A 48,554-nucleotide genomic window follows, 5' to 3' on the forward strand; every position below is an offset into this window, starting at 1 on the left:
CGTTCACCGACCGCCTGCTGTCGGCGATGCGCAATGAATTCGGCGGCCACGCGATCAAGAAGTCGTAAGCACCGATTGGCGTAGATCCACGCATGGCGTGGATCTACGTGTCGACCAAGGTCGACACCCACCAGGAGCCGATCATGCCATTTCGGCAGATCGCGGATATCTGTCGAAGGCGGGGTGGGTCCGGTTGCGGGGGCGTGAGCGCCATGGATGGCGCGACCGAGGCTACATGGATGTACTTGCGCCGTCCCCCGCAACCGGATCCACCCCGCCATCCCAGGGAATGCCCGCTTTTGACGTTGCTGCTGCCGTTGATTCGGCAGGTGCAGGGCGCAGCCCTGCCGATCACCCCAACGCGATTCGCCGCCCTTCGCGCGCACTGTCCATGCCGGCCTGCAGCAGCCGCATCAACTGCAATGCCTGCACCGGGCTGACCGTGGCTTCTCCGTCGCCATGCATCGCCGCCGCGAACTGTGCATACAGCCGCCGGTAGTCACCGGGCAGGTTGTCGACTGTCGTGCGCTGCACGTTGTCTTCGGCATCGCAGCGCACCAGCTCACCATGCCGCGGATCGATACCCCAGCCTGGCGCACCGGGTGCCACACCGCGGCGCAGCTGCGCCTCCTGCACGTCCAGGCCGTGCTTGATCCAGCTTGCCTTGCTGCCATGCACGCTGAAGTGCGGCGTCTGCGCCGCCACCAGCGAACCGGAATGGATGATCGCGCGATGCCGCGGGTAGTGCAGCACCGCGTGGAAGTAATCGATGCCGCTGCCACCTTCGCGCTGCACGGCCAGATCGGCATCGATCGCCTCGGGCCAGCCGAACAGCACCAGCATCTGGTCCAGCAGGTGCGGGCCCAGGTCGTACCACAGGCCACTGCCGGGGCCATCCTGTTCGCGCCAGCGGTCGCGTACCTGTGGACGGTAGCGATCGAAGTGCGCATGGCACTCGGCAATGTCGCCGAGCGTCCCGTCCGCAAGCAGCGCCTGCAGCGTGAGGAAGTCGGCATCGAAGCGCCGGTTCTGGAACACGGTGGCGATGCGTCCGGCATCGCGTGCCGCAGCCAATACCGTTTCCGCTTGGGCCACGTCCAGCGCGAACGGCTTGTCGACCAGCACATGCTTGCCCGCAGCCAGTGCCGCGATTGCCAGCGGCGCATGCTGTTCATTCGGCGTGGCGATCACTACGGCATCCACGCCTGGATCGTCGAACACCTCCTGCGGCGTGGAACGCACGTGCACGTCGCTGAACGCGCGCAGCAGCGTGTCGCGCTGCGAGCTCACGATGCTGTGCAGCACCAGGCCCGGCGTGTGCTGGATCAGGGGCGCATGGAAGACGCGGCCGGCAAGGCCGTAGCCGATCAGGGCCAGATGCAGGTCGGGGCGCATGGCAGAGCTCCGGCAGTGGGAAGGGCAGGGTAAACGACCCGCGACGGCAACCCCAAACTGAACCGTTGCCGTTGAATGCGGGTCGATTCACGGCAGCGTGACCGCAGCGCCACGCGTGCTCTACGCCTACTTGTCCAGACTGGCAGCACATTCCGCAGGAGTACGACATGATGAGCAATACGACCCGCACGCTGATTGCCTCGGCCCTTACGCTGGCCCTGGCGCTGTCCTCCTCGGCCGCATTCGCCAAGGATCCGGCCGCGAAGAGTCCCCCCAAGACCGATCATTCGGCAATGACACACGCCGACCGCCATGATTCCAACGAGCCGGTGACCGACAGCTGGATCACCACCAAGGTGAAGGCTGATCTGCTGGCCAGCAGCAACGTTCCGGGCACGGAGATCAAGGTGGAAACGGTGAACGGCGTGGTCAGCCTCAGTGGCGCCGTGGCGACCCAGGCCGAGAAGGACAAGGCGGTCACCACCGCCAAGGGCATCAAGGGCGTGACCCGCGTCGATGCCGCTGCATTGAAGGTCAGTGCTGCTGCCAAGCGCTGACCCCGGTGGGCGCCCCATGCGGGGCGCCCACTGACCTGTAGAGCCGAGCCATGCTCGGCTGGAACTCCAAGGCAGCCGAGCGTGGGCTCGGCTCTACAGCATCGAATTCCGAACCCGTTCAGCCAACCGCGCTGGAAATTCCAGAGTCGTGACCGCCTGCGCTATATTGCCGGTTCCGCCGCAGTGGGGCCGGTAACGGCAGACGCTTTGCGGCTGTGCTGACGAGGAACTATGGCGCTGGTTTTCAGTGATGACATCTGGGACCGCTGGCGGTTGCCGGCCCTGGCGCTGGCCGCTGCCGCGATCATCGTGGTGCCGTGGTTGACCCTGCGCAAACTGCAGCAGGACAGCGAAGATGCGATGGCCTGGGTCAACCATACCCAGGCTGTCGGTGTGGCGCTGCAACAGCTGCAGGCCGATGTACGCGATGTCGAATCGGCCGCGCTGACCCTGTCCAAGGGCGTGGACGCACCTGGCCTGCGCGAGCGCATGGCCAAAGCCAATGACCTTCCCGGGCGCCTGGCTGAACTGGGGCGGATGACCCGCGACAATCCTGATCAGCTGATCCGCATCGGCCGCATCGAGTCGATGCTGGAAGGGCGCATGGCGCTTGCCCGCGAACTGGCAAAGTCCGAGCCCAACAGTGATCAGCGCGAGCTGGTGCAGGATCTGAGCACGCGTTATCCGATCCGTGGCCTGGTGGAGGAACTGCAGGCCAGCGAGCAGAAACTGCTGACACAGCGTGCCGAGCAGGCTGCCCGCCAGCGCAAGCAGACCGAGCTGGTGTCGTGGAGTTCGCTGGTGATCCAGCTGTCGCTGCTCGGCCTGGTGCTGTGGCTGCTGCAGCGGCAGATTGGTCGCCGCCTGTATGCCGAACGGCAGTCGCTGCGCTCGGCCGCACGTGCAGCCTCGGTGCTGCAGACCGTGCGTGAACCGATCGTGCTGCTCGACCGCGACCTGCGCGTGCAGCTGCACAACCCTGCCTTCGCCGAGTTGTACGGGCTGCAGGATGAACGCGCCGATGGCCTGTTGCTGGACACTGTCGGCGACGGCGCGTGGAAGGATCCCGTGATGCGCCAGCGACTGTCCGATGTGCTGTTGCGCGGCCGCGAACTGTGGGACTTCGAGCATGAACAGCGCGCCGCCGATGGCATGGTGCGCTACATGCTGCTCAACGCGCGGCGCATGCCGCTGCCGGACACCGACGACGAAGTGGTGTTGCTCACGATCAGTGACGTCACCGTGCAGCGTGCCGTGCAGTTGCGGGTGGAGGAACTGAACCGCCAGCTGGAAGGTAAGGTTGCGCAGGTGTCCGAGGTCAACAGGGAACTGGAAGCCTTCAGCTATTCGGTCTCGCACGATCTGCGCGCGCCGCTGCGCCACGTGGCCGGATTCTCCGACAAGCTGTCGCGCCATCTGGGCGACGCCGCCGATGACAAGAGCCGCCATTACCTGGAGGTGATCTCCAGTTCGGCGCGGCGCATGGCGGCACTGATCGACGACCTGCTGGTGTATTCGCGGCTGGGCCGCGCGGCAATGCGCCAGCAGGCGGTGGACATGCAGTCGCTGGTGGCCGATACCCGCGCCATGCTCGATTCCAACCTGCAGGCCGAGGCCGAGAACAGCGGCCATGCGCACCACGTGGAGTGGAGCATCGCACCGCTGCCGATCGTGGTGGGCGATGAGAACATGATCCGCCAGGTCTGGCTGAACCTGCTCGGCAACGCGGTGAAGTATTCGGGCAACCGCGAACCGGCGAAGATCCGCGTGGACTACCAGCCGCAGCCTGACGGCGGTCATCAGTTCACGGTCAGCGACAATGGTGCAGGCTTTGACATGGCCTACGCCGGCAAGCTGTTTGGTGTCTTCCAGCGCCTGCACAAGGCCAGCGACTACCCGGGTACCGGCATCGGCCTGGCCAGCGTGCGCCGCGTGCTCACCCGTCATGGTGGCCGTATCTGGGCCGAGGCTGAACCGGACGTCGGCGCCACCTTCCACTTCTACCTGCCTCCCGCGATCGATGCGGACAAACAAGGGCCTTCTGCATGACCACTCTGCGCACCATTCTTCTCGCCGAAGACAGCCCGGCTGATGCCGAAATGGCGATCGACGCCCTGGAAGAGGCGCGTCTGGCCAACCCCATCGTGCACGTCGAGGATGGCGTGGAAGTGATGGACTACCTGTTGCGCCGTGGTGCCTTTGCCAACCGTGAGGAAGGCCTGCCGGCGGTGCTGCTGCTGGACATCAAGATGCCGCGCATGGATGGCCTGGAAGTGCTGCGGCAGATCCGCGAGCACGAAGAGCTCAAGCGCCTGCCGGTGGTGATCCTGTCGTCCTCGCGCGAGGAAAGTGACCTGGCCCGCAGCTGGGACATGGGCGTGAACGCCTATGTGGTCAAGCCGGTGGACGTGGACCAGTTCTTCGGCGCGGTGCAGACCCTGGGAAAGTTCTGGGCGTTGATCAACCAGGCACCGGAACTCGAGTGAGCCCATGCCCCTGACCGGTCCCGCCCTGGGGGCGCTGCGCATCCTGCTGGTGGAGGACTCACCGGAAGATGCCGAGCTGATGTCCGAACAGATGCTTGATGCGGGCCTGGAGGCCCGTTTCGAGCGTGTCGAGAGCGAGGCTGAACTGCGCCAGGCACTGGTCGCGTTCCAGCCGGACATCGTGCTGTCCGACCTGAGCATGCCGGGATTCTCCGGTGACGACGCGCTGCGCATCGTGCGCGAAACCTCACCGGAAGTGCCCTTCATCTTCGTCTCCGGCACCATGGGTGAGGAGAACGCGGTGGCGGCGCTGCAGAAGGGCGCCAATGACTACATCATCAAGCACCTGCCGGCGCGCCTGCCGTCGGCAGTGGCGCGTGCGATCCGCGATGCACGCAGCGCGATCGAGCGTGCTCGGGTGGAAACCGAACTGATGCGCGCACAGCGCCTGGAAAGCCTGTCGCTGCTCGCCGCCGGCCTCAGTCACGACCTGCGCAACATCCTGCAGCCGCTGCTGATCATGCCGGACCTGCTGAAGGCGCGAACCGACGATCCGCAGCTGCACCATCTGGCCGATGTCATCGCCGAGTGCGGCCGCCGTGGCCATGAGATGGCCGAATCGATGCTGTCGTTCGTGCGCGGTTCGCGCAAGCCGAGCGAACGCATCGAGATCGATGGCCTGTTCGATGCGGTGGCGCTGCTGTTGCGCAGCAACGTGCCCGATGCGGTGCGCCTGGAACTGCAGGTGCAGGACGAAGGCCTGGTGGTCGACGCCAACTACACCGAACTGCAGCAGGTGATGCTGAACCTGGCGCTCAACGCGATCCAGGCGATGCCCAATGGCGGTCGCCTGAGCCTGACCGCCAGCCATGCCGGCCAGCGCGATGGCGTGGACTGGATGCACATCCGGGTGGCTGACGAAGGGATCGGCATGGATGCGGACACACTGTCGCATCTGTTCAATCCATTCTTCACCACCAAGGCCGATGGCACCGGCCTGGGCCTGATCTCCTGCAAACGCATTGTTGAAGGCGCCGGCGGCAGCATCCACGTCAGCAGCCAGCCGGGGCAGGGCACCTGCTTCGAGCTGCGCCTGCCGATGCACGACGCCATTGATGGCAGTGAGCCGATCGAACAGCTGGTGGCACTGGGCAGTGGCCAGTCGATCCTGGTGGTCGATGGCGAAGCCACGCGCCTGTCGCTGCTGGGCAATGCGCTGTCCAGCCAGGGCTACCAGCTGCAGCTGGCGTCCGACGGCCCGGCTGCGCTGCGCTGGATGCAGCAGGAGGCGTTGCCGGCACTGGTGATCGCCGACGCCGGCTCCAAGCTGCTGCCGGCCAGCCAGCTGCTGGGCGAGATGGCGGCACTGGGCTATCGCGGCCCGGCGCTGGTGCTGGAGGACCCTGCGGTGCCCGTCGCGGCCGATGCATTCCCGGATGGCGTGGAGGTGCATGTGCTGCGCAAGCCGCTGCAGATGCAGCAGGTCTTCCGCGCGGTGGCCGAAGCGCTGGGTTGAGTAAGCGTCGCCGGGCATGGCCCGGCGCTACCCACCGCCTTCGGTAGCGCCGGGCCGTGCCCGGCGGCAGGTCAGGTCGATCAATCCACGGTTTCCCAGGGGAACCGCGGCAGGGCGTCCACCGCCTGTTCCAGCCGCCGCGACCAGTTCTGATGGATGTCGGCATACAACGCCGAATCCGCGCCCAGCCGCAGCTGCTGGCCGATGCGCAGCTCGCCGTCGCGCAGCAACGCAAGATCGATCGGCAGGCCCACCGACAGGTTGGAACGGATGGTGGAGTCCAGCGAGACGATCGCCGTGCGCGCCGCGTCTTCCAGGCGGGTGGCCGGGCTGAGAATGCGGTCGAGGATCGGCTTGCCGTACTTGGACTCACCGATCTGCAGGTAGGGCGTCTCCGGCGAGGCGGCGATGGCGTTGCCGAGCGGGTAGATCATGTACAGACCGGGCCGCTCGCCGGCGATCTGGCCGCCGAAGATCAGCGTGGCCTGGGTGTTGACCCCATCGTGGCCATGTTCGCTGTGGCTGCTGTGCACCTGGCTGTCCACCAGCAGCTGGCCGACATACTCGGCAGCCTCGAACAGGTGGGTCATGTCGTGCAGGTTGGGCGTGCGTCGTTCACTGGCGTCGCGCCCCAGGCGCGACACCAGCAACTGGGTGGTGGCCAGGTTGCCAGCCGCCATCAGCACGTAGGCTGCCTGGCCGGGGTACTCGAACACGTGCAGCTTGCGGTGCACGCGCACATCGTCCAGCGAGGCATTGGTCCGGGTGTCGGCAGCGAAGACCAGGCCCTCGTCCACCTCGATTCCAACGCAATAGGTCATGTCGGTGCCCTATCATGTGCGTCCCGGATTGTAGGCAGGCCGCCGTGACGACGGCATGTCCACGCCCCCCAAGTGCCGTCACCTGAACCGCATGACCACCGTGCTCCTGAGCCTGGGCAGCAACGTCCAGCCCCGCCGCTACCTCCACGCCGCGGCGACGGCCCTGCGCGAGCGCTTCGGCGCGCTGCGGGTGTCGCCAGCCTACCGTACTGCCGCGGTCGGCTTCGACGGCCCGGCCTTCCTCAACAACGCCGTGGCGATCGACACCGACCTGCCGCTCCAGGAACTGGACGACTGGCTGCACGCGCTGGAAGACGCGCACGGCCGCGACCGCAGCGGGCCGCGCTTCTCCGACCGGACCCTGGACATCGACGTGGTGTTCTACGGTGACCTGGTGGTGGAAGGCCCCGGCCACCTGCGCATCCCGCGCCCGGAGCTGAAGCATGCCTTCGTGCTGAAGCCGCTGGCCGACATCGCCCCGGACTTCATCGACCCGGTCAGCGGATTGGACCTGGCCACGCTGTGGCGTGCGCACACGCAGTTTGGCGAAGCGTTCGAGGTCGTGGAGCTGGAATGATCGGTTGTTGTTGCCGCTGCGCTCGCCGGGCATGGCCCGGCGCTACCGGTGGTGCCGGTAGCTGGCCGGCAACGCTTCAACTGACCGTGCGCCCGCCATCCACGCGCAGGGTGTGGCCGGTGACGAAGCTGGCTTCGGCCACCAGCCAGTACACCGCTTCGGCAATCTCCTCGACCGTGCCGATCCGCGCCAGCGGCGTGCGCGCCAGCAGCGCCTCGCGGGCGAAATCGTCCTTGCCCTGTTCCGGCCACAGGATCGCGCCGGGCGCCACCGCATTGACCCGCACCTTCGGCGCCAGCTCCAGCGCCAGCGAGCGGGTGGCCATCTCCAGCGCGGCCTTGGCCATCGTGTAGGCGATGTGGTCCCGCATCGGGTCGGTGCCGTGCAGGTCGGTCAGGTTGACGATGCAGCCCTGCTGGCGGCGCAGGTAGGGCGCCGCCGCCTGTGACAGCAGCAGCGGCGCGCGCGCGTTGACCGCATACAGCTCGTCCATTGCCTCGGCGGTGACCTGACCGAGCGGGGTGGGGAAGAAGTTGGAGGCATTGTTGACCAGCGCGTCCAGGCGGCCGAAGTGGGTGACGGCCTGTTCCACCAGGTCGGGCAGGGCGTCGGCGTCACGCAGGTCGGCCTGCAGGGCCAGCACGCTGCCGGGGCGCACGTTGTCGAAATCGAACGCGGCCTGCTGCAGCTCGGCGCTGGAGGTGTTGGCATGCAGCACCACCGACCAGCCACAGGCGTGGAACTGGCGGGCGATGGCCGCACCGATCCGGCGCGCGCTGCCGGTGATCAGGACCACGGGGTGGGTGTCGCTCATCGAGGGTCCTCCAAGGCTCGGCTATCCTGTGCACCATTGTCACCGCATTCGAAGACGCCATGCAGCCCACCTTCCCCCTGCCCGAAGCCGATGCCCTGGCCCACAGCGACCAGCTGGCCGCCGCCCTGCGCGCCGAGATCCTTGCCCAGGGCGGGGCGATGCCCTTCTCGCGCTTCATGGAGCTGTGCCTGTATACCCCTGGCTGGGGTTACTACAGCGCCGGCGCCAGCAAGTTCGGTGGCAGTGGTGACTTCACCACCGCGCCCGAGCTTGGCAGCCTGTTCGCCGGCAGCGTGGCCAATGCGCTGGCGCCGGTGTTCGCGCAGCTGGGTGCACAGGCGCGGATGCTGGAACTGGGCGGCGGTACCGGCGCCTTTGCCGAGGCCGTGCTGCTGCGCTTGGCCGAACTGGACGCGCTGCCGTCGCGCTATGCCATCCTCGAACCCAGCGCGGACCTGCGCGAGCGCCAGCAGCAGCGCCTGCAGCAGAACCTGCCGGCCGAGCTGGCCGCGCGCGTGGACTGGGTCGACCGCCCGTTCGAAGAGGACTGGGAAGGCGTGGTGTTCGCCAACGAGGTGATCGACGCGCTGCCGACGCCGCGCTTCCTGATCCGCGATGGCGAGGTCTATGAGGAAACCGTCGAGCTGGATGCCGAAGGCAACTTCATCCGTGGTGCGCAGCCGGCCGATATCCTGCTCAACGGTGCGGTGCGCCACATCGAGCGCTACCTGGAAAAGCCCTTCGCCGAAGGCTACCGCTCCGAGGTGCTGCCGCAGCTGCCGTACTGGCTGCAGGCGGTGGCCGGCGGCCTGCAGCGTGGCGCGATGCTGTTCGTCGACTACGGTTACAACCGCGGCGAGTTCTACCAGCCCGACCGCGACGATGGCACCGTGCGCGCGTTCTACCGCCACCACGTGCACAACGACGTGCACCGCTGGCCGGGCCTGCAGGACATTACGGCGTCGGTGGATTTCACCGCGATGGCCGAGGCCGGCATGCACGGCGGTTTCGAGCTGGCCGGCTACTGCAGCCAGGCCAGCTTCCTGCTCGGTAATGGCCTGGACCAGGTGCTGCTGCTGGCCGAGGAACGCACCGACGAGGTCGGCCGCATCCAGTTGCGCGACCAGGTGAAGAAGCTGACCCTGCCGACCGAGATGGGCGAGCGCTTCCAGGCCATCGGCCTGCAGCGTGGCGTCGATTTCGAACCGGCCTTCGAACTGGGTGACCTGAGCTGGCGCCTGTGAGCGAGGTGTTGCCGGTGATCAAGCCACTGCGGCGGCCGCGGTTGTGGGCCGTGCTGTGGGGTTTGGCCGTGCTGCTGGTGATTGTGGTCTGCCTGATCCCGCCACCGCCGATTCCGTTGCCGGAAAACAGCGACAAGGGCGAACACTTCCTCGCCTATTTCATCCTGGCAGGCAGCGCGGTGCAGCTGTTCCGTCGGGGCCGCCCGCTGCTGTGGGTGGGCGTGGGCCTGGTGCTGATGGGCATCGGCATTGAGTTCGCGCAGGGCGCGCTGACCAGCAACCGCATGGCCGACCCGATGGATGCCATCGCCAACACGATCGGTGTGCTCGCCGGCATGGCCACCGCACTGACCCCGCTGCGCGACCTGCTGCTGCGCTGGCGCGGGTGAGGTTCCTGTAGAGCCGAGCCCATGCTCGGCTTTCCGGTTGAAAAGCAGCCGAGCATGGGCCCGGCTCTACAGTAGATCCACGCGATGCGTGGATCCGGCCGCAAAGCGCAACCAAGGTTGGCACCTACCTGAGCGTGACCTCATCCAGCACCCACATCGCCGGGCGCGTGTCGCCGGTGAAGTTGATGCACAGATCGCCGTTGCCAGCGGTGCCCTTCGGCAGCGCCGCGCGCAGGGTCACGAAGCCGTCGGCATCGGTCTGCGCCGGCAGCGGCACCTGAGCCAGCACCTTGCCCGTGCAATCACCGCGGCGGATCAGCATTTCACCGTGTGCGCTCCGGGCCTTTTCGAAGCGGCGCTTCGGCTCGTCGTGGGCCAGCTGGAAGTAGTACGGAATACGCCCCGCACGCACTTCCACGTTGCCGATGCCGTCCAGCTGCGCCTGCGGCCAGCGCCAGCACGGCTGGAAGATGTCCACGTTGAACACCGCACGCGTTCCCTCACGCGGGCCATCGTCTTCCAGGCGCAATACCAGGCCCTTCGTGCCCACGCAGCTGAGCAGCTCATCGCTGCGGCGGCTGAGCAGCGACTGCACGGTGAATGCGGCGATGGTCGGCTTCGCGGCCAGCATCTGCCCCTGGTAGAACGCCGCCGCCTGCACGGTGGTCGGCAGTTTCCCGGTCAGCGGCTGCTGGTACAGCGGCGACTGCGCGGTCACCGGTTGGCCATCGGTGCTGTAGCGCACTTCATAACCCAGCGGATTGGCCAGCGACACGGTCACTGTGCCGGCCGCGCGGTTGTCGGTGTAGTCCACGCCCACTTCGAACGGGGTCTGCGCATAGGCCAGGCCCCAGGCACGGTAGCGCTGCAGCTGGGAGGGCAGGCGCGCGAGGAAATCGCGGAAGTCGCGATGCTCCGGCGTGCTCCAGCCGGTCTCGGCCACCGCGGCCAGGCGTGGGAACAGGTTGTGCTGCAGGCGTGCATAGCTGCGCGTGTGCTCGGTGAACATGTTGGCCTGCAGGCCCAGGATGTGCCCACGCTTGTCGGCGGCCAGCTCGGCCGGCACCGGCTCGAAGTTGTAGAGCTTGCCGAGGTTGACCTGGGTCGGACGGCCCGGCGGTTCATTTGGCGAGGCCGTCTGCAGGTAATCCAGGTACAGGTAGCCGACCGGCGACATGATCACGTCATGGCCGGCGCTGGCCGCAGCCAGGCCGCCTTCGGTGCCCTGCCACGACATCACTGTGGCCTGCGGCGGCAATCCGCCTTCGAGGATTTCGTCCCAGCCGATCAGGCGCCGGTCGTGTTCCTCCAGGAAGGTTTCCAGGCGCTTGATGATGTGGCTCTGCATGGCCATTTCATTCTTGATGCCCAGCGCACGCATGCGCTGCTGCACCCGCTTGGATGCTTCCCACTGGTCCTTCACCGCCTCGTCGCCACCGACATGCACGTATCTGGCCGGGAACAGCGCGATCACTTCTTCCAGCACGTTCTCGAGGAAGGTGAAGGTGCTGTCCTCCACGTTGAACAGGTTCGGGAACACGCCCCATTCGCTGATCGGCTTCAGCGGCGTATCGATGGTGCCCAGCTCCGGATACGCGGCAATCGCAGCAGTCGCGTGGCCCGGTACATCGATTTCCGGAATCACCTGGATATGCAGCTTCGCGGCATAGGCGATCACTTCGCGGATCTGCTCCTGGGTGTAGAAGCCGCAGTACGGATGCTCCTGGCCGCTGACCGGATCGATGCCGCCGTCACCGGCCGGCAGGCGGCAGCTGCCCACGTCGGTCAGCTTCGGGTAGCGCTTGATCTCCATGCGCCAGCCCTGGTCGTCGGTCAGGTGCCAGTGGAAGGTGTTGAGCTTGTGCGCGGCCATCGCGTCGAGCACGTGCTTGATCTCGTCCAGGCTCTGGAAGTGACGGGCGGAGTCGAGCATGAAGCCGCGCCAGCTGAAGCGCGGCGCGTCCTGGATCTGCACTGCGGGCAGCACGCCGTTGCTGCCGCCGGTGGCGAGCTGGGCGAGGGTGGTCGCGCCGTAGAACAGGCCGGTTTCGTTGCCAGCCTGCACCAGCACGCCCTGTGCGGTGCTTTCCAGCGTGTAGCCCTCGCCGCTGTCGCGGAAGGTGGGCACGATCTGGAAGCGGATGCTGCCGGCCTTGGCGCTGGCTTTGCCCTTGGCCAGTGCCAGGCGCGGGCCACCGCTGCGGGCCAGCAGGTCGGCGAACTGGTTGGCGACGCGCTGCGCGGCTTCGCCTTCGGCCTGCAGCACGGTATCGGCGCGCACGGTGATGCCGCTGCCCTGGCCGCGCTGCACGGTGGCCGGGGCGGGAATCAGCATCAGGCTGCCGGCGCGCAGCTGCGGGCCGGGTGCTTCAGCGGCAGGCGTGGGGTCGGCGGCAAGTGCCGGCAGCGCCGGCAACAGGGCGAGCAGGCTGCCCAGCAGCACTGCGCTGCGCATCCGGGCGCGGGAAGGCTTGACCATCGGTACGACTCCTTGGAACGGTGCGATGAACGCTATACATGAAAAACGCCGGGCCCGGAATGACCCAGGCCCGGCGTGCGTGCACGACTCGGCGATGTTGCTGCCGCTGGATCAGTACTTGAAGCGGAAGTTGAGGTAGTACTGGCGACCGTTGCTGTAGAACGAGGTCGGGATCGCCGCGGTCTGGTAGTACTTGTAGGTCGGGTTGTTGAGGTTGAGCGCATCGAAGCTGATGCTCAGCCAGTCGGTGGCCTTGTAGCTCAGCGACGCCGACAGGGTGCCGAAGTCATCCTGGTAGTACGGGTTGGCGCCGGACAGGCCGATCAGGAACGACGAACGGCGGGTGTAGCTGACGCGTGCACCGAAGGTATCGTTCTCGAAGTAGGCACCGACGTTGTAGGTGTTCTTCGAAGTGCCCAGCAGGTTGTCGCTGCCGTCGGCCCAGGTGTGGTCGGTGCTGCCATCGGCGTAGGTGTAGTTGGCATTGACACCGAAGTACTCGCCGATCGGCTGCTCATAGGCCACTTCGATACCGCGGACCTTGCCGTCGGCGTTCTTCGGACGCGAGATGTCGTATTCCTCAAGCTGATTGGTCAACTCGCTGAACAGCATCTGCTTCTCGGTGCTGAAGGCCACGTAGTCCTTCAGGCGCATCGAGTACGCACCGACCGACAGCATGCCGCGCGGCATGAAGTACCACTCCAGGTTGGCGTCGAAGTTGGTCGAGATCACCGGCTTCAACTTCGGATTGCCGCCGCCGCCCTTGCGGTTCAGATCCGAGCCGTACGAAGACGCGCCCAGTGCGGAGTAGTCGGGCAGGGTCTGGGTCTGGGAGGCGGCGAGGCGCAGCACCAGGTCATCGCGCAGGTCGTACTTGAAGTTGGCGCTCGGCAGCACGCGGTTGTGCTTGTTCTCAAAGGCTTCGCGGGTCCACGCACCGAACAGGCTCTTCACGTCGGGCACGGTCGAACCCGTCGCCGTGGCGTAGGTGTCGATATCCTGCTTGATGTTGACGTAGCGTAGGCCGACGTTGCCGCTCCAGCGGTCACCACTGAAATTGCCCTGCACGTAGGCCGCGAAATTCTTCTCGGTGACCTTCCATTCGGCGCCGTAGTTGTGGCGGCCGTCAGGGCCATCATTGCCGGACAGCCATTCGGAATTGTTGGTCACCGCGTTGCGCAACGCAGCCGGCGTGTAGTACCAGATGTTGCGCGGGAAGCTGCCACCGATGTCGCCGGCGAAGCCACCCGGGTAATTGGCGGTGGGGCTGCCGCGCAAGGCGTCCCAGATATTGCCCGGGGTGGCGCCTTCCGGCGACTTGGCCTCGCGCTTGTGGTCGGCGTAGCGCGCGCCGAAATCGATCGAGCTCAGTACGCCCGCGTTGAAGTACTGGCTGAAATCGACGTTGGCCCACTTTTCCTTGTCGATCGCGGTGACCTGCTGGTTACCCCAGGTGCCGCCCCAGCTGGCGCCGGCAGGGCTGATGTCGCCCCCCACATTCCAGTCCACCGGCGAGCCGTTGCCGTGCGTGGTCCAGCTGGCGCCACCACCGTTTGCGGTCAGCAGCTCGGCGATGTACTGGCGCGGCGTTTCGCCAGTGCCCTTGGTGGTACCGGCCTGGAACTTGGCAGTCAGGTTTTCGCTGACCTGCCAGTCGGCATCCAGGGTGATGTAGTTGGTCTTGGCCGTCGACTCGCGGTAGATCATGTCGTACACCGCGTAGTTCGTGCCTGGCTTGCCGGCATAGCTGGCCTGGGTCAGCACGCCATCCTTCACCACGTAGCCCGGATCAGGGGCCTGCGACTTGCCGAAGCTGTTGCCGAACATCATGAAGTTGCGGTTGTAGTTGTTCGCTTCCAGCTTGGAGCTGAAGCCGCTGAGTACGAAGCTCAGATCGTCGGTCGGCTTGAACTGCAGCGAAACCAGGCCGCCGGTGCGCTTGCGGGTCTGTTCGAACAGGGTTGAGCCCAGCAGGCCCGGCACCTGCACGCCGACCAGATCCGGGTTGGTCTTGGCCACCGGATCGTTGGCTTCAATGGTGAAGAAGCCGCCCGGGATTTCCTGCGCTTCGCGACGCAGCTCGCGCTTCTGGCTGAAGGCCTGCAGCATCACGCCGAAGGTGCCTTCATCGTTCTTGTAGTTGAACAGGGCAGACAGCTGCGGGTCGTTCGACTTGGCCTGGTCCGAGCGCACCGCGCCGATCGAACCTTCCGCGGTGAACTGCTTGGAGAATTCCAGCGGCTTGCGGGTGATGATGTTGACGGTACCGGTGGTGCCGCCGTCCTGCAGCTTGGCCTGCGAGGACTTGTTCACTTCCACCGAGCTGACCAGTTCCGACGGCAGCAGCGAGTAGCTGACGCTGCGGCCGACGTTGTTGCCCTGGCTGAGCACGAACCAGTCGGCCGAGCCGACGGTGTGGCCGTTGATCAGGGTCTGGGTCAGGCTCGGGCTGGTACCGCGCAGGCTGACACGGTCGGCTTCGTCGAAGCCGCCTTCGTCGGCGCTGGAGGAGCTGATGTTCACGCCCGGCAGGCGCTGCAGGGTATCGGCGACGTTGTGCGCGGGCAGCTTGCCCACGTCTTCGGCGGTGACCACTTCCACGCGCGCATTGGCTTCGCGCTTGGTATCCAGCGACTTTTCCATCGAACCACGGATGCCGGTGACCTGCACGGTATCCAGGTCGGTGGCGGTTTGGGCGGCCTGCTGCGCGTGCGCACTGAAGGCGATGCAGCTGACGATGGCGGCCGAAAGCAGGGTCTTGCGGGTGTTCATGATGTCTCTCCTCATCACTCGATTGGATGCCGGCGGCGGTGTTCGGTTACGGTTGCGATGACATGCGCGGGGTGGCGGCGAAGTCCCGTGCGTTGGCGTGCCACGTACTGCGTGCTGCGATTGCGTTGAAGCCTGTTGCGGTGTCAGGCGGCCGACTGCTGCTGCAGGTACCAGCTTGCAGCGCCGACCACGCCCAGCTGGCCGTGTTCGACGACCTTCACCGGGATGCGTGCCAGTGCTTCGCCCATCGGCCCCTTCTGCAGGTAGCGTTCGACGAAGGTGCTGGCGTGCAGGTATTCGCGGATCTGCGGCAGGATGCCGCCGGCCAGGTAGACGCCACCGTGGGCACCGTAGAACAGGGCCATGTCGCCGATGGTGCTGCCGAGCAGGCCGCAGAACACATCCAGCGCCTGGCGCGCGCGTGCATCGGTATCGGCCATGGCGGCGGCGGTGACCGCATCGGGGCTGGCCAGCGTCGGTGCCTGCCCCTGCAGCGCACACACCGCGCGGTACAGGTTCATCAGGCCCGGGCCGGAGATCGCATGTTCGATCGATACATGGGCGCGGTCGCGCTGCATGTGGCGGACGATGGCCATTTCCAGTTCGGTGCTGGCGGCCAGGGTCGGCTGGCCGGCTTCGGTGGGAAGCACCACCGGGCCGTGCGCGGTGGGAATCCACAGTGCTGCACCGAGGCCGGTACCGGGGCCGACCACCAGGGTCGGACCGCGCGTGGCGGTGTCCGGCCCGCACAGGTGCAGCACGCCGCTGGCGTCCACCTGCGCGGCGGCATAGGCCACCGCTTCGAAGTCGTTGACGATGTAGACCCGCTGCAGGCCGACATCGGCCTCCACCTGGCGTGCCGACAGCGGCCACGGCAGGTTGGCGGTGATCACCGTGCCGTCCTCGCGGGCGTAGCCGGCGCTGGCGACCACGCAATGCGTGGGCCGCGGGCCTTCGCCGAGGAAGTCGGACAGGATCGCGCTGAGGCCGGCATGGTCGGCATTGCGGTACTTGCGGTACTCCAGCACCTGCACCGGATGGGCGGCGTCACCGCTGGCCTGGACCCGGGCCACGCGCACATGGGTGCCACCGACGTCGGCGGCCAGGAACGAGGGCGCGACTCGGGACAGGACATGGGCCGGGGCGGGGTGGCTGGCGGTCACGCGGGCTCCTGCTGCAGGTGGGGCCGGCCCCGGGATCGGGGGCGGCGATTGGGGCGGAGTCTGTAACCCCGCTGACAACGATGTCAACGAGTTCGTGACACTTTCGTTGCTGCATCGCAACGAATGCGACATGCAGTAAACGTTTACATGGCGTGAGTGCGGGTTTCACGTTGGAACCGTTGCCGCACATGGGCCAAGGTCTCCGGCGCATTCAGCACGATGCGTTGCGATCAGGTTGCGCAGTGCAGCACGAGGTTCACAGGGCTGCGTGTGGAAGTTGACAAACCGCAGCTGTCCATCGAAAGAATGTGACAACGTTGTTCCCAGCCACTCTCCGACGCCGCGTTCTGCGGCCGTCGCCGCAGGAGCCCTCCTGATGTCCGCCGTCCCCGCTGCAAGCGCGCGCCCGAACGTGGCCACCTCCATCGCCATCGTTGGCGTGTTGTTCTTCCTGATCGGCTTCTTCACCTGGCTCAACGGCCCGCTGATCACCTTCGTCAAGTTGGCCTTCGAACTCAGCGAGGTCGGCGCCTTCCTGGTGCTGATGGTGTTCTACCTGTCCTACTTCTTCCTGGCCCTGCCGGCGTCATGGATCCTGCGCCGCACCGGCATGAAGAAGGGCCTCAGCCTGAGCCTGCTGGTGATGGCCGGCGGCGCGGCACTCTTCGGTGAATTCGCGACGCAGCGCTGGTACCCCGGCGCGCTGGGCGGGCTGTTCGTGATCGGCAGCGGGCTGGCCCTGCTGCAGACGGCGATCAATCCCTACATCTCCATCCTCGGCCCGATTGAAACTGCGGCACGCCGCATCGCGCTGATGGGCATCTGCAACAAGATCGCCGGCATGCTCGCACCGGTGCTGATCGGCACCCTGGTGCTGCATGGCATCGGCGACCTGGACAAGCAGGTGCAGGCCGCCGACGCGGTCACCAAGGTCGCGCTGCTCAACGAATTCGCCGCCAAGATCCATGCGCCGTACCTGGCGATGGCCGCGCTGCTGGTGGTGCTGGCGGTGGCCGTGCTGTTCTCGCCGCTGCCGGAGATCAAGTCCTCCGAAGCCAATGCAACGCCGTCAGGGGCACCGGGAACGGCCGAGCGCCGCAGCATCTTCCAGTTCCCGCATCTGTGGCTGGGCGTGCTGTGCCTGTTCGTGTACGTAGGCGTGGAAGTGATGGCCGGTGATGCGATCGGCACCTACGGCCACGGTTTCGGCTTGCCGCTGGACCAGACCAAGATGTTCACCTCGCTGACGCTGGGTGCGATGTTGGCCGGCTACGTGGTCGGCCTGCTGGCGATCCCTGGCCTGGTCTCGCAGTCGCGCTACCTGACCATTTCGGCAGTGATGGGCGTGGTGTTCTGCCTGGGCGCCTGGGCTACGCACGGCTACGTCTCGGTGGCCTTCGTGGCGCTGCTGGGCTTTGCCAACGCCATGATGTGGCCGGCCATCTTCCCGCTGGCGATCCGCGGCCTGGGCCGCTTCACCGAGACCGGCTCGGCCCTGCTGGTGATGGGCATCGCCGGCGGCGCGATCATTCCGCAGCTGTTCGCCGTGCTCAAGCAGCACATCGACTTCCAGCTGGTGTTCGTGCTGCTGATGGTGCCGTGCTACCTGTACATCCTGTTCTACTCGGTGATCGGCCATCGTGCCGGCCTGCCGCAGGACAAGGCCTGATCGGCGATGATGGACGGCAGCCAACCCCAGGGAAAACCCATGCGCAGAGCGACCATCAAGGACGTTGCGGAGAAGGCCAAGGTCTCGCTGAAGACGGTCTCGCGGGTGATCAACAACGAGCCCTCGGTGATGCAGGCCACCCGTGCGCGGGTGCTGCGTGCCATTGCTGAACTCGATTACGAGCCCGATCCGTCGGCGCGCAACCTGCGCAGCGGCACCACCTTCGTGATCGGGCTGGTCTACGACAACCCGAACCCGTACCACATCATCGGCGTGCAGAACGGCGTGCTGGCCGCCTGCCGCGAGACCGGTTTCGGCCTCCAGATCCACCCCTGCGATTCCAGCTCGCCGCTATTGGCCGATGAGCTGGCCGACTGGGTGCAGCGTTCGCGGCTGGCCGGGCTGGTGCTGACCGCGCCGATGTCCGAGCGCCGCGACCTGATCCAGGCGCTGACTGCGCGCGGCATCAAGCTGGTGCGGATCATCGCCGCCACCGCAGACCCCGCCGACGGTGCCTGCGTGTTCGTCGACGACCGCGAGGCGGCCTACGAAATCACCGAGCACCTGATCCAGCTGGGCCACCAGCGCATCGGCTTCCTCTGGGGCGGCATCTCGCACCGCTCCTCGGGCGAACGCTATGCCGGTTACGAAGCCGCGCTGAAGGACTACGGCATGACCGTGGACAAGCATCTGGTGGTGCAGGGCGACTACACCTTCGACGATGGTTTCCGCGGCGCGCGCCGCCTGCTGGCGCTGCGCGAGCCGCCCACCGCCATCTTCGGTTCCAACGACGAAATCGCTGCCGGCGTGCTGGCCGCCGCCAAGTCGGCCGGCATGAACGTGCCCTACGACCTGTCCATTGCCGGCTTCGAGGACAGCCCGTTCTCGCGCCAGTCGTGGCCGCCGCTGACCACCGCCAAGCAGGCCACCGAGGACATCGCCCGCCATGCCGCGCGCCTGCTGATCGCGCAGCTGCGCAGCGACGCCTACGACGATGCGCCGGCACCGCTGCACAACCAGGGCTTCGTGCCGCAGCTGGTGGTGCGCGGTTCGACCGCGCCGATGCGCCCGGCCGGCGCACGCCCCCTTCCTTCCGATCCTGCCTGAGCCTGCCATGTCGCTGTCAGACCCCACGTCCACCCTGATGTTCGCCGAGGCCGCTGAAGCGGCTGACGTGGTTGCCCGCCAGTTCTCGCGCAACCACGCCACCCTGGAATCCCTGGCCGCCAGCCTGCGTGCTGCGCCGCCCCCGTTCGTGGTCACCTGCGCACGCGGCAGTTCCGATCATGCCGCCACCTATGGCAAGTACCTGCTGGAAACCCAGCTGGGCCTGGTGGTCGCATCGGCCTCTCCGTCGGTGGGGTCGGTCTATGCCGCACCCCTCCAGCTGCGCGGCGCACTGTTCATCGTCATCTCGCAGTCGGGCAAGAGCCCGGACCTGCTGCGCAACGCCGAGGCCGCCAAGGCCGCCGGTGCGCGCGTGATCGCGCTGGTCAACGTCGAGGATTCGCCGCTGGCGCTGCTGGCCGATACGGTCATTCCGCTGCATGCCGGTGCCGAAAAGAGCGTGGCGGCGACCAAGAGCTACCTGGCGTCGCTGGCCGCACTGCTGCAGCTGGCTGCGTACTGGAAGCAGGACAGCAGTCTTCGCGCCGCACTGGACCTGCTGCCGGACGCGATGCGCGAGGCCTGGCAGTGCGACTGGAGTGCGGTGACCGAAGGCCTGGTCGAGGCGACCAACCTGTTCGTGCTCGGCCGTGGCCTGGGCCTGGGCGCGGCCCAGGAGGCTGCACTGAAGTTCAAGGAAACCTGCAGCCTGCATGCCGAAGCCTACAGCTCGGCTGAAGTGAAGCATGGCCCGATGGCGCTGGTTGACCGTGGTTTCCCGGTGCTGGCCTTTGCCCAACCCGACGAGACCGGCGCCGGTACCCGTGCTGTCGTCGAAGAATTCACCGCGCGCGGTGCACAGGTGTGGATGGCCGGTGCCGGTGGCAACCTGCCGGTGGCGGCCGCACCGCATCCGCTGTGTGCCCCGCTGCTGACCGTGCAGAGCTTCTATCGCGCGATCAACGCGCTGGCGCTGCGCCGTGGTTTCAACCCGGATCTGCCGCCGCATCTGAACAAGGTTACGGAGACGGTGTGATGGCCACGGTCCTGCGCAACGCCCGCATCCTGGCAGGCGAGGAGTTCCGCGACGATCTGGCGGTGGTGATCGAGGACGGTCGCATCAGCGCGCTGCTGCCTGACGCTGCACCGCAGCTGGGCCAGGCGGCCGAGCAGATCGATCTGGACGGCGGCTGGCTGCTGCCCGGCTTCATCGATGTGCAGGTCAATGGCGGCGGCGGCGCGCTGTTCAACAACACGCCCGATGTCGCCTCGCTGCGCACCATCGCGCGTGCGCACCGGCGCTTCGGCACCACCGCGATGCTGCCGACGCTGATCAGCGACGATGTGGACGTGATGCGCGAAGCAATCGCTGCGATGCGCGAAGCAATCGCTCAGGGCGTGCCCGGCGTGATCGGCATCCACCTGGAAGGCCCGTACATCGCGCCGGCGCGCAAGGGCACCCACGATGCCAGCAAGTTCCGTGTGCCGGACGAAGAAGAAATCGCGCTGGCCGCCTCGCTGGACAACGGCGTGACCCTGCTGACACTGGCACCGGAACGCGTGCCGCTGGAGACCATCCGTGCGCTGGTCGAACGTGGCGTGATCGTTGCTGCTGGCCACACTGCTGGCACGTACGAAGAGATTCGTGCCGGACTGGATGCTGGGGTGCGTGGCTTCACCCATCTGTACAACGCGATGTCGCCGCTGCAGGGCCGTGAGCCCGGTGCGGTGGGCGCTGCGCTGGAAGACCGCGACAGCTGGATCGGCATCATTGTCGATGGCGTGCATGTGCATCCGGCCAGCCTGCGCGTGGCGCTGGCGGCCAAGCCGCGCCGCCGCCTGCTGCTGGTGACCGATGCGATGCCGCCGGTTGGCGCCGACGATCCCAGTTACGTGCTGTATGGCGAAACCATCACCGCCCTCGACGGCGTGGTGCGCAATGCCGCCGGTTCGCTGGCCGGCTCGGCGCTGGACATGGCCACCGCCGTGCGCAACACCGTGCAGCTGCTCGGCCAGCCGTTGGCCGAAGCCGCGCGCATGGCCTCGACTTATCCGGCACAGTTCCTCAACGTCGACGACCGCCTGGGGCACATCGCCGAGGGCTACCAGGCCGACCTGGTGCTGCTGGATGATGCCCTGCAGGTGCGTGGCACCTGGATTGCCGGACAGTACGAGGCCGCCTGATGAACGCGACGCCGCCACGCCGGCTGGGCTCGATCGACGCCCTGCGTGGCATCACCGTGGCGGCGATGCTGCTGGTCAACAACCCGGGCGACTGGAGTGCGGTGTTCGCACCGCTGCGCCATTCGGAATGGCATGGCTGCACGCCCACCGATCTGGTGTTCCCGTTCTTCCTGTTCCTGGTGGGCGTGTCGATGGCGTTCAGCGTAGCGCCGCGCGCGCTGGACGTGTCGGCACGACCTGCACTGGCGCGCGGCGTGCTGGAGCGCGCGCTGCGCATCCTGCTGGCAGGTGCGCTGCTGCACCTGCTGATCTGGTGGGCGTTGGATACCCATCACTTCCGCATCTGGGGCGTGCTGCAACGCATCGCGGTGTGTGCGGCGTTGGTGGGCGTGCTGGCGGTCTACGCGCGGCCGCGCGTGCAGGTGGGCGCTCTGGTCGCGCTGCTGGTGGGGTACACCGTGTTGCTGCTGGGCATCGGTGACCTGGCGCCATGGACCAACCCGGCCAGCCGCCTGGATACCGCGTTGTTCGCGCCGTGGATCTATCAATGGCACGCCGATGCCGGGCTGGGCCATGACCCGGAAGGATTGCTGAGCACGCTGGGCGCGCTGGCCAGTACCGTGCTCGGGCTGTTGGCCGGAGGCCTGCTGCGCAGCGGACGTGCCGCGGCGCTGGCCGGGCTGGGTGTGGCGACTGCGGTATTGGGCCTGCTGCTGGCGGTAGTGCTGCCGTTGAACAAACAGCTGTGGACGCCCAGCTACGTGCTGTGGACCGGTGGCCTGGCGGCGCTGGCGCTGTGGCTGGGCCACCTGTTGATCGACCAGAAGGGCTGGCCGGCGCTGGGCCGGCGCTTCGGCGTCAATGCGATCACGGCGTATCTGGGCGCATCGGTGATGTCGGTGGTGCTGATGGCTACCGGGGTTTGGGGGTGGGTCTGGCAGCAGCTGGCCACCGCAATGCCGCAGGCGCTGGAGCTGGCATCCATGCTGCAGGCGCTGGTGTTTGTCGCGCTGTGGTGGGGCGTGGCATGGTGGCTGGACCGGCGGAAGATCTATCTGAAGATCTGACCTTTCCCTGGAGGGCACCTCATCCACGCATGGCGTGGATCTACCAGGTGGGGCAGTAGATCCACGCCATGGGTGGATGCTCTCAGCGTGGCCTGTGACCGCCGCAAAGATGAACGATTTCAGCCACGTAGAGGTGGGGTGATGCCCGATCAAGTTCGCAACTGAACTGTGATGGCCGTCACGCAATTTCACCTATCGAAACCGTTCACCACACGGCAGACTGCCTGCGCAGTACCGCATATCCGCAGTTCCTGATCCCTTGTCCAGGAGTGCTGTATGTCCCGTGCCGTTCCGCGCGCTTTCCGTCCGCGCCGCCTCACCGTTTCCGTGCTGCAGGCCCTGGCTGTCCCGTCCGTCATGCTGCTGAGTGCCAGCGTCGCCTGGGCCGGCTGTAACAGCGCCGCCCCCGTCGCCGGCCAGACGGTCACCTGCGATGCCAATGCGCCGAACCCGCAGACTGTTCCCATCACGGCCAATGGCGCGGCCGGCATCACCATCAATATCGCCAACACGGCACAACTGCAGCAGAGCGGTGGCAGCAGCGCGATTTCGCTTGTTGGTGCCGGTGGGCACCTGTTGTCCAACCTGGGCACGATCAGTTCGGTGGGCGGTGTGGCGGTCCAGCTCGGTGGCGGCAGCCGTGTCGAAAATGCGGGCAGCATCAGCACCGGCAACAACACCGCCCTGCAGTTCGTCGGTGCGGGCGACAGCGTGCTGGTCAACCGCGGAACGATCAGCGGCCGCACGGGTGTGCAGTTCGGTGCGGGCAACGACCGCCTGGAGATGCAGGCAGGTAGCATCTCCGGTGGCGTCCAGCAGGGCGATGGCAATGATGTGCTGCTGTTGAGCGATGGCACGATCGACAGCGTCGACCAGGGCAGTGGCGATGACCAGATGACCGTCACCGGCGGCACCGTCACCGGCCTGGTAGCGCAGGGCAGTGGCCGCGATGATTTCGTCATGAGTGGCGGCACGGTCGGCGCGCTGCAGCAGGGCGACAACATCGATACCTTCCGCATGAGCGGTGGCCGCATCATCGGCGCGTTCGAGGATGGCGACCAGGCCTGGATGACCGGTGGCCGCATCGGCCGCGTCAACATGAAGCTGGACAAGAACCTGTGGGACCAGTCCGGCGGCACCGTGGATGGCAATGTGGTGACCGGTTTCGACACCGATACCATCATCATCTCGGGTACCGCCTACATCGGCGGCAACATCAGCGTCAGCGGCGGCAACGACAGCGTGACCATCACCGACGGCACCGTGCGCGGGCAGGTACTGCTCAGTACCGGCAATGACACCTTCAACTGGAATGGCGGTGGCATCGTCTACGGCGCGATCGACATGGGCCCGGACAACGACGTGGCCAACCTCAGCAACCTCAACCAGGGCAACCTCGGTGCGGTGCCGCTGTTCGACGGTGGCGGTGGCATCGACCAGCTCAACCTGAGCAACGTCAAGACCACGGGCGTGGGCCGCTTCCAGAACTGGGAGGCGATCAGCCTGGCCAACAGCACCGAGCTGAGCTTCGATGGCGATCTGGTGCTGGGCGACAGCGGTAGCGGCACCGGCACGCTTACGGTGGATGACACCAGTACCGTCTACGCGGGCAGTGGGGGGCATGCCATCCGCCCATTCAACAGTGGTGCACTGGTGGAGATGGTCAATGCCGGGCGCATCGACCTGACAGGTACCGGCGCTGGCGACGTGTTCACCGTGCGTGGCAACTACCGCGGAGACGGTGGTGGCCTGTACCTGCGTACCGTGCTGGGCGCGGACAACTCCACCAGCGACCGTCTGGTGATCGACGGCGGTACTGCCACCGGGACCACCGGCATCGGCGTGCTCAATGCCGGCGGCAGCGGCGCCGCCACGCTGGCCGATGGCATCCTGGTGGTGCAGGCCTTGAATGGCGGCCGCACCGCGCCGGGTGCGTTTTCGCTGTTCGCACCGGTTGCGGCCGGTGCCTACGAGTACTACCTGTTCAAGGGCGGTGTCAGTGCCGGTACCGCCGAGAACTGGTACCTGCGTTCGACGCTGGTGACCGGGCCGACGCCAGCACCCAACGGTGGCGGCAGCGCGACACCGCCACCGCTGACGCCTCCAGTGGCCCCACCGCCGCCGATCACCCCGGCACCGCCGCCGCCGCCCGAAGGCGCCACCGATCCGGACCTGACCACAGGCGAGACCGCGCCGCCACCACCGCCACCGGAACCCGCGCCGGTGGCGCCACCCAGCGATCCGGCCGTGCCGGACGTGCCAGTGGCCGGCGGTGCGCTGCCCGGAACCGGTGCGCCGCCGACGCCGGGTGCACGCCCCGCCGAGGGCGCAGTGGTGCCGCTGTACCGCGTGGAGGCTGCCACCTATGCCGTGGTGCCGCCGCTCCTGCGCGAGACCTCGCTGGCCAGCCTCGGCACCTTCCACGAGCGGCAGGGCGAGCAGCGCCTGCTGTACAACCAGGGCGCATTCCGCACCGCCTGGGGCCGCTTGGTGGGACAGAGCAGCGAGATCCACTGGAAGGGCGATGCGCAGCCCGGCTTCGATGGCGATGTGATGGGCCTGCAGGCCGGTCTCGACGTGTGGGCCACTGCCTCCGACAACCATCGCAACCAGATCGGCGTGTTCGTCGGCCGCACCCGCGCGCAGGGCAAGACCACCGGCCTGGCATTGGGCTGGGAGAACGTGCAGGTGGGCCAGAACCGCCTGGACGACAAGCACGTGGGCTTGTACTGGACCTTCACCGACAGCAGCGGTGGCTACATCGACGCCGTGGCGATGCAGAGCCGTTACGACGGCCGCGTGCGTTCTTCGCGCGGGCTTGGCTTCGGCTTGAGCGGTGATGGCACCAGCGTGTCTGTGGAGGCCGGCAAGCCGCTGCTGCGGTTTGGGCAGTCCGCATGGTGGCTGGAACCGCAGCTACAGGTGATCTGGCAACGCACGTCGCTGGACGACCGCCGCGATGAGGTGTCGAGCGTGCGTTTCGACAACGACAACGCCTGGACCGGCCGCATCGGCCTGCGCCTGGCCGGCGATTACCAGCTGGCCGACAACGGCTGGCAGCCGTATTTCAAGCTCAATTACTGGCATGGCCGCTCCGGTGAAGACCGCATCCGCTTCGACGACGACGTGATCGTCAATTCGCAGCGCTCGCGCGCGCTGGAGGCCGGTGTCGGCGTGGTAGGGCGCTTCAATCGCACCATCAGCGCGTACGCCGTGGCCGACTACACGCGCGAGCTGGGCGGTGACCGCAACGAGAAGCGCCGCATCATCGAAGGCAACATCGGCCTGCGCGCGGACTGGTAGCGCGCGGTACGGATGTCATGACTCGTTCTGGTGGGTGTCGACCTTGGTCGACACGTCCTGAAATGTCGTTCGCTTTGGGCGATCGGGAATTGCTATGAATTGATGAATCCGTAGATGAGATTACCTTTCTCGAAATGGACATGAAGAACGGCTTCGCTGGGCTCGCCGTCCTCGAGGAGATAGCACTCAACTGCACTGTCACCATCTCCACGGTCATATGTGGTCATCAACGGTATCAAGTCGTCTGCTGCGTCGTGCGCAGGTGGAGGGATGGAAATGGCGGCACCTTCTAGGAAGTAAACCGGCAGAAGTTCGTAGATTTCCAGAATCATGACTGAGGTCAGGCCAAAGTCTTCCTGCAGTGTGGTGCTATCCCGATCTGATATCGCCTGCACGAATCTCCGAAGTAATTCATATCTCTTGTCGTCCATGGCTTGATCTGATGGCTTTCTCATGGGTCGATTTCTCCAGCAGGATTGCAACATCTAGCAGCATTCGTTGGCTCGTATCGGCAGCAGCTCGGGCGCGACCAACGCCCCGGCATGATCGGCCAACACCACCACTGCATGCAGCAGGCCTTCCTCCATCTGCGGCGGACACTGTGCCGCCGCGTCCTCCATCTCGCGCGCCGATTGTGCGGCCAGCAACACACCGCCGCAGGCGGACAATGCGGCAAGACAGCGCGTCGCCTCGGCCAGTTCCCGACCGCGCGCCTCGCTGAGTTGCCGCTCGCGCCACGCCTGGCCGTCGGCTCCGTGGCTGTGAGCGACGCCGTGCAACCGCGCGAAGAATGCGGAGGGCGGCGCCTGTTCGTGGACTTCGGTGAGCGCATCCTCCAACGCTTCGGCTGCGGTGTTGGACAGCTGCAGGCCGGGCAGTGCAGCGCCGAGCAGCGCCTGCAGGCGTGGATAGGCGGGGTAGGGCGTGTTCATGGCGGCAACCTCACGAGGCAAGGCCACCTGCGAAGCGCAAGGTGGCGGGCGGTGCGGGTTGGCGTGCCGGTCAAAATCAAAGCGAAAAAAGCCGACGGATCACGAGGATCCCCACGCACCGCCCGCCATGGGCAAGCCGGTGCATTGTCGCGATTGCCGTTGATGCGGCAAATCGATCGCTTCGATATTTGATTCAGGACGCCAATCCCGGCCAGCGCAAAGTACGTTGGCGCAGCCACCTTCGCGCTTTCACTCGAGCAACGACATGAGCAAAGTTGTAAATCATGCCCCGCATGGGGAGTGCCAAAGCCGACACACAACGGCGGCGGCAAGCGCGTATGCTGCGGTACCTGCTCACGACGAAGGAACGTCGAATGTCTATTGATCTCCGCGTGATGGCCACTGCACTCGGCGCCCTGTTCTGCACCACCGCACAGGCCGTGGCACCAGACGCCATCGACCTGCCGACAGCACAGGCACAGGCCCAGTTGCTGGACATGCTGGAGAAGGAATCGCTGTACCGCGACCGCGTGGACTGGCGGGCCATCCGCACGCGCCTGAAGGCGGCGCAGAACGACCCGGCTGAGGCCCGCGCGGTGCTCCGGCAGGCCATCGGCCGCAGTTCCGGCGGGCACGGGGCTTGGATCAGCGCAAAGCAGCTGCAGGCGAAGGCAGAACGCCTGGCGCGCGCCAATGGCACAGCGACAGTGGCCCAGAAAGAAACGACGGCCCCGGCCGAAGCACTGGACCCGCGCATCGGCCGGGTGGAGATCGAGGGCTACAGTGTCATGCAGGGCCTCACGGCGCACCAGCAGATGAAGGAGCGTGCCAAGCGCTGGCAGGCGATCATCGATGACCAGGACAACGGCAGCCGCTGCGGCTGGATTGTCGATCTGCGCGGCAACACCGGTGGCAACATGTGGCCGATGCTGCTGGGCGTGGCCCCGCTGTTGCGCGTCACGCCCAGCGCCGACGAGAACGTGGGTTCCTTCGCTGCCGCAGAGGGTCCGTCGCTCTGGCAGCTGACCTCGTCCAGTGTGCGTCTTGGCGATCGCGTGCGGATCGATCTTGGTGGGCCCGGCTATCTGCTCAAACATCCGGGCGCGCCCGTCGCCGTGCTGGCCGGGCCGCGCACTGCCAGCTCCGGAGAGGCCACTGTACTTTCCTTCCGCGGTCGGCCGCAGACGCGCAGTTTCGGCCAGCCCACCTCGGGGCTGTCCACCGCCAACGTGATGCGGCCGCTGGCTGATGGCAGCGCGCTGCTGCTGACCACCAGCGTGATGCGGGACCGCACCGGCCGCGGCGACGGGCTGAAGATATCGCCCGACCAGCGAACGGACGGCGATGCAGCCACCCTTGCTGCCGCACAGGCATGGCTGCTGGCCCAGCCGGCGTGCGCTGGGCACTGATGCCGTTCGCCGCTATGCTGCGGCGCTGGACACTGACAAGGATGCGTCAATGAACTCTCGACTTCCCGCACGCGCGATCCTGGGCGCAGCATTGCTGCTGGCCTTTGGCGGCCCGGCATTGGCAGCACCCGCTGCGGCCGTGGAACTGCCATCTGCCGAAGCACTTGAACAGATGCTGCATCTGCTGGAGACCCAATCGCTGTACCGCGATCGCGTCGATTGGAGTGATGCCCGCGCGCGGCTGGCCGCCGCAGGCGATGATCGTGCAGAGCAGCGCCGCGTGCTGGATGAGGCGGCCGCGCGTAGCAGTGGTGAGCATGGCCGATGGATATCGCCCAGCCAGCAGCGCGATCGCTCCGGTCGCGCCCAGCGTGTGAATGCTGGGCAGGGCGCTGCGTTGGCAGAATCCCCGAAGGTCGATGCCCGCATTGGCGTGCTGAAGGTCGGCCCCTTCGTGGAGGATCTGCAGCGCAGTGAACAGGAACGCTATGAGGCGCGCAAGGCCTACGCGCTGGCCCTGCAGCAACGCGTCGTAGACCTGGATGACGGCACGCGCTGTGCCTGGGTGGTCGACGTGAGCAGTAATGGCGGCGGCAACATGTGGCCGATGCTGCTTGGGCTCTTGCCCTTGCTGCACGGCACGCCGGATCCACAGGGGGCGCTGATCGGCGCCTTCCGCAGTGCCGATGGTCTGCAGTGGTGGCGGCAAGGAGAAGGAGAGGTCAGGCAGGACGGCACGCAGGGGCTGCGCTCACGACAGGCCGCCTATCACTTGCGTGCGGGTAGCGCACCGGTCGCGGTGCTGATGGGTGCGCGCACCGCGAGTTCGGGTGAAGCCGTCGCGTTGGCATTCCGCGGGCAGGCGGGCAGCCGCAGTTTCGGCCAACCCAGCGCAGGTTTCTCAACTGGCAATCGGCCCGTCAAGCTGGTGGACGGCACCACCCTGCTGTTGACCCACAACGTGATGGCCGACCGCAACGGGCAGGGCGACGGTACCAGGTTGCAGCCGGACGAGGCCGCCGCCAGCGGACCGGCCACCCTTGCCGCCGCCCAAGCCTGGCTGCTGGCCCAACCCGCCTGCCAGGGCAGCTGACCCATGCTGCTGATCGGCCAGCAGGAACGGGTGCTGATCGTCGGCCCGACCGAAGCCCATCACTGCCTGCGCTGCCAGACGGAAACCGAGTTCGCACCGCAGTTGCGTTACAAAATGGCGCGTATCGACCTGCTGTTCGGGTTCACCTACCACCGCCGTTATGAGCTGGCCTGCACCCGGTGCGGGCACGGCTGGGTGCTGGACACCGACACCATGGACCAGCAGCTGGGTGGGGTGCCGATCCCGTGGCGGCACCGCTTCGGCCTGCCACTGATGCTGGTGGTGGTGGCCGGTCTGGCGGCGTTGGGCTGGCTGTGGCGGCACGGATTCCTCGGTTGAGGACCGGGCCTGTTAAAGTCTGCCCTGCAATCACGTACCGGAACCGACCATGGACCACGACACCCCGTTCGACCCCCTCAACGACCTCGAGGTGCGCCTGTTGCAGGCACAGGACGGCACGCTGACTGCGTCGCAGTTCCTCGACGGCCTGCTGACCTCGACGGCGTTCGTGCTGCTGGACAAGGCCATTGGCGAAGATGGCGCCTGGGACGAGAGCATCTCGCCGCTGGTGCTGACCAGCGAAAGCGGCGAACCGATGTTCGCGGTGTTCACTGCGCCCGAGCGCGCCGGCCTGTGGCACGAGCAGCTGCCGCAGTTTGCGCATGCCATGCCGATCGCGGTGCACGCGCTGCTGGCCGGTATCGGCGACGGCGTCGGCCTGGTGCTGAACCCGGGCCTGGACGTGGGCATGGAGATGATTCCCGATGCGGTGGCGCAGCTGAAGCAGCGGGCTGCGGCGATCACCCGTGGGATGGCGCACTGATCCCGCGAGTGTCTGGTTGCCGGCCAGCGGCCGGCACTACCCGTAGTGCCGGACGGCGGCGATGGCTTGCAAGTGCGTCCTGTTCAATGGAGAGGAGCATCGTGGGCAGGCGTTCTAACCGATCGCTGTGGGTCTATGAGGTCGGCCTTGTTGCGGGTTTGGCACTGGTAGCTGCGTTCATCACCCGGTTCAATCCGGTGGAGACACTCCGGCTGGGTGGATGGCTGTTCCTCTTGATGCAACCCATCTTGTTGGGTGCTCATGCTGTCGACCACTTCTCGCGTAAGCGTCGTCGATAGACGGGCGATCGGTGCCGGCCAGCAGCCGGCATCACCAGGTGCTTCAGCGGGCGGCGGCGATGGCTTTCACCCGAGCCTTGGCCAGCGCTTCGCCGATGGCCGGCCCCTTCAGGTGTGTCGTATCCAGATCCCGTGCCTGCACTGACAGCGCCGCCTGGTGCAGGCGCTTGAGTGTTTCGCCCTGCGGGTAGTCGGCGTCCTCGAAGCCGAGCCGGCCGCGCTTGTCGGCCTCGCAGCACAGTGCGATGCGGGCCACGCGCTCCGGCCGACGCAACGCATCACAGCGGCCCAGTAGTTCCAGCACGGTGGCATCGCGCAGTTCGTCGATGCGGTGCACGTTCAAGTGCTCGCGGCACACCGCTTCGGCCAGCTGCTGGTGTTCGGTGGGAATCTTCAACCGCGCACACAGTGCCTTCAACGGCTTGATGCCGCGCTGCTCGTGCATGATGTGGCGCGGCCATTCCTCCGGCGGGGTCAGGCCCTTGCCGAGATCGTGGGTGAGGGCAGCGAAGCCGACCAGGTCATCGCCGGGGGCGAGCTTCGCGGCCATGTCGCTGACCATTTCCTGGTGGATGCCGGTGTCGACTTCCGGGTGGAATTCAGCACGCTGCGGTACGCCGTACAGTGCTTCCAGTTCGGGCAGGATCGGGCCCAGTGCCTGCGCATCGTGCAGCGTGCGCAGGAAGGCGGAGGGCCGTTCACTGACCAGCGCCTTGCGCAGTTCCTGCCAGACGCGTTCCGGCACCAGCGCGTCCAGTTCACCGCTGGCGGCGACCTCGCGCATCAGTGCCATGGTCTCTTCGGCGACGCTGAAGCCCAGTGGTGCAAAACGGGCCATGAAGCGCGCCGCGCGCAGCACGCGCAGCGGATCCTCGACGAAGGCCGGCCCGACATGGCGCAGCACGCGCTGTTCCAGGTCGCGGACACCGCCATAGGGATCGACCAGCGTGCCGGTGTCTTCGTCGCAGGCAATCGCATTGATGGTGAAGTCGCGGCGCTGCAGGTCTTCTTCCAGCGTCACCGCCGGATCGGCATCGACCACGAAGCCGCGATAGCCGCGGCCGGATTTGCGCTCGGTGCGCGCCAGCGCGTATTCCTCACCGGTCTTCGGATGCAGGAACACCGGGAAATCGCGGCCGACTGCGGTGTAGCCCTGCGCTTCCATCTGCGCAGGCGTGGCGCCGACCACCACCCAGTCGCGGTCGCCGGCAGAGCGCTGCAGCAGGCGGTCGCGCACGGCGCCGCCGACAAGATAGATCTTCATGGGGGGATGATCGCATGGCCGGCGCAGATGTTCCGGCACGACCGATGCTGAGGCCTCACGGCAGGCCGCGCCACTCCGGCACGAACAGGCCGGCCAGGAACCATAGGCTGTAGACGATCCACAGGCAGAGGACGTACAGCTTGATCTGGGCTTCGTCCCACAGGCTGCCCCAGCTGTCGACGAAGGCCAGCGACTTCCAGTCTTCCATCCAGGCCGCGCCACTCCAGCGCAGTACCCAGGTGGCGAACAGGCTCCAGGCGGCGAATATCCCGATCCAGGCCAACAGGCTCCTTGCGTTCCCCTCCCCGGGAAATGGCTACCAGGTCGTGCCAGCCAGAAGCCGGCACGACCGCAGTGCGATCAATCGCCGCCCTGGTCGGCGTTGGCCGCGCAGCTGAAGCTCTTGCGCTTGTCCACCAGACGGCCCATCAGGCGGTCGCTCAGCGGCAGCGCATCACCATTGAGGCGCCAGTCATAGATCACGCTGAAGGCCAGCACGCGGGCCACGTACTCGCGGGTTTCCTTGTAGCTGATGGTCTCGATCCACAGGTCCGGATCAAAGCCCGGGCGCTGGCCCTGCCATCGTGCGGTCGGGGTCGGGCCGGCGTTGTAGGCGGCGATGGTCACGTACGGCAGGCCGTCGTACTTGTTCATCAGCTGGCGCAGGTAGGCGGTGCCGATGGCAATGTTGGTGTCCGGGTCGTACAGGCTGTCGGCGCCGCCGTAGCCGGTCAGGCCGATCGACTTGGCCACACCGGCACCGGTGGCCGGCAGCACCTGCATCAGGCCCATGGCGTTGGCAGGCGAGCGCGCACGCGGAGTGAAGGTGCTTTCGGCTCGGATCTCCGCAGCCACCCAGGCCGGGTCGATGGCATTGCGTGCCGACTCGCGGCGGATGGTGGCGTCGTGGTGCAGCGGGAAACGCAGGTCGTACAGGCGCTGTTCCTGCGGCTGCTTGCCGAGCGCGAACACGGCGCGGTCGAACCAGCCGTTGTCCTGCGCCACGCGTACCGCCAGGCGGCGCTGGGTGTCATCGAAGCGCGACAGCGCGCTGTTCCATTCGGCCACGGCCCAGCCGGCACGGTCGATCTGGTACAGCGCCATCGCGCGCTGGATGGCCGGATCGCGCGCGACTACTGCCTGTGCCTGCGCGCTGTCATTCGGCTTCCACGGGCACAGCGTGTAGCCCTGCTGCAGCTTGTCGGCGGCCAGGAAACCGTGGAAGGTCGGTGCGCGTGCGGCCTCGCGGAACAACGGCTGCGCCTGCTGGGCCTGGCCGGTCTTCTCCAGCATGCGGCCTTCGAAGTAGCGCCAGCGCGGGTCGCTGCGCTGCTTGCTGGCCATCTTGCGGATCGCTGTCAGTGCCGCTGGCCAATCGCCGCGCGACATCGCTTCGCGCACGCGCCATTCGTGCAGGCGTTCGTCATAGGCCGATTCGGGTACCGCATTGAGGCGGCGCGCCGAATCCGGAAGATAGGACGCCACTGTCCACAATGCGATCTGGTACAGCACCTGGCCCTGCTGCTCGGCACTCAGGCCCAGCGCCTGGGCATACTGCGGCAGCTGCTGTTCGGTGGCGGCCGGGTCGGCCTTGGCCAGCTTGGCCAGGCCATCGGTGGCGATGCGTCGGCTGCGTTCGTTGCGCGGCCAGTTCAACGCGCTGGCATTGGGCTTGTCGACAAAGGCAGCGTAATTGTTCGCCAGCGCCAGGTCGGTGGCAGGCAGGCCACGTGCGGCGCTGCGCATCACGGCCGGCTGCTGGGCGTCGGCGGCGGCATCGATACGTTCCCAGCGCAGGGCGTCGCTCAGGCCACCCTGCGCCTGCAGCACGGCGAAAACGGCATCACAGCCGTCCGGCAGCGACTTGCCGTTCTTGCGCCACAGGTCCTGCGCCTCGCTGATCCACTGCGGATCGACCTTGCCCGTCACCTGGCGCGCGGTCAGCTGCGCACAGCGCAGGCCGGCGTTGTCGGTGGGCACCCAGTTGGCGAGCAGGGTGGGCCAGTCCTGGCGGCGTGCGACCGAGGGCAGCCACACGCTGCGGAACGTGTTGGCCACGGCCTGGCCGTCATAGCGCTTGAGGAAGGCCTGTGCCTGCGCGGTATCGACGGTGTCGATGTTGCGGCGCAGGTTGGCGTACTCCAGCCATCCGTAAGCCGGATGGCGGCTGAGTGCAGCGGCCTGGCCGGGATCGAACTGGCCGCGTTCGGCGGCAGCGATCGCAGCCTTCAGCTGCGCGTTCTGGGCGTCGAGGGACTGGGCGTTGGCGCAGCCGATCAGCAGCGTGGTGGCCAAGGGCAGCAGGGACAGGGCAGTTGAAGTGCGTCGGGTCATGGCGACCAGCATAGCGGGCGATGGCTGAATTCAGTTTCGCATTGCGTGCACGCCGAGCGTCGGCAACGACAGCTGAATGACCCCGCGCAGGCCACTGCCGCAGCGGATGGGAGGCGTCGTAACGTCGGCCTTGGGCGAACGGCCCGGCTGCAGGGAGCGGCACATGGCGTTCAGTAGCGCAGGAAGAAGCGGCCCGCTGGCGGACATCAATGTCACGCCACTGGTGGATGTGATGCTGGTGCTGTTGATCATCTTCATCGTGACCGCGCCGATCGTGGCCCGGCCGATTGCCGTGCAATTGCCGCAGGCCACCGATCGGGTGGTCGACCGTCCCGAACCGCCACCGCCGATCGAGCTGCGCCTGGACGCTGCCAACCAGCTCAGCTGGAATGGCCAGCCGATGGCGATCGGCGAACTGCAGGCGCGCCTGCAGGCACAGGCGGGCGAACATGCCGGCAACCTGCCGGAGCTGCGCATCGCCACCGATCCGGCGGCCGAGTACGAAGGCATGGCGCGGATATTGGCTGCGGCCGAAGCCACTGGCATGGAGCGCATTGCTTTCGTGCGATAGCGTATCTAAACCGCCGCTCATGGGGAGATTGCGACATGAGCGGCGGATGAGGGTGTCAGTATTGCTGGCAGTAGACTGTGCGACCATCCCAACTGCACGAGATGCGGCTGCTGCTTCCGCGCTGGACGGGGACTCCATACATCTGTGCGGATCTGACCCAGTTGTCCAGGTCGCCATGCTGGCCGAAATAGTATTGTCCGGCGTACGAAGGGGCGGAGATCGGGTCGGCGATGGATTCGTCAGGAACCTTGTTGCCTGTGCTGTCGCGACTTTCGCCCTTCTGATACTTCGCTTCGGCAACGTTGTCCGGTGTTACTCGATAAAGCGTCTTCGATCCGTCACGCCATGTGATCATTATTGTTATGGATCCGCCACCTTTGAGGCCTGCCCAGTTCAGGGCCGCTTGTTGAATCGAGAGCGCAATACTGTTCCAGGTTGGGCTTCCCGTATTGGCTCCTGCCAGTTCTGTGGCTAGATACTGGCCAAGTCGGGTTCGCAGTGTGGCTGAGGCGACGATGTCAAAGGTATTGGAGGACTTGTAAGACTCGGGGAACCTCACTCCATTGGAGTTTCCGGGGTTGTCTGGATGCAGCACGACCACTGATCCGCCTCCTGCCATCGCGTGGGCCCCTTCAGGTGGCCCTCGAAAGGCTGACGTCGCATCCAGAATCCGTAGGAAGGCCATTTGAATCTGTGCGGGAACCGGTGTCGAAAGTGCGCGCCACTTTCTGATCTCGCGATCATATTCAACTTCGAAGGCGCTCAGTCGGGCTTTTTCGAAGTCCATTACAACCGCCAACCCGGAGCCTGACATCAGGGCTGCATCTTTGGGAGAGGCACAGTTGTTGCATTCAATCAGGCCCCCGCTCTCGATTCGCTTGTAGGGAACAGAAGCAATGCCGTGACAACCGCGACATGGATCATGACGGTGATTGTTTTCACAATTGAGCCTCATGAGAATGACTGGGGCTCTCAGTCTCACCTTGGTTGGCCCCGGAAATTCGTTTGACGGGCAGTTTTCAAACTATTCCTAAGTGTTGTCTGAATTTGCTTCGTAGATTCAAGCTAGTCGATGCATGTGGCTCTGTCATCGAGATGGCAGCAGCCAAAAGAGCAGCCATTGAGTGCCTCAGGTTCGCACGGTGATCCCGGCGATCTGCAGTCCGTCATTGCAAGGGCTCCTGCCTATGGATTACTCGCCATCTTGGTATGAGTTCCAGCTCAAATGCGATCTGTTCGACGCCGTCAACCGACGGCAACGGCGATGATCATGCTGCCGATGGCACCGGCGCATTGTCGTTGGACGGATCGGCAAGAGCACTTGCCCAATTGCGGGAAAGCCGGGAAGCCGCTGTCGCAGCCAGCATCAAGGCTGCCTGCGGTGAACAGTATCGTCCGGTCATAACCTGCAGCTATCTGACGCAATCGGCCTGCAATTACGTCAATTCCGCGTGAAAGAGTGTCGATCATCACGCCGCGATTTTTACCACTTGTTTACAAAGGAGACGGCGCCGCCATGCAGGGAGGGAGTGCGGCGGCCCATGTCCCGACATTCCTTTGGAGAGAGAGCGAATGAATCACCTGCACCACCGCCCTTTGGCGGTTGCCGTCGCGCTGTGCGTGATGACCCTGGCACCGTTGGGTGCCGCTGCACAATCCACCACCAACCTGGATGCGGTGGAAGTCACCGGTACCCGCATCAAGCGCGCTGAGGTGGAGGGCCAGGTGCCGATCCAGACGCTGACGCGCGGCGATATCGAACGCACCGGCCTGACCTCGATCGGCGAAGTGCTGCAGCAGCTCACCGGTTCCGGTTCGGCGCTCAACGCCAAGTTCAACTCGTCCGGCAACTTCGGCTTCCCGCCCGATGGCAGTGGTGTAGGTGCCGGTTCGGCGCAGGTGGACCTGCGCCACCTGGGCGCCAAGCGCGTGCTGGTGCTGGTCGACGGCATCCGCTGGGTCAATGAGTCATCCGCATCCGGCGTCGGCTCGGCCACCGATCTCAATACCATTCCGCTGGCCATCGTCGAGCGCATCGAAGTGCTGGAAGATGGCGCGTCGTCGCTGTACGGTTCCGACGCCATTGCCGGCGTGGTCAACATCATCACCCGCCGTGACTTCGATGGCGGCCAGGTGACCCTGAACTATGGCGAGTACAGCAAGGGCGATGGCACGCAGAAGGGCGTGGACCTGGCCTGGGGCAAGAGCGGCGACCGCTTCAGCCTGTTCCTGGGCGCCAGCTGGACCAAGCAGGATCCGGTGTTTGCCAAGGACCGCGAGCAGTCGCGCTTCCCGATTCCCGGCACCGGGCTGGCGTTCGGCAGCGGTGGCATTCCGCAGGGTCGTTTCATGTTCACCGACCCGAACACCGGCGCGGTGCAGAACATCGTGCCCAATACCGGCGTGAGCAACCCGCGCTACGACGGCAGCGCCGGCTGCGCGCGCACCGATGACTATCACTGCTTCACCAGCGCCGACCGGTTCAATTTCGCCGAGTACAACATGGTGCTGACGCCCTCGGAGCGCAAGGGCCTGTTCGGTCAGTTCCGCTTCGACATCACCGACAACGTGCAGTGGTACGTCAAGGCACTGGGCAACCGTCGTGAGTCGACCAACCAGGCCGGCCCGGAGCCGCTGTTCTTCGGCCCCGATGGCGCCACCGGCAATCCGCTGGCCGACAACATCACCGTGTCCGCGCTCAATCCGTACAACCCGTTCGGCTTCGACCTGGTCTCGGGTGACAACCTGAGCCTGATCGGCCGCCGCCCGGTGGAAGGCGGCGCGCGCGTGTTCAAGCAGGAAGTGGACACCACGTATTTCGCCACCGGCTTCGTCGGCAACTTCCAGGCGGCTGACCGCAGCTGGTACTGGGACGTCAACGGCATGTACAGCAAGAACAAGGCCGAACAGACCAACTACGGCAGCTACAACATCTACAACGTCAACATGGCGCTGGGCGATCCGTCGGTCTGTGCGGCGACGCCGGGCTGCGTGCCGCTGAACATTTTCGGCGGTGTCGGTTCGATCACCCCGGACATGCTGAAGTGGATCCAGCCGGTGGTGCGTGACCGCAGCCAGAACGAACTGAGCCTGTTCACCGCCAACCTGTCCAGCGACCTGTTCACGCTGCCGGCCGGCCCGGTGTCGTTCGCTACCGGCTTCGAGTATCGCAAGTACGAGGGTTCATACCAGCCCGATCCGCTGACGGTGGCCGGCCACTACAACGGCGTGCCGTCGCAGCCGACCTCGGGCTCCTATGACGTCAACGAGGCGTATCTGGAGTTGAGCGTGCCGATCTTCGCCGATTCGACCTTCGGCAAGAAGCTGGACCTGAGCCTGGCCGGGCGCTACTCGGACTACTCCACCTTCGGTGGTGAATTCACGCCCAAGTACGGCCTGCGCTGGCAGGTGACCGATGACTTCGTGCTGCGCACGACCTATGCCGAAGGCTTCCGTGCACCATCGATCGGTGAGCTGTACGGCTCGGCCGCGCGTGCCGACCTGCAGCTGTTCGATCCGTGCTCGGTGGGCCTGGGCGGTACGCCGCCGCGTGGCAGCGCGGCCAACTGTGCTGCGCTGGGCGTACCGGCCGGGTTCCAGCAGGCCAACTCGCAGATCTCGGTGACCACTGGCGGCAACCGCGAGCTGGATCCGGAACGCTCGCGCAGCTTCAGCGCAGGCTTCGTGTGGAGCCCATGGTTTGGCAGCAACAGTTCGTGGTCGGAGCGCTTCGATGTGGAAGTGACCTTCTACCGCCATGCCATCGACGGCGCGATCCAGGCAATCAACGCGCAGACCCAGCTGGACCTGTGCGTGGACACGCTGGACCCGATCTACTGCAACGGCATCACCCGTGCCAGCACCGGCGCGGTCAGCAGCTTCAACAACCGCCTGACCAATCTGGGTTCGATCAAGACCGATGGCTGGGATGTGGATCTGTTCTGGACGTTGCCGCAGAGCTCGATCGGTCAGTTCAAGCTGGGCTGGAAGAACACCTTCGTGGGTCGCTACGAAGCCACCGGTGCGGCGGGCCAGAAGCAGCCGCAGAAGCCGGGCGTGGAAGTGGCCGACAGCTCGATTCCGGAATGGACCAGCAATGCCAGCATCGGCTGGACGCTGGATCGCTGGAGCGCCAACTGGACCGTGCGTCATATCTCCGAACTGACCGAAAACTGCGGTGACGCTTCCGTGTTTCCGGTCTGCAGCAACCAGGCTGCGGGCACCAATACGCTGTCGGCCACCACCTTCCATGACATGCAGGTGGGCTACAAGATCGACTGGATGAAGGGGCTGCAGCTGACGGCCGGCCTGAACAACGTGTTCGACAAGGATCCGCCGATCTGCCTGTCGTGCTCGTTGAACGGTTACGATGCTTCGACCTATGACATCCCGCGTGGCCGCTACTGGTACCTGCGCGCGGACCTGCGCTTCTGATGTAACGGTGGCAGTGCCGGTCAGTTCCGGCGCTGCCTTGCTGGTGTAGAGCCGAGCCCACGCTCGGCTCAGAGAATCAGCCGAGCGTGGGCTCGGCTCTACAGGTGCGGGGCGATCGTGCCCCGCGCCTGATCAGAACGCCCAGGTGAACGTCAGCGAGCCATTCCGGCCATCGCCGTACGCACCGTAGCCGGTGATCTGCGAGTAGTACTTCTTGTCCAGCAGGTTGTTGAGGTTGGCCTGCACGCTGAACTCCGGCGAGATGCGGTAGCGCACGAAGGCACTGACCAGCGCATACCCTTCCTGTTCGAAGCGGCCCACCACCGGTGCGGCGTAGTAGATGCGGTTCTGCCAGTTGGCACCGCCGCCGACGGTCAATTCCTGCAGCGATTGCGGGGTGTAGCTGGTGAACAGCTTCAGCGCGGTCTGCGGCAGGTTGGTGTTGATGTCGGCACCGTTGATGTCCTTGGCCACGTAGCGCGAAGCACCGAAGGTCGCATTCCAGCCCGGGGCCAGTTCGCCGTTCACTTCGAACTCGAAGCCACGGCTCACGGTGCCGCGCGCAGCGATCGAGGCGAACTCGCCCGGGCGGCCGATGATCGGTTCGCTGGTGACCTGGGCGACGTTGTCCTGCTCGATGCGGAACACCGCCAACGAGGCGTTCAGACGGTTGTCGAACCAGGCGCCCTTGACGCCCACCTCGTAGCTCTTGCCGTCTACCGGATCGAGATAACGGTCGTTGCGGTCGCGCGCGGTCTGCGGCTGGAAGATCTCGGTGTAGCTGGCGTACGCGGAGTAGGTGTCGTTGATGTCATACACCAGGCCGGCGTACGGGGTGGTCACCTTGTGCTCGCGGTCGTCGTTCTCGCCTTCGCTCTTCCATTGGGTGTAGCGCGCACCGAGGATCAGCTTCAGCGGATCAGCCAGCGACAGGCGCGCGGCGGCATAGCCGGCCTTCTGGGTGATGGCGCCCTGGCTGGCCAGCGCCAGCGGGTTCCAGTTCGGCTGGGCGATGTTGCCGGTCCAGTCGAGATAGGAGCTGAAGGGATTCCAGCCGGTGCCGGGACCGCCCATCTGGAAGTCACCGTAGTTGGCGAATTCGCGCTTGTTGTAGCTCAGGCCGGCCATGAACTGGTGTTCGCGGCCCAACAGCTGGAACGGACCGTCGATGTAGCCATCAATGCCGTCGACCTTGCGCTCGGTGTTGTAGAAGCCGGCCATCGGCGTGATGCCGGCGCCCGTAGTCTTGTTGAATGCGGTATAGGCCGGATAGAACAGCTTGTCGTCGGCCTTGGTGCGGTCGTGGGTGGCGCCGATCCTGAACTTCCAGCCATTGCTGAAGGCGTGCTGCAGGGTGGCGAACGCACGCTTGCTGGTGGTATCCCAGTAGGTCCAGTCCGGCGACGGATTGAACGAGGTCGGATAGTTCGTCGGGCTGCCATCGGCGTACCACATCGGGAAGCCGCCCCAGGTCGCGCCATTGGCGCGCTTCTGCTGGTAGTCGTAGCCCACGCTCAGCTGCGTGTCCGGAGTCAGGTCGGCGTCGATGACGGCGTAGCCCAGCGTCTTGCGCTGGTTGTAGCGGTCCATCTGGCCGTCGGTGTCCAGGTAGCTGCCGATTACGCGGCCGCGCACCGTGCCACTGGCGTTGAGCGCGCTGCCCACGTCCACGGTGGTGCGGGTGCGGCCCCAGCTGCCGACGTTCACCGAGACGCTGCCGGTCAGTTCGGCGCTGTCGGCATGCTTGCGGATCAGGTTCACCGACGCCGACGGATTGCCGGCGCCGCTGAGCAGGCCGGTGGCACCGCGCACCACTTCCACGCGGTCATACAGCGCCAGGTCCAGGCCGGAATCGCCGTAGCTCCAGTTCTGCACCATCTGCGTCGGCAGGCCATCGAACTGGTAGGCATCGATGTAGAAGCCGCGCGCATAGAACTCGGTGCGCTCGCTGTCGGACTGGGTGCTGGTGACGCCGGTGGTGTTGGCCAGTACGTCGATGATGTCGTCCAGCTTCTGATCTTCGATGCGCTGGTGGCTGATGATGCTGACCGACTGCGGGATCTCGCGCGGCGCCAGGTCGAAGCGGGTACCGGCCGAGGTGCGGCGCACCGAGTAGCCTTCGGCGCGTTCGCCCTTGACGACGACCTTGTCCAGCGTGGTCGGGTCGGCGGCGGTGTCGGCGAAGGCGGCCGGGGCCACGGCGCAGAGAACGGCAAACACGGCAACGGACAGCCGCTGCGGCGGCGGGGTACGGAAGGCGGAACGGTTCATGGGGGGCCTGGGCGAGCACGCGCGATCGGCCGGCATCCAGGAGGCGAGGCGCTACGGGTAGGGAGAGGACGGGCAGGCCGTCCTGGCACCACCGGAAACGAAATAAATGGTAATACGAATTATTCCTATTTACAAATCATGAACAGATCGATGCGCGGGTGCGCAATGGCGGTCAGCGCAGCAGTGGCAGCGGGTCGCGGGCGCCGTCGGCGCCGTAGATGCCCCAGTGCAGATGCGGCGGCGTGCCCTTGGCGTTGCCGCTGTCGCCCACATGGCCGAGCAGGTCGCCGGGCTGGACCACCTGGCCTCGCGCCAGGCCATCGGCCCAGCTTTCCAGGTGCGCGTAGTAGTAGCGCTCGCGTCCGGGCCCGATCACCCACACCTGGCGCCCGCCGAGCCCACGTTCGCTGACATCCGCGATGACACCGGCCGTGGCGCTGCGCACTGGCGTACCACGGCTGGCGAAGATGTCGATGCCGGCGTGCGAGCGGTCACGGCCTCGCGGCGCACCGAAGGTATCGGCAATCTGGCGTGGCCGCACGCCGTCCACTGGCACCGGCAGTTGCGTGGCCGGCGGCATCCGCGCGAGTGTCCACAGCATCTTCGGTGCGGCGGCCCAGGGACTGTTCCACAACGCCATCATCGCAACGACGGCAATGGCCAGCCACAGGCCGCGCAGCAACCAGCGGCGCAGGCGGTGGGCGTGGGAGGGCGATGTGCTCATGGTTTCGGAGTGTAGAGTCGAGCCATGCTCGAATGCTGCAGTTTTGCGGTCAAAAGGCAGTCGAGCATGGCTCGACGCTACAGGACCGGCAGCAGCGGAACCTCGAAACTCCGCTTCAGCGTGCCCAGTGCTACCGAGGTGCGGAAGCGCTCGATGTTGTCATCGCCACCGAACAGGCGCTCGGTGATCGCTTCGTACTCCTCCATCGACGCCGCCGAAAGCAGCAGCAGGAAATCGCCATCGCCGGTGATCGAGTAGCACTGCTGCACGGCGGGGTCCTCCTGCACGCGGCGCTTGAACGGCGCCACGCGTTCGCGCTGCTCGCTGACCACGCGCACCTCGACGATGATGGTCAGCGGTCGCCCGACCTTGGCTGCGGCGACCACCGCCACGTTGGCGGCGATCACGCCACTGTCCTGCAGGCGCTTGATGCGGCGTTGCACGGCCGGGGTGGACAGGTGCACGGCCTCGGCGATTTCGCGCTGCGGCAGGGTGTTATTCCGCTGCAGGAGGTCGAGGATGGCGCGGTCGAAGCTGTCGAGCACGGGGGCGGTGGCCATGGCGAGCAGAAGTTGCACGAACAGGCTGTCAATTGAGCCAAGTGCTCGGCGCCGGCGCAATAGACTTTGCGCATGCAGACCTCACGACTCGCGCCGATGTTGCCGGCGCTGGCGGTACTCGGCTCGGTCACCTCGCTGGCCATCGGCACCTCCTACGCAAAACACCTGTTCCCGCTGATCGGCGCCCAGGGCACCAGCGCGCTGCGTGTGGGCTTCTCGGCACTGTTGCTGCTGATGTTCTGGCGGCCATGGCGCTGGAAGACCAGCCGCGTGGACGCGATCACCATCCTGCGCTACGGGCTCACCCTGGGCCTGATGAACCTGCTGTTCTACATGGCCCTGCGCACGATTCCCTTCGGCATCGCGGTGGCCATCGAGTTCACCGGGCCGCTGACGGTGGCGATGCTGTCGTCACGACGCCCCATCGACTTCGTCTGGGTGGGCTGCGCGGTGGTGGGTTTGTTGCTGCTGCTGCCGCTGGGCGGTGGCCCGGCGCTGGATCCGGCTGGCGTGCTGTATGCGATGGGCGCAGCGGCGTGCTGGGGCCTGTACATCGTGTTCGGCAAGCGTGCCGGTCATCTGCACGCTGGGCACTCGGTCTCGCTGGGGCTGCTGGCCGCGTCGCTGGTGGTGGTGCCGGTGGGCGTGGTGCATGCCGGCGCCGCGCTGCTCGAGCCGAAGATCCTGGCGGCCGGCCTGCTGGTGGCGCTGGTCTCCAGTGCGATTCCGATGTCGCTGGAAATGATGGCGCTCAAGCGCCTGCCGAAGGAAACGTTCGGCATCCTGATCAGCATGGAACCGGCGGTGGCCGCGTTGTGGGCGATGCTGCTGCTGCACGAGCACCTGCATGGATTGCAGTGGCTGGCGATCGGCTGCACGGTGCTGGCCTCGGTGGGCAGCACGATGACCGCGCGGCGGTTGAAGGTGCCGGTGGTGCAGGCCGGGTAGCGGCGGAGAGCGTGCGGACCAACGGTCCGCACCCACCAGAGCGGCGTGCCAACCAAGGTTGGCACCTGCCAGGAGCGTTCAGCGCAGGGCGTCAGCCGGGACGTCGATTGCCATCGCCAGGGCGAGGTGATCGGAGAATGCGGCCGGTACGGCTTCCACGGTGCGGGTCTGCAGGCCACTGCTGACCAGGATGTGGTCGATGGCGCGGTCGGGGCGCCAGCTGGGGAAGGTCGGCACGATGCAGCCCGGGGGCTGCAGCCGGGTCTTCTGGTACAGCACCTGCATTTCCGGGCGCTCGGCCAGGCAGTTGAAGTCACCCATCAACACGGCGTTCGGGTGGTCGGACAACAGCTCGGCGATGAAGCCCAGCTGTGACATCCGCGAGCCTGCACCCAGCGACAGATGGGCCACCGCCACCGCCAGGCCGTCGGCGCCATCGCCGAACTTGGCCAGCAGCACGCCGCGCCCGCCGATACGGCCGGGCAGGGCGTGGTCCTGCACTTCCACCGGTTCCAGCTTGCTCAGCAGGCCGTTTGCGCTGGAGGCGACCCCACCCATGCGCCGGTTCGGCTGGTGGCTCCAGTAGTTGAAGCCGGCACGCTGGGCCAGGTAGTGGGTCTGGTTGGTGAAGCCCGAGCGCAGGCTGCCCGGGTCGGCCTCCTGCAGGCCGACGATGTCATGTTCGCGCGCCAGGGTGGCGATCGCGTCCAGGCTGCTGCGCTTGCGACCCGCCGGCAGCGCATGTGACCAGCTGCGGGTCACATAGTCGCTGTAGCGGCGGGTACTTGAGCCGGCCTGGATGTTGGCCGTCAGCAAGCGCAGGGTCCGTGTACGGGGGGAATTCACGGCCGGGAAACGCTTCTCTTGGATCAGTGAGCCTGGGCCGCACCGCGTTCGCGGGCGATCAGGTGGTCGGCGATGCGCAGCATGTCCGGGAAGCTCTTGCCCTTCACCAGGTACTTGCCGTTGACGATGATCGACGGGGTGCCGCTGATCTGGCTGCGCTGGGCGAACTGCTTGGCCGAGTTGGTCTTGGCATTTACTGCGAAGCTGCCCATGGTGGCGGCGAACTGCTTCGGATCCACGCCGTAGGCACCGTAGAACTTGGCGATGTCGTCAACCGAATCGGTGCCGCGCTCACCCTTCAGGGTCTTCTGCGAATGGATGGCAGCGTACAGGGCTTCGTGGGTCTTCTCCTGCACACCCAGGGTCTGCGCGGCGTAGAAGGCACGGGCGTAGTTGTCCCAGGTGCCGCCGAACATGGCCGGCACGTAGACGAAGTTCACATCGCTCGGCAGGCCGGCCTTCCACGGGCCGACCAGCGGCTGGAACGCGGCGCAGGCCGGGCAGACGTAGCCGAAGATCTCGGTCACTTCGATCTTGCCGGCGGCCGGCTGGAACGGCTGGCCGTTCGGGATCACCTGGTAGTCGGCGCCTTCCACCGGGGCCGGGCCGGTCAGCGCGGCGGTGGTCGGGGCTGGTGCAGCGGCCGGGGCGGCTTCAGCCGCGGCCTTCTCGCCTTCGGCAGCGGCCGGTGCGGCGCCTTCGGTACCCGCGGCCGGCGCAGCCGGTTCGGTGGTCGCCGGAGCTGCAGCCGGTTCGGCCGGGGCCGCGGTGGTGTTGGTGCTGCCGTCGTCGGCCTTGCAGGCAGCCAGGATTGGCAGCAGCGCTGCGAGGGCGAGGGCGTAACGGATCTTCATGGAAACGTCTCCAGCATCTGGAAAGGTGGGGCCGGCGTCATGCGCCGGCCAGGGGGAAATGATGACACGCGGCGGCGACAGCGCCGTGTCGGTGGTGGGTGTTGGTTCAGCGGCCGCGGGCGGCGCGGGCCTGGGCGATCAGCGCCGAGGCGATGCGCAGCTGGTCATCGAAGCTGTCGCCACGCACCAGGTACTGGCCGTTGATGATCAGCGCCGGGGTCCCCGGGATCCTGGTGCGCTGGGCGAACGCGCGGGCGGCATCGACCTTCTTCTGTACGGCATCGCCGCGCAGGGCCTGCAGGTAACGGTCCGGGGTCACGCCGTAGGCCTTGTAGAAGGTGGCGAGCTCATCGGCCGAAACGTTCTGCATCGGCAGCGAGCCGTCCTGGTGCAGGGCCTTGAACACGGCGCCGTGGCTGCGCTTGGCCACGCCGACTTCGTCGGCGGCGTAGTAGGCCAGGGCCCAGGCGTCCCAGGCGCCGCCGAAGGCCGCCGGAACCGGGGTGAAGCGTACGTCGGCCGGCAGCTTGGCTGCCCAGGCTTCCAGCTGCGGCTCGAAACGGGCGCAGTGCGGGCAGGTGTAGCCGAAGACTTCGACCACCTCGATCTTGCCGGCCAGCGGCTGGAACGGGCCCGGCTGGGCGATGCGCTCGTAGTCTTTGCCCTCGACCAGCGGGGCATTGGCAGGGGTTGCGGCGCAGGCCACCAGCGGCAGCAGCACCAGCACAGACAACAGCAGGCGGGAAATCAACCTCATCGACACGCATCTCCGTTGAAAAAAGCAACGCCGGCGCGGTCGCCGGCGTGAAGGAAACATACCGCAGGCGAGGGCCGCGGTGGCGGCCCCGGCCGACCAATGGTGGTCAGGGGGCGGCAGCCGGTTGTGCCGGCGTGGTGGCAACGGCCACGTCGTCGGCCTTGTTGTGCAGACCCTGCAGGTAGCTCGACAGTGCCTGCACCTCCTGCTCGCTCAGCTTCTGCGCGACCGTGGCCATGATCTGGAAGTGCGCCTTGTCGGTTTCGTTGGTCTGGCCGGCCTGGTATTCCTGCAGGCGGCGCGCGACATAGCTGGCGTGCTGGCCACCAATGTGCGGATAGGCCGGGCCGGGATTACCGGCGCCGCTGGGGCCGTGGCAGGCCATGCAGGCCGGCAGGCCGCGCTTGGCGTCGCCGCCGCGGTACAGCTGCTGGCCGATCTCGTAGAACTTCATGCCCTTGTAGGGGCCGTCGGTGACCGCCGTGTCATCGGCGATGCCGGCGGTGGCCTTCTGGGTGGCGAAGAACGCGCCGATGTCGCGCATGTCCTGCGGGGTGAGGTTCTGCACGAACGGCACCATCGCCACCGCCGCACCGGAGCTGCGCTGGCCGTTGGCGATCAGGGCCATCTGCTGGGCGACGTAGCGTTCGCTCTGGCCGGCGATGGACGGGTACATCTCCACTGTGGAATTGCCGTCGGCGCCGTGGCAGGCCGCGCAGGCCGAGGCCTTGGTCTGGCCGGCCTTGGCGTCGCCCCAGGTGGTCTTGCTGAAATCCACTTCCAGCGAGGCGGTGCGGATCGGCCCGTTGTCGGGCAGCGGGGTCAACGTGGTCTGCGCGAACGCAGCAGCGGCAACGACTACAGCAGTGGCAAGGGCGGATACGGCAAGAACGCGAGCGTGGCGCATGCTGAAGCTCCGTATGGACCGGGCCGGGCGGTGGCCGCCGGCGTCGCCCGGATTATCAACGCCGTTTCCTCGCACGGTCAACGCAGCACTGCAGCAAAATGCCCGCAACGGCCGCCGGCACGGGCGCGCGGCGCCGCAACATGCGATCCTAGGCACATGTCATTGCTCATCGAACGCGCCCGTTACCACCTTTCGGCCCACAACGTGCGGCAGCTGCCGCCCGACGAAGGGGCCGAAGTGGCCTTCGCCGGCCGCTCCAACGCCGGCAAGTCCAGTGCGCTCAACGCGCTGACCCGCCAGAACGCCCTGGCCCGTGTCTCCAAGACCCCCGGCCGTACCCAGCAGCTGGTGTTCTTCCAGGTCACCCCGGAAGCGCATCTGGTCGACCTGCCCGGTTACGGCTACGCCAAGGTGCCGCTGGACCTGCAGGCGCACTGGCAGGCCTTCATCGACAGGTATTTCCGCACCCGCGAAGCCTTGAAGGGCCTGGTGGTGGTGATGGATATCCGCCATCCGCTGAAGGACTACGACCGGCAGATGCTGTCCTATGCCGTGCAGCGTGGCCTGCCGGCGCACGCGCTGCTGACCAAGGCCGACAAGCTCAGCCGCAGCCAGCAGATGCAGTCCCTGCAGAAGGTGCGCAAGGAGCTGCAATCGGCCCATGGCGACAGCGTGAGCGTGCAGGTGTTCTCCGGCGAAGACCGTACCGGTGTGGACGAAGCCCGCGGCGTGATCGGCGGCTGGTTGGGGCTGGAGTAAGGCATCCCCTGCCTTCCTGTAGAGCCGAGCCTACGCTCGGCTGCCGCGCGCAGCGCGGCCAGGCCCAGGTTGCCGAGCATGGGCTCGGCTCTACAAGGGCTCATCGGCTCATTTCAACGGCGAATACTCCGCCGGCACCCACGCATAGGCCTTGCCCTCGCCACGCACGTGGCCCAGGCCGGGGAACGGCAGGTGCGCACCGGCCACCCACCAACCGTTGGCGGTGGCCTGCTGCAGCAGCCCGCGACGGCTGGCGATGGCCGCCTTGCGGTCCGAATCGGCCTCGAATGCCGCCTCCGGGTGCGCGAACTGCACCGCATGGAAGTGCAGCACATCGCCCCATACCAGCAGTGACTCGCCCTGGCTGTCGAACCGGTAGGAGACATGGCCGGGCGTATGGCCATGGGTGTCCATCGCCACCGCGCCACCGGGCAGGGCATCGCCGGGGCTGAAGGTGCGCAGGTGGCCGCTGGCCTGGTACGGCGCGACCGCGTTGCGCGCCAACGGGAAGGCGAAGCGCACGCCCTTCGGTGCGGTGGCCTCGCTGGCCGGGTTGAGCCAGTAATCGGCATCGGCCTTGGACAGCCACACCGTGGCATTGGGATAGGCCGGCTTGCCCTGCGCGTCGAGCACCCCGCACAGATGGTCCGGATGGGCGTGGGTCAGCAGCACCTCGTCCACCTCGGCCGGGTCCACGCCGGAGGCGCGCAGATTGCCCAGCACCTGGCCCAGGCCGGGGCCAAAGCACTGCGCGGTGCCGGTATCGACCAGGGTCAGGTGGTTGCCTTGGCGGATCAGGAACGCGTTGATCGCTGTCTGCAGGCCTTTCTTGTCCTCAGGTACGTAGCGGCCTTCCAGCAGGCGGCTGACCAGCGTCGGCGGCACGTCCACTACTTCCTGCCGGCCCAGCGCGACCACTCCGTCGAACAGGGCGGTGACCTGCAGTGCGCCGACGCGCTGGTGATAGACGCCAGGCACCTGCTGGGTGGGGGCGGGTGAAGTAGCCTCGGCCAGCGCGGCCAGCGGCAGGGACGACAGGGCCAGCAGCAGGGCGGAGCGCAGGGGCAGGTGGCGCAGGGTCATGGTGGTTCTCGGTGGATGACGGGTGGTTCCGTTGGCCTAGCGTGCCGTGGCTGGCGTGTGCGCGGCGCTCAAACCACTACGTGGAATGCTCAGGGAAGGGGGGGGGCTGCAGGGCTGCGCCCTGCACCCGCAGAGGCAACGGC

General features: G+C 66.5%; 42 protein-coding genes. 22 read left to right on the forward strand and 20 right to left on the reverse strand.

Annotated features, from left to right (window positions below; all coding sequences use genetic code 11):
- Window positions 1-351: 351 nt before the first annotated feature.
- A complete protein-coding gene (locus ARC63_RS06885) occupies window positions 352-1,395 on the reverse strand; it encodes an oxidoreductase (RefSeq protein WP_057502878.1) in 1,044 nt (347 codons plus the stop codon).
- A 170-nt stretch (window positions 1,396-1,565) separates the two neighbouring features.
- Between ARC63_RS06885 and ARC63_RS06890 the strand changes: the two genes are divergently transcribed.
- From ARC63_RS06890 to ARC63_RS06905, 4 genes are all read left to right on the forward strand, one after another.
- Window positions 1,566-1,952 carry a BON domain-containing protein gene (locus tag ARC63_RS06890; protein ID WP_010480966.1) on the forward strand — a complete coding sequence of 129 codons (387 nt, stop codon included), beginning with the start codon at window positions 1,566-1,568 and terminating at the stop codon, window positions 1,950-1,952.
- A 231-nt stretch (window positions 1,953-2,183) separates the two neighbouring features.
- Window positions 2,184-4,001: a sensor histidine kinase gene (locus ARC63_RS06895; protein WP_043401644.1), complete on the forward strand. Its 1,818-nt coding sequence runs from the start codon at window positions 2,184-2,186 to the stop codon at window positions 3,999-4,001.
- Window positions 3,998-4,438, forward strand: coding sequence for a response regulator (locus tag ARC63_RS06900; protein WP_005411057.1), 441 nt, complete (start codon window positions 3,998-4,000; stop codon window positions 4,436-4,438). The genes ARC63_RS06895 and ARC63_RS06900 overlap by 4 nt, the downstream gene beginning before the upstream one ends.
- A gap of 4 nt (window positions 4,439-4,442) precedes the next feature.
- The gene (locus ARC63_RS06905; RefSeq protein WP_057502879.1) at window positions 4,443-5,954 is read left to right on the forward strand and encodes a hybrid sensor histidine kinase/response regulator; all 1,512 of its coding nucleotides are present in this window, start codon (window positions 4,443-4,445) and stop codon (window positions 5,952-5,954) included.
- An 80-nt stretch (window positions 5,955-6,034) separates the two neighbouring features.
- Here the strand turns inward: ARC63_RS06905 and ARC63_RS06910 are convergent, their stop codons facing one another.
- Complete coding sequence (locus ARC63_RS06910) at window positions 6,035-6,775, reverse strand: proteasome-type protease (protein WP_049481514.1); 741 nt, start codon at window positions 6,773-6,775, stop codon at window positions 6,035-6,037.
- Window positions 6,776-6,866: 91 nt separating this feature from the next.
- Between ARC63_RS06910 and folK the strand changes: the two genes are divergently transcribed.
- On the forward strand, window positions 6,867-7,352 hold the full coding sequence (gene folK / locus ARC63_RS06915) for a 2-amino-4-hydroxy-6-hydroxymethyldihydropteridine diphosphokinase (RefSeq protein WP_057502880.1): 486 nt from the start codon (window positions 6,867-6,869) through the stop codon (window positions 7,350-7,352).
- A gap of 76 nt (window positions 7,353-7,428) precedes the next feature.
- Here folK and ARC63_RS06920 read toward each other — a convergent pair whose 3' ends face one another.
- A complete protein-coding gene (locus ARC63_RS06920) occupies window positions 7,429-8,166 on the reverse strand; it encodes a pteridine reductase (RefSeq protein WP_008265570.1) in 738 nt (245 codons plus the stop codon).
- Between the two features lie 59 nt (window positions 8,167-8,225).
- On the opposite strand from ARC63_RS06920, the gene ARC63_RS06925 reads away from it, so the two are divergent.
- Window positions 8,226-9,410 carry a class I SAM-dependent methyltransferase gene (locus ARC63_RS06925; protein ID WP_053443522.1) on the forward strand — a complete coding sequence of 395 codons (1,185 nt, stop codon included), beginning with the start codon at window positions 8,226-8,228 and terminating at the stop codon, window positions 9,408-9,410.
- Window positions 9,407-9,799, forward strand: coding sequence for a VanZ family protein (locus tag ARC63_RS06930; protein ID WP_010480949.1), 393 nt, complete (start codon window positions 9,407-9,409; stop codon window positions 9,797-9,799). The genes ARC63_RS06925 and ARC63_RS06930 overlap by 4 nt, the downstream gene beginning before the upstream one ends.
- 124 nt (window positions 9,800-9,923) lie before the next feature.
- On the opposite strand, the gene ARC63_RS06935 is transcribed toward ARC63_RS06930, so the two are convergent.
- From ARC63_RS06935 to ARC63_RS06945, 3 genes are all read right to left on the reverse strand, one after another.
- On the reverse strand, window positions 9,924-12,278 hold the full coding sequence (locus tag ARC63_RS06935; RefSeq protein WP_057502881.1) for a beta-N-acetylhexosaminidase: 2,355 nt from the start codon (window positions 12,276-12,278) through the stop codon (window positions 9,924-9,926).
- A 111-nt stretch (window positions 12,279-12,389) separates the two neighbouring features.
- A complete protein-coding gene (locus ARC63_RS06940) occupies window positions 12,390-15,050 on the reverse strand; it encodes a TonB-dependent receptor (protein ID WP_057502882.1) in 2,661 nt (886 codons plus the stop codon).
- Between the two features lie 143 nt (window positions 15,051-15,193).
- Window positions 15,194-16,213, reverse strand: a complete 1,020-nt coding sequence (locus ARC63_RS06945) for a glucokinase family protein (RefSeq protein ID WP_010480946.1) — start codon at window positions 16,211-16,213, stop codon at window positions 15,194-15,196.
- Window positions 16,214-16,589: 376 nt separating this feature from the next.
- On the opposite strand from ARC63_RS06945, the gene ARC63_RS06950 reads away from it, so the two are divergent.
- From ARC63_RS06950 to ARC63_RS06975, 6 genes are all read left to right on the forward strand, one after another.
- On the forward strand, window positions 16,590-17,882 hold the full coding sequence (locus tag ARC63_RS06950) for a sugar MFS transporter (protein WP_005419333.1): 1,293 nt from the start codon (window positions 16,590-16,592) through the stop codon (window positions 17,880-17,882).
- A 39-nt stretch (window positions 17,883-17,921) separates the two neighbouring features.
- A complete protein-coding gene (locus ARC63_RS06955; RefSeq protein ID WP_019338837.1) occupies window positions 17,922-18,989 on the forward strand; it encodes a LacI family DNA-binding transcriptional regulator in 1,068 nt (355 codons plus the stop codon).
- Between the two features lie 7 nt (window positions 18,990-18,996).
- Window positions 18,997-20,025 (forward strand): SIS domain-containing protein, encoded by a 1,029-nt coding sequence (locus tag ARC63_RS06960; RefSeq protein ID WP_019338836.1) that lies wholly within the window; start codon window positions 18,997-18,999, stop codon window positions 20,023-20,025.
- Window positions 20,025-21,173, forward strand: a complete 1,149-nt coding sequence (gene nagA / locus ARC63_RS06965; protein ID WP_057502883.1) for an N-acetylglucosamine-6-phosphate deacetylase — start codon at window positions 20,025-20,027, stop codon at window positions 21,171-21,173. Before ARC63_RS06960 ends, nagA begins: the two co-directional genes overlap by 1 nt.
- Window positions 21,173-22,240 carry an acyltransferase family protein gene (locus ARC63_RS06970; protein ID WP_057502884.1) on the forward strand — a complete coding sequence of 356 codons (1,068 nt, stop codon included), beginning with the start codon at window positions 21,173-21,175 and terminating at the stop codon, window positions 22,238-22,240. The genes nagA and ARC63_RS06970 overlap by 1 nt, the downstream gene beginning before the upstream one ends.
- Before the next feature lie 276 nt (window positions 22,241-22,516).
- Window positions 22,517-25,543: an autotransporter family protein gene (locus ARC63_RS06975; RefSeq protein ID WP_057502885.1), complete on the forward strand. Its 3,027-nt coding sequence runs from the start codon at window positions 22,517-22,519 to the stop codon at window positions 25,541-25,543.
- Window positions 25,544-25,635: 92 nt separating this feature from the next.
- On the opposite strand, the gene ARC63_RS06980 is transcribed toward ARC63_RS06975, so the two are convergent.
- Together ARC63_RS06980 and ARC63_RS06985 are read right to left on the reverse strand one after the other, a co-directional pair.
- On the reverse strand, window positions 25,636-25,974 hold the full coding sequence (locus ARC63_RS06980; protein WP_057502886.1) for a hypothetical protein: 339 nt from the start codon (window positions 25,972-25,974) through the stop codon (window positions 25,636-25,638).
- Between the two features lie 54 nt (window positions 25,975-26,028).
- Entirely contained in the window at window positions 26,029-26,475 is a 447-nt protein-coding gene (locus ARC63_RS06985) for a hypothetical protein (protein WP_057502887.1), read from the reverse strand.
- A 374-nt stretch (window positions 26,476-26,849) separates the two neighbouring features.
- Here ARC63_RS06985 and ARC63_RS06990 point away from each other — a divergent pair, with 374 nt between their 5' ends.
- The 4 genes from ARC63_RS06990 to ARC63_RS07005 are packed head-to-tail and all read left to right on the forward strand — an operon-like array spanning window position 26,850 to window position 29,800.
- Window positions 26,850-27,884, forward strand: coding sequence for a S41 family peptidase (locus ARC63_RS06990; RefSeq protein ID WP_057502888.1), 1,035 nt, complete (start codon window positions 26,850-26,852; stop codon window positions 27,882-27,884).
- A 49-nt stretch (window positions 27,885-27,933) separates the two neighbouring features.
- A complete protein-coding gene (locus tag ARC63_RS06995) occupies window positions 27,934-28,977 on the forward strand; it encodes a S41 family peptidase (protein ID WP_064968327.1) in 1,044 nt (347 codons plus the stop codon).
- Window positions 28,978-28,980: 3 nt separating this feature from the next.
- On the forward strand, window positions 28,981-29,316 hold the full coding sequence (locus ARC63_RS07000) for a hypothetical protein (RefSeq protein ID WP_057502890.1): 336 nt from the start codon (window positions 28,981-28,983) through the stop codon (window positions 29,314-29,316).
- A gap of 49 nt (window positions 29,317-29,365) precedes the next feature.
- Window positions 29,366-29,800, forward strand: coding sequence for an SseB family protein (locus ARC63_RS07005; protein WP_049429399.1), 435 nt, complete (start codon window positions 29,366-29,368; stop codon window positions 29,798-29,800).
- 342 nt (window positions 29,801-30,142) lie between these two features.
- Here ARC63_RS07005 and ARC63_RS07010 read toward each other — a convergent pair whose 3' ends face one another.
- From ARC63_RS07010 to ARC63_RS07020, 3 genes are all read right to left on the reverse strand, one after another.
- Window positions 30,143-31,363: a multifunctional CCA addition/repair protein gene (locus tag ARC63_RS07010; RefSeq protein WP_043401688.1), complete on the reverse strand. Its 1,221-nt coding sequence runs from the start codon at window positions 31,361-31,363 to the stop codon at window positions 30,143-30,145.
- A 55-nt stretch (window positions 31,364-31,418) separates the two neighbouring features.
- Window positions 31,419-31,646 carry a hypothetical protein gene (locus ARC63_RS07015; RefSeq protein ID WP_231298600.1) on the reverse strand — a complete coding sequence of 76 codons (228 nt, stop codon included), beginning with the start codon at window positions 31,644-31,646 and terminating at the stop codon, window positions 31,419-31,421.
- Between the two features lie 77 nt (window positions 31,647-31,723).
- Window positions 31,724-33,709 (reverse strand): transglycosylase SLT domain-containing protein, encoded by a 1,986-nt coding sequence (locus ARC63_RS07020; RefSeq protein WP_057502892.1) that lies wholly within the window; start codon window positions 33,707-33,709, stop codon window positions 31,724-31,726.
- 151 nt (window positions 33,710-33,860) lie between these two features.
- Here ARC63_RS07020 and ARC63_RS07025 point away from each other — a divergent pair, with 151 nt between their 5' ends.
- Complete coding sequence (locus ARC63_RS07025) at window positions 33,861-34,268, forward strand: ExbD/TolR family protein (RefSeq protein ID WP_019338425.1); 408 nt, start codon at window positions 33,861-33,863, stop codon at window positions 34,266-34,268.
- A gap of 55 nt (window positions 34,269-34,323) precedes the next feature.
- Here ARC63_RS07025 and ARC63_RS23155 read toward each other — a convergent pair whose 3' ends face one another.
- Window positions 34,324-35,055 carry a hypothetical protein gene (locus tag ARC63_RS23155; RefSeq protein WP_139042393.1) on the reverse strand — a complete coding sequence of 244 codons (732 nt, stop codon included), beginning with the start codon at window positions 35,053-35,055 and terminating at the stop codon, window positions 34,324-34,326.
- A gap of 422 nt (window positions 35,056-35,477) precedes the next feature.
- Here ARC63_RS23155 and ARC63_RS23160 point away from each other — a divergent pair, with 422 nt between their 5' ends.
- Together ARC63_RS23160 and ARC63_RS07030 are read left to right on the forward strand one after the other, a co-directional pair.
- Complete coding sequence (locus ARC63_RS23160) at window positions 35,478-35,723, forward strand: hypothetical protein (RefSeq protein ID WP_139042394.1); 246 nt, start codon at window positions 35,478-35,480, stop codon at window positions 35,721-35,723.
- Between the two features lie 117 nt (window positions 35,724-35,840).
- Window positions 35,841-38,702, forward strand: coding sequence for a TonB-dependent receptor (locus tag ARC63_RS07030; protein ID WP_010480916.1), 2,862 nt, complete (start codon window positions 35,841-35,843; stop codon window positions 38,700-38,702).
- Window positions 38,703-38,834: 132 nt separating this feature from the next.
- On the opposite strand, the gene fhuE is transcribed toward ARC63_RS07030, so the two are convergent.
- The 3 genes from fhuE to ARC63_RS07045 all read right to left on the reverse strand — a co-directional run bounded on the left by fhuE (window position 38,835) and on the right by ARC63_RS07045 (window position 42,257).
- Complete coding sequence (gene fhuE, locus ARC63_RS07035) at window positions 38,835-40,973, reverse strand: ferric-rhodotorulic acid/ferric-coprogen receptor FhuE (RefSeq protein ID WP_057502893.1); 2,139 nt, start codon at window positions 40,971-40,973, stop codon at window positions 38,835-38,837.
- A 172-nt stretch (window positions 40,974-41,145) separates the two neighbouring features.
- The gene (locus ARC63_RS07040) at window positions 41,146-41,697 is read right to left on the reverse strand and encodes a M23 family metallopeptidase (RefSeq protein ID WP_049409098.1); all 552 of its coding nucleotides are present in this window, start codon (window positions 41,695-41,697) and stop codon (window positions 41,146-41,148) included.
- A gap of 77 nt (window positions 41,698-41,774) precedes the next feature.
- Window positions 41,775-42,257, reverse strand: coding sequence for an Lrp/AsnC family transcriptional regulator (locus ARC63_RS07045; protein ID WP_057502894.1), 483 nt, complete (start codon window positions 42,255-42,257; stop codon window positions 41,775-41,777).
- A gap of 72 nt (window positions 42,258-42,329) precedes the next feature.
- Between ARC63_RS07045 and ARC63_RS07050 the strand changes: the two genes are divergently transcribed.
- On the forward strand, window positions 42,330-43,205 hold the full coding sequence (locus tag ARC63_RS07050; RefSeq protein ID WP_029379718.1) for an EamA family transporter: 876 nt from the start codon (window positions 42,330-42,332) through the stop codon (window positions 43,203-43,205).
- Window positions 43,206-43,283: 78 nt separating this feature from the next.
- Here the strand turns inward: ARC63_RS07050 and ARC63_RS07055 are convergent, their stop codons facing one another.
- The 4 genes from ARC63_RS07055 to ARC63_RS07070 all read right to left on the reverse strand — a co-directional run bounded on the left by ARC63_RS07055 (window position 43,284) and on the right by ARC63_RS07070 (window position 46,569).
- Complete coding sequence (locus ARC63_RS07055) at window positions 43,284-44,021, reverse strand: endonuclease/exonuclease/phosphatase family protein (protein WP_008267450.1); 738 nt, start codon at window positions 44,019-44,021, stop codon at window positions 43,284-43,286.
- Window positions 44,022-44,074: 53 nt separating this feature from the next.
- The gene (locus tag ARC63_RS07060; protein ID WP_010480908.1) at window positions 44,075-44,905 is read right to left on the reverse strand and encodes a thiol:disulfide interchange protein DsbA/DsbL; all 831 of its coding nucleotides are present in this window, start codon (window positions 44,903-44,905) and stop codon (window positions 44,075-44,077) included.
- A 106-nt stretch (window positions 44,906-45,011) separates the two neighbouring features.
- Window positions 45,012-45,662, reverse strand: coding sequence for a thiol:disulfide interchange protein DsbA/DsbL (locus ARC63_RS07065; RefSeq protein ID WP_010480907.1), 651 nt, complete (start codon window positions 45,660-45,662; stop codon window positions 45,012-45,014).
- Between the two features lie 106 nt (window positions 45,663-45,768).
- A complete protein-coding gene (locus ARC63_RS07070; protein ID WP_010480905.1) occupies window positions 45,769-46,569 on the reverse strand; it encodes a c-type cytochrome in 801 nt (266 codons plus the stop codon).
- Between the two features lie 156 nt (window positions 46,570-46,725).
- On the opposite strand from ARC63_RS07070, the gene yihA reads away from it, so the two are divergent.
- Window positions 46,726-47,328: a ribosome biogenesis GTP-binding protein YihA/YsxC gene (gene yihA / locus ARC63_RS07075; protein ID WP_057502895.1), complete on the forward strand. Its 603-nt coding sequence runs from the start codon at window positions 46,726-46,728 to the stop codon at window positions 47,326-47,328.
- A 108-nt stretch (window positions 47,329-47,436) separates the two neighbouring features.
- Here yihA and ARC63_RS07080 read toward each other — a convergent pair whose 3' ends face one another.
- On the reverse strand, window positions 47,437-48,411 hold the full coding sequence (locus ARC63_RS07080) for an MBL fold metallo-hydrolase (RefSeq protein ID WP_010480902.1): 975 nt from the start codon (window positions 48,409-48,411) through the stop codon (window positions 47,437-47,439).
- Between the last annotated feature and the right edge of the window lie 143 nt (window positions 48,412-48,554).

Origin of the sequence: Stenotrophomonas geniculata ATCC 19374 = JCM 13324 (assembly GCF_001431625.1) — a bacterium.
Classification (GTDB): Bacteria; Pseudomonadota; Gammaproteobacteria; order Xanthomonadales; family Xanthomonadaceae; genus Stenotrophomonas; species Stenotrophomonas geniculata.

Coding starts and splice junctions, on each gene's coding strand:
- ARC63_RS06885 (WP_057502878.1), bottom strand. CDS start 1,395: ATGCGCCCCGACCTGCATCTGGCCCTGATCGGCTACGGCCTTGCCGGC.
- ARC63_RS06890 (WP_010480966.1), top strand. CDS start 1,566: ATGAGCAATACGACCCGCACGCTGATTGCCTCGGCCCTTACGCTGGCC.
- ARC63_RS06895 (WP_043401644.1), top strand. CDS start 2,184: ATGGCGCTGGTTTTCAGTGATGACATCTGGGACCGCTGGCGGTTGCCG.
- ARC63_RS06900 (WP_005411057.1), top strand. CDS start 3,998: ATGACCACTCTGCGCACCATTCTTCTCGCCGAAGACAGCCCGGCTGAT.
- ARC63_RS06905 (WP_057502879.1), top strand. CDS start 4,443: ATGCCCCTGACCGGTCCCGCCCTGGGGGCGCTGCGCATCCTGCTGGTG.
- ARC63_RS06910 (WP_049481514.1), bottom strand. CDS start 6,775: ATGACCTATTGCGTTGGAATCGAGGTGGACGAGGGCCTGGTCTTCGCT.
- folK (WP_057502880.1), top strand. CDS start 6,867: ATGACCACCGTGCTCCTGAGCCTGGGCAGCAACGTCCAGCCCCGCCGC.
- ARC63_RS06920 (WP_008265570.1), bottom strand. CDS start 8,166: ATGAGCGACACCCACCCCGTGGTCCTGATCACCGGCAGCGCGCGCCGG.
- ARC63_RS06925 (WP_053443522.1), top strand. CDS start 8,226: ATGCAGCCCACCTTCCCCCTGCCCGAAGCCGATGCCCTGGCCCACAGC.
- ARC63_RS06935 (WP_057502881.1), bottom strand. CDS start 12,278: ATGGTCAAGCCTTCCCGCGCCCGGATGCGCAGCGCAGTGCTGCTGGGC.
- ARC63_RS06940 (WP_057502882.1), bottom strand. CDS start 15,050: ATGAACACCCGCAAGACCCTGCTTTCGGCCGCCATCGTCAGCTGCATC.
- ARC63_RS06950 (WP_005419333.1), top strand. CDS start 16,590: ATGTCCGCCGTCCCCGCTGCAAGCGCGCGCCCGAACGTGGCCACCTCC.
- ARC63_RS06955 (WP_019338837.1), top strand. CDS start 17,922: ATGCGCAGAGCGACCATCAAGGACGTTGCGGAGAAGGCCAAGGTCTCG.
- ARC63_RS06960 (WP_019338836.1), top strand. CDS start 18,997: ATGTCGCTGTCAGACCCCACGTCCACCCTGATGTTCGCCGAGGCCGCT.
- nagA (WP_057502883.1), top strand. CDS start 20,025: ATGGCCACGGTCCTGCGCAACGCCCGCATCCTGGCAGGCGAGGAGTTC.
- ARC63_RS06970 (WP_057502884.1), top strand. CDS start 21,173: ATGAACGCGACGCCGCCACGCCGGCTGGGCTCGATCGACGCCCTGCGT.
- ARC63_RS06975 (WP_057502885.1), top strand. CDS start 22,517: ATGTCCCGTGCCGTTCCGCGCGCTTTCCGTCCGCGCCGCCTCACCGTT.
- ARC63_RS06980 (WP_057502886.1), bottom strand. CDS start 25,974: ATGGACGACAAGAGATATGAATTACTTCGGAGATTCGTGCAGGCGATA.
- ARC63_RS06985 (WP_057502887.1), bottom strand. CDS start 26,475: ATGAACACGCCCTACCCCGCCTATCCACGCCTGCAGGCGCTGCTCGGC.
- ARC63_RS06990 (WP_057502888.1), top strand. CDS start 26,850: ATGTCTATTGATCTCCGCGTGATGGCCACTGCACTCGGCGCCCTGTTC.
- ARC63_RS06995 (WP_064968327.1), top strand. CDS start 27,934: ATGAACTCTCGACTTCCCGCACGCGCGATCCTGGGCGCAGCATTGCTG.
- ARC63_RS07000 (WP_057502890.1), top strand. CDS start 28,981: ATGCTGCTGATCGGCCAGCAGGAACGGGTGCTGATCGTCGGCCCGACC.
- ARC63_RS07005 (WP_049429399.1), top strand. CDS start 29,366: ATGGACCACGACACCCCGTTCGACCCCCTCAACGACCTCGAGGTGCGC.
- ARC63_RS07010 (WP_043401688.1), bottom strand. CDS start 31,363: ATGAAGATCTATCTTGTCGGCGGCGCCGTGCGCGACCGCCTGCTGCAG.
- ARC63_RS07020 (WP_057502892.1), bottom strand. CDS start 33,709: ATGCTGGTCGCCATGACCCGACGCACTTCAACTGCCCTGTCCCTGCTG.
- ARC63_RS07025 (WP_019338425.1), top strand. CDS start 33,861: ATGGCGTTCAGTAGCGCAGGAAGAAGCGGCCCGCTGGCGGACATCAAT.
- ARC63_RS23155 (WP_139042393.1), bottom strand. CDS start 35,055: ATGGACTTCGAAAAAGCCCGACTGAGCGCCTTCGAAGTTGAATATGAT.
- ARC63_RS23160 (WP_139042394.1), top strand. CDS start 35,478: ATGAGTTCCAGCTCAAATGCGATCTGTTCGACGCCGTCAACCGACGGC.
- ARC63_RS07030 (WP_010480916.1), top strand. CDS start 35,841: ATGAATCACCTGCACCACCGCCCTTTGGCGGTTGCCGTCGCGCTGTGC.
- fhuE (WP_057502893.1), bottom strand. CDS start 40,973: ATGAACCGTTCCGCCTTCCGTACCCCGCCGCCGCAGCGGCTGTCCGTT.
- ARC63_RS07040 (WP_049409098.1), bottom strand. CDS start 41,697: ATGAGCACATCGCCCTCCCACGCCCACCGCCTGCGCCGCTGGTTGCTG.
- ARC63_RS07045 (WP_057502894.1), bottom strand. CDS start 42,257: ATGGCCACCGCCCCCGTGCTCGACAGCTTCGACCGCGCCATCCTCGAC.
- ARC63_RS07050 (WP_029379718.1), top strand. CDS start 42,330: ATGCAGACCTCACGACTCGCGCCGATGTTGCCGGCGCTGGCGGTACTC.
- ARC63_RS07060 (WP_010480908.1), bottom strand. CDS start 44,905: ATGAAGATCCGTTACGCCCTCGCCCTCGCAGCGCTGCTGCCAATCCTG.
- ARC63_RS07065 (WP_010480907.1), bottom strand. CDS start 45,662: ATGAGGTTGATTTCCCGCCTGCTGTTGTCTGTGCTGGTGCTGCTGCCG.
- ARC63_RS07070 (WP_010480905.1), bottom strand. CDS start 46,569: ATGCGCCACGCTCGCGTTCTTGCCGTATCCGCCCTTGCCACTGCTGTA.
- yihA (WP_057502895.1), top strand. CDS start 46,726: ATGTCATTGCTCATCGAACGCGCCCGTTACCACCTTTCGGCCCACAAC.
- ARC63_RS07080 (WP_010480902.1), bottom strand. CDS start 48,411: ATGACCCTGCGCCACCTGCCCCTGCGCTCCGCCCTGCTGCTGGCCCTG.